This is a genomic window from Marinobacter gudaonensis, assembly GCF_900115175.1.
GTDB classification, from domain to species: Bacteria; Pseudomonadota; Gammaproteobacteria; order Pseudomonadales; family Oleiphilaceae; genus Marinobacter; species Marinobacter gudaonensis.
Genome location: NZ_FOYV01000001.1, coordinates 1,091,271 through 1,148,577, shown reverse-complemented (window position 1 = coordinate 1,148,577; position 57,307 = coordinate 1,091,271). Strand labels below are relative to the sequence as shown.

Below are 57,307 nucleotides of genomic sequence, written 5' to 3'. Positions count from 1 at the left end.
TTCACCCCACCAAGCACGAAGTCCGCTTCCGCGATGGCCGTCTGGTGCATGATTTCATCTTCAGGACATTGCATAAGGCACTGGCAGACGTTCGCCCGGATGATCATTTTCGAGGCGCCGTTGCCCAGTCTTTCGGGCGCGAGGCTGCCGTCGACTCACCGCAGGCCATGCCCGCAACAGGCGCCCCTGCCGGCGCGTCCTGGAACGGACAACCGGACGTGGGTGACTATCGTGCGTCGACAGAAGCTGGTAACGGGTATGGTCGCCACCAACAGGCGCAACAGGAATGGCGCGCCAGTGATCAGATGGCGTTCTACCAGTCGCTGAACGCCGGTGGTGGCAGCGAGGCTCAGCAGGCTATGCCGGTAAGCGAGAACGCGGTTGCGCCCATGCCGACACCGCCGGCAGACAGCGATCAGGAGCCCCCGCTGGGTTACGCGATTGCCCAGCTGCACGGGATTTACATCCTGGCCCAGGGCCGTGCCGGCCTGATCGTGGTGGACATGCACGCGGCCCATGAGCGAATCACCTACGAGCGCATGAAGCGGGCGCTGGCCGAACAGGATCTGAAGAGCCAGCCTCTGCTCGTGCCCATTTCCCTGGCCGTCAGCCAGAAAGAAGCCGCGCTTACCGAGAGCCATGGTGAAGAGCTGCAAAAGCTTGGTCTGCAGATCGAGCGTATCGGGCCGGAAACCCTGGCGGTGCGCCAGGTTCCTGCGTTGCTGCGCGGTGCCGACACCGAGCAACTGGTAAGGGATGTGCTGGCGGACCTGATCGAACATGGCCAGAGCGACCGGGTGGAGGCCGTCACACACGAGCTCCTGGGCACGATGGCTTGCCACGGGTCGGTACGCGCCAACCGGCAGCTCACCATCCCGGAAATGAATTCGTTACTCCGCGACATGGAGGCGACCGAGCGCAGTGGCCAGTGCAACCACGGCCGGCCAACGTGGACCCTGGTAACCCTGTCCGAACTGGACAAACTGTTCCTGCGGGGTCGCTGAGGTGGCCCTGCCCCCCGCCATTTTTCTGATGGGGCCGACGGCGTCCGGAAAAACCGATCTCGCCGTGGCGCTTTGCGAGCGTTTGCCCTGCGACATCATCAGTGTGGATTCGGCGATGATTTATCGGGGCATGGATATCGGTACTGCCAAGCCCAGTCCCGAAGAGTTGTCACGGGCGCCGCACCGGCTCATCGACATCTGTGATCCGGCCGAAACCTATTCAGCTGCGGATTTTCGCCGGGACGCCCTGGCGGCCATGGCTGAGATTACCGCGGCGGGCCGAATTCCGCTGCTGGTCGGTGGCACCATGATGTACTTCAAGGCGCTGTTGCACGGCATGTCAGGGTTGCCCGCGGCCAGTCCGGAGCTGCGCAGGACGCTTGAGCAAGAGGCCGAGACCCGGGGGTGGGAGGCGCTGCACCGCGAGCTGAACGCCCATGATCCGGTAGCGGCGGAGAGGATTCATCCCAACAATCGGCAGCGGTTGTTGCGGGCTCTTGAGGTGTGGCGCCTCACCGGAAAGGCCATCTCGGAATTCTGGCAAGCCGAATCGGGAACGGAGCGGCAGGTAGCCAGCGCGCAGCGGGGTAGCGATATTGAGGATTACACCTATTTCACCCGCTGGCAGGCAGACGAAACACCTTCGCTTCCGTATACTGTTGTGCAGCTTGCCATCGTGCCGCCAGACCGGCGAGTGCTTCATGAGCGAATTCGCCAGCGGTTTCTGAATATGCTGGAAGCGGGTTTTCTTGACGAAGTGCGGGCACTGATGCTCAGGGAAGACTTGCACCCTGAACTCCCTTCAATGCGCTGTGTCGGTTATCGCCAGGCCTGGAGCTATTTGTCCGGGGAAGACGATTATCAGACCTTTGTCAGCAAGGGAGTGGCAGCAACCCGCCAACTGGCCAAGCGGCAGTTGACCTGGTTGCGGAAGTGGTCGGATGTGGACTGGTTGGACAGCAGTGACGAACTTGTCACTGAGGCCGCCTTGAAAAAAATCCGACTTCGCACCACATTTAATTTTGAATTATGACGATCTGCATTTACTAAAAACAGGAGAAAACACATGTCAAAAGGGCATTCGTTACAAGACCCTTACCTCAACGCCTTGCGCAAGGAACGCATTCCGGTCTCTATCTTTCTGGTCAATGGTATCAAGCTTCAGGGCCAGATTGAGTCTTTCGACCAGTTCGTGATTTTGCTGAAAAATACTGTCAGCCAGATGGTCTACAAGCACGCCATTTCCACTGTGGTACCTGCACGTAATGTTCGCATTCCTCAGCAGGCGCCGGGAGGAGAGGGCGAGTCTGAAGACTGAGTCTCCCGGCTTTCCGGCCTTACCACCCGCGTTCCGGAAGACCCTGCAAGGGGTCCGACGGCCGCGGGTGTTTGTTTTTATACCCTTGTTAATTCGATTGTTCCGGAGTTGATGCCAATTGTTTGAACGTCCAGATGTCGGCGAGCGCGCCATCCTTGTCCACATCGATTTCACCGACCACGATGGGTCGGAAGATCCCGGCGAGTTCCGGGAACTGGTCACTTCCGCGGGGGTGGATCCGGTCGGTACCGTTACCGGCTCCCGCAAGCAGCCAAGCCCCCGGTTCTTTGTGGGCGAAGGCAAGCTGGAGGAAGTGCGGGACGCTGTCGCGGCTCACGAGGCCGATGTGGTGCTTTTCAATCACGCATTGAGCCCCCGGCAGGAGCGCAATATCGAACAGGAGCTCAAGTGCCGTGTACTTGATCGCACCGGCGTAATCCTGGATATCTTTGCCCAGCGCGCCCGAACCCACGAGGGCAAGCTGCAGGTAGAGCTGGCCCAGCTGGAACATATGTCCACGCGCCTGGTTCGGGGCTGGACCCACCTGGAGCGTCAAAAGGGCGGCATTGGGCTTCGGGGTCCGGGTGAAACCCAGCTTGAGACGGACCGCCGCTTGCTGAGAGAGCGCATAAAGTCCATTCACAAGCGCCTGGAGAAAGTTCGCAAGCAGCGTAATCAGGGCCGACGGGCGCGACAGCGAGCGGACATCCCAACGGTGTCCCTCGTGGGTTACACCAACGCCGGCAAATCGACGCTGTTCAACCGTATTACCACCTCCTCCGTATATGCTGCAGACCAGCTGTTTGCGACCCTGGACCCAACGCTACGGCGACTGGAACTTCCGGATATCGGGCCGGTCGTAATGGCCGATACCGTGGGCTTCATCCGGCATCTGCCACACAAGCTTGTGGAAGCGTTCCGGGCGACACTGGAGGAAACCACCGAAGCCACCCTGCTGCTGCACATTATCGACAGCCATGATGAACGTCGTGACGAGAACATGGAGCAGGTGGAAGAAGTACTGGCGGAAATTGGCGCCGACGGCATACCGGTACTGCAGGTGTTCAACAAGATCGACCTGCTGGAGAATTTTACACCCCGGGTAGAGCGCAACGAGGACGGCATACCGGTGCGGGCCTGGGTTTCGGCGGTTACCGGTGAAGGTCTTGATGGCCTCTATGACGCCATCGTCGAGCGCCTGGCCGAGGACGTGGTGCATCACTTTGTGTTGCTCGGGCCAGCGGATGGCAAGTTGCGGGCGCTGTTGCACGAGGCCGGCTCGGTGCTCAGTGAAGAGCACCGCGACACCGGCGATTCAGTCCTGGAGGTTCGCCTGCAGAATCGCGACTGGTTGCAGCTGTTAAGCCGGGCCGGCGTGAAGGAAGGCGCAGTTCGGCTGGATACCCGACCTGCCTGAAACGGGTGAGCTATTGCCGGGGCGGTCATAAATCCCTAGTATTTGCAGCCATTCTATCTATAAGTCAGTAACGGAGAGCACTATGGCCTGGAACGAACCGGGTGGAAACCGTAACGACAATGATCCCTGGGGAACCGGTGGTGGTCGGCGCGGCAATGATCAGGGTCCGCCAGACCTCGACGAAGCATTGAAAAAAGGTCTGGACAAGCTCAACAAGATGTTGGGTGGCAAAGGCGGTAAATCCGGCGGTAGCGGCAGTGGCGGCGGAAGCGCCGGTGGCTTCGGTGCCATCCTCGCTTTGGCGGGCATTCTGGTGGCCGGCTATATCGTGTTCCAGTCCTTCTATACCGTGGACGAGCAGGAACGGGCGGTGGTGTTGCGTTTCGGTGAGTACCACACGACTGAGAACCCGGGTCTGAGGTTCAAGGTGCCGCTGATCGACAGCGTTTCCAAGGTGCGGGTCACCAACGTCCGGACAGCGGAATCCAGCGGCCAGATGCTGACCCAGGATGAAAACCTGGTTACCGTGGATTTGCAGGTTCAGTATCGTGTCAGCAATGCTCGTGATTACGTGCTCAACGTGCGTGATTCCAACCAGGCGCTTGCGTTTGCAACCGACAGTGCGCTCCGCCACGAAGTGGGCAGCGCCACGCTCGATGCGGTGCTGACCGAAGGCCGGGTTGAGCTGGCGGTCAACGTGGAGCAGCGTCTCCAGAATTTCCTCAAGCAGTACGGAGCCGGCCTCGAGGTCGTACGGGTGAACGTCGAGAGTACCCAGCCGCCCCAGGCCGTACAGGATGCCTTCCGTGAAGTACAGCGTGCCCGTGAAGACGAGCAGCGCTTGAAGGAAGAGGCGGAAACCTACCGCAACAAGGTGGTGCCGGAGGCCCGAGGTCAGGCCCAGCGCATGATTGAAGAAGCAGCGGCCTACAAGGCCCAGGTGGTTGAGCGTGCCAACGGTGAAACTGCCCGGTACCTGGACCTGCTGGCCGTTTACGAAGGCTCGCCCGAGGTTACTCGCAACCGGATGTACCTACAGGCGATGGAAAACGTGCTTGCCAGCTCCAGCAAAGTTCTGGTGGATACCAAGTCCGGCAATAACATGATGTACCTTCCGCTGGATCGTCTGACCCGCTCCAGTGCGGGTGCCGCTGCCGGCCGCAATGAAAGCGCTGGCGATGCAGGCAGTATGACCGGGCAGGTGGATCTGCAATCCCTCACCGACCAGGTCATGCGGGAGCTTCGCAACCGTCAGTCGACTAACTCCAGAGTAGGGAGATAATCATGGGTCCCAAAAGCATTATCGGTCTCGCTGGCACCCTCATCATTCTGTTGCTGGTTTCGTCGAGCGTATACATTATCCCGGAAACCCATCGCGGCGTTTTGCTTCGGTTTGGTGAGCTGATAGAGACCAACATCCCGGCAGGGTTGCATTTCAAGGTCCCGGTGATCGACGAAGTGCGCAAGTTCGACGTGCGGGTTCTGACCATGGATCTGCCAGCGCGACAGTACCTGACCGTCGAGAAAAAGCCGCTTGATGTGGATTCCTACATCGCGTGGCAGATTGCCGACGTTGATACCTTCTACCGGGCCACAGGTGGCGACGAATTCCGCGCCCAGGATCTTTTGCTGTCGCGGGTAGACAACGGCCTGCGTAACGAGTTTGGTGTGCGCACCATGCACGAGGTCGTGTCCGGCCAGCGGGATGAACTGATGGCCAAGCTGAAAGATCTGGTCAATCAGACGTCGGTCAGCGAATTCGGTATCCGGGTGCTGGACATCCGGGTAAAGGCCATCGAGTTGCCCGAGCAGGTGCGTGACAACGTCTACCGCCGCATGGCGACCGAGCGGGAGAAACTGGCCCAGGAATACCGTTCGCGGGGTCGTGAGCTGGCCGAAGGTATTCGCGCCGATGCCGACCGCCAGAGAACGGTGATCCTGGCCGAAGCTTTCTCGCAGTCCGAAAAACTGCGCGGTGAGGGTGACGGTCAAGCTGCCCAGATCTACGCGGACGCCTACAGCCAGGACAGCGAGTTCTTCAGCTTCTATCGGAGTCTGGCGGCCTACCAGAACTCGTTCGCCAACAAGGACGACATCATGGTGATCGACTCCGAAGGCGAATTCATGAAGTACCTGCGGGATCCCCAAGGCGCGAAATAAACGCCCTTCGTGAGGCCAATAAAACCGGAATACCCTCGTATTCCGGTTTTTTTGTGCCCGCCAACCGTGTAAAATTCTGGCGGTTTTGTGCCGGGTTTTTGGCCCGGTGACGCCTTAAATCCTGTGTGATCCCTCTTTGTCAGTGCTGGGCCATCAGCGCTGGTGCGGATAAAACGGACAACGGAATCTCATGACAGTATCTGATCGCTGGTTACTGCCGGACGGGGTAGAGGATATTCTGCCGCCGCTGGCCGGACGGATCGAATCCCTGCGCCGGGATGTAATGGATACCTGCCAGCGCTGGGGCTATCAGCTGGTCATCCCGCCGCTTATCGAATACCTCGAATCCCTGTTTACCGGCACCGGCAACGATCTGGAACTGCAGACGTTCAAGCTGACCGACCAGCTGACCGGCCGGATGATGGGTGTAAGGGCAGACATGACGCCGCAGGCTGCGCGCATCGATGCCCATACTCTTGCGGAAGAGGGTATCACCCGCCTTTGTTACGCCGGCCACGTGCTGCATACTCGCCCCCGCCATATGCTGACCGGCCGCACGCCGATCCAGGCAGGTTGCGAGTTGTTTGGCAGTGCGTCCGAAGCCGCCGACATGGAAGTTATACGGTTGATGCTGGAGAGCCTGAGGGTGGCAGGACTGCCCAGGGTGCATCTTGATCTGGCCCACGTTTCCATCTACGAGAGTCTTATCGGCGACGCGAATTTTGATCGCGACACGGAAGCCGCGATTTTCGACGCCATGGCGCGCAAGTCGGTGCCCGAGCTCGACCAGCTGCTGGGTGACTGCAAGCCAGGTTCTGCCGGCGCCCGCCTGCGGGAGCTGGCCCGGGTGAGTGGTGGACCGGAAGCGCTCAGCGACGCCCGCCGCATTCTCGAGGGTGGCTCCGATAGCCTGGATGCGGCCCTGGAGCAACTCGGGCGGGTCTCCGACATGCTGGCGAGGGAGTACCCTGAGATCGGTTTCGGCTTCGATTTTTGTGAGCTTCGGGGCTACAACTACCACACCGGCCTGGTGTTTGCGGCCTACGTTCCTGGCCATGGCGACGCGGTTGCCAAGGGTGGCCGCTACGATGCCATTGGCAGCGACTTCGGGCGGGCTCGGCCAGCGACCGGCTTCAGCCTGGATATCCGGGCGCTGGTGTCCCTGGGCGAGCGTGTTAGCAGCCGACACGGTGCCGTTTGGGCGCCGGCCGATGACGATCCCGCCCTGGACGGCGTGATTGCCGGCCTGAGAATGACAGAAACCGTTGTCCGTGCGTTACCGGAGGACAAGGACACCGATCCGGCGCTCAAGGGTTGCGACCGGAAACTGGTGAAACAGGGCGGCCAGTGGGTCGTGCAGAAGCTGGGCTGATCCCTGCGGGGCTTCGGTGAATCCATTTACAGGAAAACTTGCGAAACGCCTGCCCGCCGGGCAGCCGCATTGAGAGAGAATCATGGGTAAAAACGTTGTTGTGCTGGGCACCCAGTGGGGTGATGAAGGCAAGGGTAAGATTGTGGACCTGCTGACCGACAAGGTCGCTGCCGTGGTGCGTTTCCAGGGCGGGCACAATGCCGGTCACACCCTGGTCATTGACGGCAAGAAAACGGCGCTTCACCTGATCCCTTCCGGAATTCTGCGCCAGCATGTGTACTGCCTGATCGGCAACGGCGTGGTATTGTCGCCGGAGGCACTGCTCAAGGAAGTTCGCCAGTTGGAAGCCAACGACGTGGCCGTGCGGGATCGCCTGCGCATCAGCCTCGCATGCCCGATCATTTTGCGCACCCACGTTCGCATTGACCAGGCCCGGGAAAAGGCCCGCGGCGTGGACAAGATCGGCACCACCGGTCGTGGTATCGGCCCGGCTTACGAAGACAAGGTCTCTCGCCGCGGTCTGCGTCTGGGTGACCTGTGCAATCCGGCGGATTTCGAAGCCAAGCTGCGCGAGATCATGACCTACCACAACTTCATCCTGACCGAGTATTACAAGGAAGAGCCGGAGGACATCGACGCGGCCCTGGAAGAGCTTAAGCAGATGGGTGATGAGATCCTGCCCATGGCGGCGGACGTGACCGACATGCTGCACGATTTCCGCAAGCGCGGCGAGAATATCCTGTTCGAGGGTGCCCAGGGCTCCCTGCTGGACATCGACCTGGGCACCTATCCCTACGTGACCTCCTCCAACACGACTGCTGGCGGCACCGCCACTGGTTCCGGTTTTGGTCCGCTGTTCCTGGATTACGTGCTGGGCATCACCAAGGCCTACACCACCCGCGTCGGTTCCGGCCCGTTCCCGACCGAGCTGTTCGACGACATGGGTAAACACCTGGCCGTTAAAGGCAACGAAGTGGGCACCACCACCGGCCGTGCCCGTCGCTGTGGCTGGTTTGATGCCGTGGCCCTGCGTCACGCCATCCAGATCAACAGCGTGTCCGGTATCTGCCTGACCAAGCTGGACGTGCTGGATGGCCTGGAGACGGTGAAGGTGTGCGTAGGTTACAAGACCCCGAACGGCGAGATCTTCCGTCCGCCCATCGGCTGCGACAGCTACAAGGACATCGAGCCGGTGTACGAGGAACTGCCCGGCTGGAGCGAAAGCACCGTGGGTCTGACCAGCATCGACCAGTTGCCGGAGAACGCCAAGGCGTACATCCGCTTCCTCGAGGAGCAGATTGAGGCACCCATTGATGTAATTTCTACCGGCCCCGACCGCATTGAAACCATCACATTGCGACATCCGTTCGGCGATTGATCGCCACGGCTTCAAATGAACCGCCCTGCCGAAAGGCACGGCGGTTTTTTTTGTAGCTTTACCGAATTGGTGTTCAGATTGACCGAATCAGGGTTTTTCGGCAATCACTGTGGCGCGGAGCGGGCCGGGATAGCCCTCCACGGTACGCGTGGGATCGTTCGGGTCCAGGAAATCCTGCAGGGAGTTGAAGCGCATCCAGTCCGTCGTACGCTGTTCATCGGTGGTGGTGGCGGTTACGTCCACCACCCGGGCATTGCGGAAACCGGTACGGTCAAGCCAGCGCAGCAAGGTGTCGCAGCTGGGCAGGAACCACACGTTGCGCATCTGGCCATAGCGATCCTCAGGCATCAGGCTGAAGCCTTCCGGGCCTTCGACCACCAGTGTTTCCAGCACCAGCTCGCCGCCACGTCTGAGCGTGCCCTTAAGCTCGAGCAGGTGATCCAGCGGCGATCGGCGGTGATAGAGCACGCCCATGGAGAAGGTGGTGTCGAAGGCTTCCAGATCCGCTGGCATGTCTTCCATCCGGATCGGCAGGAGGTCCACCGGCACGTCGCCGAGGTAATCTTTGACGCTCAGGAACTGGAACAGGAACAGTAGTCCCGGGTCGATGCCGATCACCCGGCCAGCGCCTTCGCCAAACATGCGCCAGCAGTGATAGCCGGAGCCGCAGCCAACGTCCAGTATCCGTCGCCCGGACAGGTTGGACAGGTAGGGAGCCACCCGATCCCATTTCCAGTCCGAACGCCACTCGGTATCAATGTGCGTGCCGAAGAAATCGAATGGACCCTTACGCCAGGGCATGAGGCCTCGCAGACCCTGTTCCAGCTGGTTTTGCTCTTCCGCTGTCAGCGGACGCGGGCTGGTCAGGGTGAGGGCGGATCGGTCGAGGTGGGCGCTCACATTGGCGAGCGCGGGCAGCCGATCCAGTGCCGCCTGCCAGCGTGGCAGGTCACCGTGGGGTTGATCATCAAAACGCCGTATCAGCTGAGCCTGCAGCGTCTCGGCCCAGGCGCCGAGGCCGTCGGCGACCAGGGTGTCGAGCAGCGGGTCGAAGCGGTTGCGCCAGTTGAACTCCGTCATGGTTATTCGCTGTCGGTCGGGCCGGCCTTTAGTGCCAGCATGGAAACGAAATTAAAACACTGATACCACACCAGAACCTGGTCGAAGCCAGCGGCCAACAGACGCGAGCGATGAGCCTCGAGAGTTTCCGGAATCAGCACCTGTTCGATGGCCGTGCGTTTCTGGCTGATTTCCAGGTCCGAGTAACCGTTGGCCCGTTTGAATTCGTGGTGCAGTCGGGTCTGGATGGACTGTTCTGCGTCGGATTCGAAGCGGATTTTCTCGGAGAGAATCAGCACACCGCCCGGGCGCGTCGCCTCGGCGATCCGGCTCAGCAGGCCGGCGCGCTTTCCAGGGTCGACAAACTGCAGGGTGAAATTCAGGGTGGTGACCGACGCGTCCATCAGCTCCGTGTCCAGAATGTCCTCACAGCGCAGGTGTACCGGCAGCGGGCTGTCGTCCAGGGCTATGTAATGTTCGCAGCGCTCGATCATGGCACTGGAATTGTCCACGCCCACCAGGGTGCAATCCGTGTGGCGGATGCCGTGGCGCATGGCCAGGGTGGAGGCACCCAGGGAACAGCCCAGGTCATAACAATGCGAACCAGGCTGTGCATACTGCTCGGTGATCACCTCAATCATAGGGATGACAGTGGTGTAGCCGGGTACCGAGCGCCGGATCATGTCCGGGAATACACGGGCCACGGACGCGTCAAACCGGAAATCCTCGGGTTTGCGTTCGGTGGCGAAAAGCCGGTCGGTGAGCTGTTCCAGTGGGCTGTGGGGCTTGCGCGATTCACTCATTGCGGGCGCTGGCCTCCGGCTGATCCGGCACCGCGGGTGCCGTGGGCGCGGGCCGACGGCAGCGAACCCCACGATTCTTGTAATCCACCAGGATGCCGCGGAAAGACGGGTCCACGTCGGCGGCGATGGCCAGGTACCCGTTCTCGCATACAGCGTGCAGCTCCGAGGCTTTTGGTGACATGCGGAAGGTCTCGCCTTCGGTCACGTGAATGGCCGTGAAGTCGCCCACTGGCACATGGTCCTTGTTGTCGGAATGGTCGATCCTGCCGCTCATTTCCAGCACCGTAACCGTGCCGATTACGGCCACCAGTGCCGTAATAATCAGGCTGCGAACAGTGTAGCGGGCCTCGCTCTGGCTCATGCCTACCTCGTTTCAGAAAAATGTGTGTGAACTCAGTACTGGCCGGGCACCGAAATGGCCGGCGACTGCAGGGCGGAAAGCTGTTCCCGCAGCGAGAGAATCTGATCGGACCAGAACCGGGGCTGGGCAAACCAGGGGAAAAAGCGTGGGAAGGCCGGGTCGTCCCACCGTTTGGCCAGCCAGGCGCAATGGGCGATCTGGCGATAGCAGCGCAGCGGTTCGATCAGGTGGCGCTCCCGCCGATTGAACTCCCGGAACATCTCGTAGCCTTCGAGCAGCTCCCCCAGTTGGGCGCCACGCTCCTGGTCGTCGCCATTGAGCAGCAGCCACATGTCCTGGATGGCGGGGCCGGTGCGGCAATCGTCCAGATCCACAAACAGCATCTGTTCTTCCCGACACAGAATGTTGCCGGCATGGCAGTCGCCGTGCAGACGGAGTGTCTCTACCGGCCCGGCTTCATCAATCCGGGCCGCGCACAGCGAGTGCAAATCCGGGATCAGGCTGTCCCAGGCGGGCCGCAGGTCTGCCGGAATCCAGTCGCCCTCCAGCAGAATCCGGTTGCTTTCAAGCAATCCCTCAAGCGGCGAGATCAGTGACCGGTGCCGGAACGGCTCGCGGGCACCGATGTTGTGAATCTGGCCAAGCCACTGTCCCAGTCGGTAAAGGGTATCAGTCACACTGGTGTCGGGTGCCTGGCCGCCACGCTGGGGGAACACTGCAAACCGGAACTCGCCGTGTCGACCAAGCGTGCGGCCGGACGCCAGCTCCAACGGGGCTGCCACCGGAATGTCCGCGTCCAGCAGTTCCAGGGTGAAGGCGTGCTCCTCACGGATGGCTTCCTCACTCCAGCGGCCCGGCCGGTAGAACTTGGCAATGACCGGCGAACCCTCGTCCAGCCCTACCTGATACACGCGATTTTCGTAGCTGTTCAGGGCAAACAGCCGCCCGCTGACAGCAAATCCGGCATCCTCCATGGCATCCAGGATGACATCCGGAGTGAGGGCGTCGTAGGGGTGGCGTGAGGCAGCCAGTGCCGGGTCGTCAATCATAGGTTGGCGTATCAGAGCCTTGTGTCGTATTTGGATTTCATGGACTGCAAGTGGTACCAATTTTCATCCAGCTCCCAGCGGATGCGCTCGATCCCGGAAGCGCCCAGAACCACGTCGCCAGCACGGGCCTGCACCTGGGCTAACTCGCGCTCGGCGCGTTGCCAGTCGCGGTGGCTGTCGCCCAGGTTACGCATGCTCGGAAACACTGCTGCCAGAGCCTCATGGGTCGACGTGGTGTGTGACCGCAGCGAGCTCATGATGGCGGTGTCGCCTTCAACCCGCAGAACCCGGTGTTTGTAGGGGTAACTGGACACCACGTCGTCGGCCTTCAGCCGCTCGTTGAGGCTGATCACCTCAAAACCACGCCAGCCCAGCCAGCCGACGAACAAGGCGGCGACCACCATTACCAGAACAAACTGCTTCCTGTCAGACATCATTACCCGGGCTCCATGCACTGCGTACCGGCGCCAATTATAACCGGTATGACTGCCCGAGTAATCTGCCCGACCCACGCACGCCGGTTTTCGCGGCAATTGAAAGATACGGTAAGCTTATCGCGCAGAACATTGGGAGAGGGCAGCAATTGGTGACAGAGGACGTGCTGGAAACAGAAACGGTGGTGATCGGCGCCGGCGTTATCGGCCTGGCCGTGGCCCGGGGGCTCGCCAGAGAGGGGCGGGAGGTGATTGTGCTCGAAAGTGCGAGTCGCTTCGGCGAGGGCATTTCCTCCCGCAACAGCGAAGTCATCCATGCCGGCATCTATTACCCGGCAGGCTCTCTGAAAGCCCGGTTGTGCGTGGACGGTCGCCAGAGGTTGTACGAGTACTGCCAGAGTCATCAGATTCGCCACCAGAAATGCGGTAAATGGATTGTGGCCACTGGTGAGGCACAGGACGCCAGACTCCTTGACATACAGGCCGCAGCAGCGGCCAACGGCGTGGAGCTGGCCCTGATTCCTGCGCAGCGCCTGAAAGAAGAGCTCCCTGACTCAAGCGCCAGTTCCGGACTCTGGTCGTCGGAAACCGGCATCGTCGACAGCCACGGCTTGATGCTTTCCCTGCTCGGTGAACTTGAGGACGCCGGTGGGCAAGTGGCCTACCGTTCCCCGGTGATCGCCGCCGAATCCGACACCAAAGGCCACCGCCTGAAGATCGGCGGCGAAACCCCGCTGGCACTCAAAGCCACAACCGTCATCAACGCCGCCGGCCTGGGCGCCGTTCCCCTGGCTCAGGCCTGGAACGGCTTGCCAGACAGTGCGAAACCCCGGCAATGGCTCGCCCGCGGTGTCTACTTCAGCTACAGCGGTCGCACCCCATTCAACACCCTGATCTACCCGGTCCCTGAACCCGGCGGCCTGGGCGTTCACCTGACCCTCGACCTGGCCGGCCAGGCCCGCTTCGGCCCGGACGTGGAGTGGATCGACAAGGAAGACTACACCGTCGACCCCCTGCGAATGGAAGCCTTCGCAAACGGCATCCGCCAATGGTGGCCCGACCTGGACGCCTCCCGTCTGCAACCGGCCTACGCCGGCATACGCCCCAAACTGGCGGGGCCTGAGGACGGTTTTGCAGACTTCCGGATTGATGGCCCGGAAGAACACGGCGTTCCCGGGTTGGTGAATCTGTTCGGGATCGAATCGCCGGGACTGACATCGTGCCTGGCTATCGCAGACATGGTGAGGGAACGGCTGCGGGGAAACTAACACAGAATTTTGGGCGCTGGTCTGGCAGCCTCCTCCGGGATTGTAGAGGGCCATGGATGGCCCGAAACAAGCGCACAGGGATGTGCTCGTAGCGTATCCCGGAGGAGGCTGCCAGACCGGTGCTTGCTCGGAGTATGGAGGAACAACGTGCTCAGAGTTTGAGGCTTACTGAATGGTGGCTACCCGGGTGTCCGAGCCAAAGCCCACACCTGAATCTCCCGCGCCCCCGCCTCCCGCAACACCGACGCCAACACCCGAACCGTCGCCCCCGTCGTCACCACATCATCCACGATAGCCACCCGCTCCGGCACCTCCGACACCACCTCGAATACCCCCCGAAGATTCGCCAACCGCGCCTCCCGGTTCAGCTCCTGCTGGGCCCGCACCTGCCGAACACGCCGAACCGTATCGCTGGCAACCGGAATGCTCAGGTATCTGCCCAGGGTTTCGGCAATGTCCTGAGCCTGATTGAAGCCTCGCTTCCGGCGTCGCCGGGCGTCCATGGGCGCCGGAATCAGCAGCTCGGGCCGCACCAGGCGTCTGCAGGCCAGTGCCTGCTCCGCAATCCCGGCGAAGTCTTCCATCAACGGCCGGCCGAACTTGCGCTGCCCGTTGTACTTGTAACGACCGATCATGCCGTCCACGGGGTACTGGTAACGCCAGGGCACAAGGGCAATATCAAAAGGTGGTGGGTTTTTGAGGCAGTCCCCGCAAAGCAACTCTGACGACGGGAACGCCAGGGGCAGGGCACAGCAGCGGCAATGCCAATGGTTAACCGGCAGGTCGCCCCGGCAAGGGTCGCATAAACCATTGAAAGCATTGGAGGAAAGGCAGGCAACACAGAGGCCGCCGTGTTTAACGCTGTTAACCTTTCGCTCCATGAAGGTTGACAGCCAGTTCAGTCCCTTTATCATCTCATTCATCCGTAAACCCAGAGACCGGGACAGGTTAACAGGACTTTCTTATGACCGCGACAGAACTCCGCCACGACTGGACACTGCAAGAAGCCCGCGAGCTTTTCGAGCTCCCTTTCAATGACCTTCTGTTCCGTGCCCAGACCGTGCACCGGCAGCACTTCGATCCGAACGAGGTGCAGGTGAGCACCCTGTTGTCGATCAAGACCGGCGCCTGCCCCGAGGATTGCAAGTATTGCCCCCAGAGTGGTCATTACAACACCGGCCTTGAGAAAGAGAAGCTGCTGGAAATCGAAAAGGTGGTGGCAGAGGCCCGCGCCGCCAAAGAGAAAGGCGCCTCCCGGTTTTGCATGGGCGCGGCCTGGCGTAGCCCCTCGAAGAAAGACATGCCCTATGTCCTGGATATGGTAAAGCAGGTCAAGTCACTCGGCCTGGAAACCTGCATGACCCTGGGCATGCTGAAGGAAGAGCAGGCGGTTGAACTGGCCGAGGCCGGCCTGGATTACTACAACCACAACCTGGATACCTCCGAGAAGTATTACAGTCATATTATTACCACTCGAACCTACCAGGATCGTCTGGACACACTGGACAACGTTCGCAAGGCCGGCATGAAGGTTTGCTGTGGCGGCATCATGGGTATGGGTGAAGACGAGGACGATCGTGTTGGCCTTCTGGTGCAGCTGGCGAATCTTCCGCACCACCCCGAGAGCGTGCCTGTGAACATGCTCGTGAAAGTGAAGGGAACTCCCATGGAGAATGTGGAGGATCTGGATCCGTTCGAGTTCATCCGTATCATCGCTGTGGCGCGGATCATGATGCCGGCGTCCCACGTTCGCCTTTCGGCGGGTCGAGAGAACATGAACGAGCAGATGCAGGCATTGTGTTTCATGGCCGGCGCCAACTCCATTTTCTACGGCGAGAAATTGCTCACTACCGCCAACCCGGAAGCGGATGCCGACATGCTGCTGTTCAAGCGGCTGGGTATCCGGCCGGAGCAGCGGGAGCAGTGTGCCTCAGAGGAGCAGGAAGAGGAGGCGATTGCCGAAGCGGTGGAGTATGAGGCGACTCGCCATATGTTCTATGACGCGACTCGAGAATCCGCCTAGAAGGTTTCACCGGTCTCGGGGAAGCGACAAGCGGGTAAGGCTCCCCGGGATACGCTACGAGCACATCCATGTGCGCTTGTTTCGGGCCGTCCCTGGCCCTCTACAATCCCGGGGAGCCTTACCCGCTTGTCGCCCGGGCCTATGAATTGATTTCCAGGTGCACCGTGCGGGACTTTGCTTCAGAACTCGAACAGCGTAAACAGGCCGGCCTGTACCGTACCCGGCGGTTGATTTCCGGACCACAGCAGCCTGCCTTGGTGTCGGACGGCAAGCCGTTGCTGTCGTTCTGCAGTAACGATTATCTCGGCCTTGCCAGTCATTCGGGCAACCTGGACGCGCTTCGTAATGCGCTGCCGGATACCGGCCTGGGGGGCGCGGCCTCCCATCTGATTTGCGGTCATCACGAGGCTCACCACGAGCTGGAACAGAGACTGGCTCGATTCACCGGGCGCAGTTCGGCGCTGTTTTTCTCTACCGGTTATATGGCCAACCTGGGTGTGATTTCTGCCCTGGCCGGCCGCGGCGATACGATTTTTTCCGATCGGCTGAATCATGCCTCGATCATTGACGGCTGCATTCTTAGCCGTGCCCGTGTGCGGCGTTATGCCCATGGTGACGTAGTGGCGTTGGAGGCGATGCTGGCGGAGACGTCGGGCCACAAGCTGGTGGTTACCGACGGGGTGTTTAGCATGGATGGCGATATTGCCCCGTTGGTGGAGCTGGCCCGGGTGTGTCGCGCCCATGATGCTCTGCTGGCGGTGGACGATGCGCACGGAATTGGTGTGCTCGGGCCCCACGGCATGGGCAGTGCGATGGAGGCGGGTTTGTCGGAGCAGGATGTTCCTGTTCTGATTGGCACTCTGGGTAAAGCCGTGGGCACCAGCGGTGCGTTTGTGGCGGGGCCGGAACTGCTGATGGATTACCTGGTGCAGAAGGCCCGCACTTACATCTACACGACGGCGATGCCGCCGGCTCTTGCGAGGGCGACCGTTGCCAGTATCGATCTGATTGAGCGGGACGACGCCCGCCGTGCCCATGTCATGGCACTGGTTGACCGTTTTCGTGCTGAGGCGACCGCCATGGGCTACGAACTGATGCCCTCCAGAACGCCGATCCAGCCTATTATGGTGGGCGGCAATCACCAAGCCCTTGCCCTGAGTCAAGCGCTGGAAGCCAGGGGATTGCTGGTGTCGGCGATTCGGCCCCCAACCGTCCCGGATGGTGAGGCGCGTTTACGGGTTACCTTCAGTGCCGCCCATACCATGGAAGACCTGGAGCAATTGCTGGGCGCCTTGTCGAGTTGCCGCGAGTTGCTGACTCAGGAGGGCGCGGAGGTATGAGTTCTGCCCGGGTGTGCCCGCGACTGATTGTGGTTGGAGGCTGGGGAGTTCCGGTGCAGATGCTGTCGGCCCTTTACGGCTTCTGGCCGGGAGAGGTGGTGCCCGTATCGCTGGATGACGACCTCCTCTCCCGTTGCCACTCGTTATCCGAGGTAACCGATGAGCTGTTGTCGCTTTACCCTCAGCCTTCGGTCTGGATGGGGTGGTCCCTGGGCAGCCAGGTGGCAATGGACGCCGCAGCGCGACAGACCGGTTCGGTATCCTCCGTCATCACCCTGGGCGGTTTTCCTCGGTTCGTGGCAGATGATGACTGGCCGACGGGGATGCCTGCCGGGGATTTCCGGGCCTTCTGCCGGGGAATCAAGCGGGATCCCGATCGGTATTGGCTGCATTTTCTGTTGCTGATGATCAACGGGGCGATTGAAGAGCGTCTGGAGCGGCAAAACCTGAAGCCCTGGCTGGAGTCTGGACCGCAGGTCTCCCGGTCGCTGCTTGCCAGCAGCCTGGACTGGCTTGTGGCCCAGGATCAGCGCGATATCTGGCGATCGGCACCGGTGCCCGTCCTGCATGTCCTGGGCGGGAGAGATGCCGTGGTCAGGCCCTGGGCGGAAGGACGGGATGCTGGCATCCATGGCCGTACGGCCGTTATACCCGGTATGGCCCACTGGCCTGGCGGCTGCTCGGCGTCTGACTGCTGGAGCGCCATTCAGGCTTTCCTGTTGTCGGAGGAGGCGCCGGTATGGGCATCATGAGTGAACCGATCGAAACCCGTCTGGGCGCCTCCCGGACCCGAAAGACGGATATTGCCCGGGGCTTTGGCAACGCCAGCGGCACCTATGAGAGTGCCTCGCGCCTCCAGCGATTCATGGGCAATTCGATGCTGCAGAAGCTTCAGGCAGCAGAACTAGATCTTGCCGAGGGACAGGTCCTGGACCTCGGATGCGGAACCGGCTGGTTCACCCGCAAACTGCAGTCCCTGCAGCCCTCGGCAGAAATCACCGGCATTGACCTGTCGCCTGGTATGATTCGGCAGGCGTCCACAAGCAGTGAAGGCACTATAGACTGGCTGGTGGCTGACGCCGAGCATTTGCCGGTTGCCACTGGCAGTCAGGATCTGGTGTTCAGTAACCTGATGATTCAGTGGTGTGATGACCCCCGCGCGGTGCTGAGGGAATGTCGAAGGGTTCTCCGCCCGGGCGGATGGCTGGTGATGTCCACGCTGCTGGATGGTACGCTCGCCGAGCTGAAATCTGCCTGGCAGACGGCAGATCCCGGGCATCAGCATGTAAACCGGTTTGAAACCGCCAGTGACTTGCAGGCAAAGGTTGAAAACCAGTTACCCGGCGCTGACCTTGCGACCCGCACCATACGTCTGCCCTATGCCTCTCCAATGGCCCTCGCTGCGGAGCTCCGGCATCTTGGTGCCGGATTTCGTGGGGCGGGACGGCGCACGGCCGTGACCGGTCCGGGGCGGTTGCGGGCCATGTGCGGTGCCTACCCCAGAGAAGCGGACGGCACGGTCATGGCGAGCTACGAGGCGGCCTGGATTTATTGGCGTAAACATAGATAGTGCCCCCGCAAGCAGGTGGCGGGAAGGTTTCTGGAAGGTAAGGGCAGGGTTGGACATGGCAAAGAAATCCTATTTTGTGACGGGGACGGACACGGGCGTTGGCAAAACCATGGTGTCGGCAGCCATCCTTCATGCCGCAAGGGGCATGGGTAAGCGCACGCTTGCCATGAAACCGATTGCGTCGGGCTGTGAACGCACCCCGGAGGGTCTACGTAACGAGGACGCGCTGATGCTTCAGGATGCCGTCTCGGAACCGCTCGCCTACGAACTGATCAATCCGGTAGCCCTTGAACCTGCGATCGCGCCTCACGTGGCGGCCGAGCAGGCCGGGCGTCATATCACCGCCGACCGCCTTGTGGGCTACTGCCGGGGATTGCAGATCCGACCGGCGGATCTGCTGCTGGTGGAGGGTGCCGGCGGCTGGCGGGTACCCCTGAACGACCGTGAGACCTACGCGGCATTTCCCAAACTTCTGAATATGCCGGTTATCCTGGTGGTTTCCCTGAAGCTGGGTTGCATCAATCATGCGCTGTTGAGCGCCGAAGCCATCCGCAATGACGGTCTAGCTCTGGCCGGCTGGGTGGCCAACCGAAGTGAGCCCGATCCCATGGCCTGCGAGCAGGACACGCTCAACTATCTGGTCAACCATCTGGGCGCGCCATGCCTCGGTATTCTGCCCTGGATGGAGAACGGAGGTCCGCAGGTGCTGGCCAAGTATCTCAACATCGATGGTCTGTTTGAAAATTGACCAGAGTTGTGGCTTAATTGTGTCAATTAATGGTCATTCGGGGTGGCTGTCATGATCGGTAATACACTCTCCATCGGTATCCAGGGTATCCAGGACGGCATGGTCGGTATGGAGAATGCTGCCCGGAAAATTGCCCGTGGTGGTGTTGACGGCCCCCAAGGCACGGCAGAAGGCGCTGGCAACCTCATCGAGCCAATTGTCGACCTGAAAATCTATGAGCGGAGCGTGGAAGCTTCCGCCCAGGTGGTGAAGACTGCCGACGAAACCCTCGGCACCCTGCTGGATATCATGGCCTGATTCGAGGCCGCAAACGGTGATCCCCTCTCTTTCTCCAGCTTTTCCTTCGGCTGCCCCGGTCATCGTTAACCGGTCGGCTCCCGCGAGCGATCAGGGTTCGTCAGGGACGCCCGGTTCAGCCGACCAGCGTTCCCAAACCGAAAAGTCTTCGAATCCCCGTCAGGAGTTGTCCTCCCGGGCCGGTCGCTCGGCGGCCGATAATGCCCGCGGCCTCACTGAACAGGAACTCAAGCAGCTGTCCGAGCTGAAAGCCCGGGACCGCGAAGTGCGTGCCCATGAATCGGCGCACCAGGCGGTGGGCGGGCAATACGCAGGGTCTGTTTCCTACACGTATCAGCGCGGTCCCGACGGTGCCCAGTATGCAGTGGGCGGTGAGGTGTCCATTGATGTTGCGCCCGTACAGGGCGACCCGCAGGCCACGATCGAGAAGATGCGCGTGGTGCGCGCGGCGGCCCTTGCCCCCGCAGAGCCCTCCGGACAAGACCGCGCGGTGGCCGCCCAGGCCATGCAGCTCATGCTTCAGGCCCAGGCCGAACTTGCTACCGAAAAGGGCGTATCGCGCACGGCCAGTGACGCCTATCGCGACGTGTCACGCCTCGGCGAACAGGAGTCTGAAAAGGCGTCCTCATTCGAGCCCGTTACCGCCTGAATAACGGCGCTGTATAGCTGCTTTTCCCATTCCCATGTATTGCACAGCCCGGACCGGCTATCGGCCTGGAACGCCCAAACCGTGTCTGTTTGGTGACACAACGCAACACAAATTTTGCATACGGCTATTGACAATTCTGTGCCAGTAAACGTATGTTTCAAACAAGTGTTTAATTAAGGCCGCAGTGCGCAGCGTTGCGGTGTCTGAGCAAACCCAAGGCCACAAGCTGTCATACCTGATTCAGCTGAGACCGAAAACCGAGGTGGATTCCATGCCTGAATACAAAGCGCCCCTGCGTGACATCAAATTCGTAATGAACGAGCTGCTGAACAGCGAGCAGCACTACGCCAATCTGGAAGGCGCTGAAGACGCAACTCCGGATATGGTGGATGCCATCATTGCGGAAGGTGCCAAGTTCTGCGAGCAGGTTCTGTCTCCGCTGAATCAGGTGGGTGACAAGGAAGGCTGTACCTGGAGCGAAGACGGTGTAAAAACCCCGACCGGCTTCAAAGAGGCCTACCAGCAGTACGTGGAAGGCGGCTGGCCGTCCATGACAGCAGATCCGAACTACGGCGGCCAGGGTCTGCCGCACTCCCTGGGCCTGGTCATGAGCGAAATGGTCGGTACCGCCAACTGGTCCTGGGGCATGTACCCGGGCCTGAGTCACGGCGCCACCAACACCATCGAGGCCCATGGCACCGAGGAGCAGAAGCAGACCTACCTCACCAAACTGATCAGCGGTGAGTGGACCGGTACCATGTGTCTGACCGAACCGCACTGTGGCTCCGACCTGGGTACCTTGCGCACCAAGGCCGAGCCCAATGCCGACGGCACCTACGCCATCACCGGCACCAAGATCTTCATTTCCGCCGGTGAGCACGACATGGCCGAGAACATCGTCCACATCGTGCTGGCACGTCTGCCGGGCGCGCCGGAAGGAACCAAGGGCATTTCCCTGTTCATCGTGCCCAAGTGCCTGCCGAACGAAGACGGCTCCGCCGGTGAGCGCAACGCAGTGTCCTGCGGCTCCATCGAGCACAAGATGGGTATCCACGGTAACGCCACCTGCGTGATGAACTTCGACGGCGCCAAGGGCTGGCTGATCGGGCCGGAGAACAAGGGCCTGAACTGCATGTTCACCTTCATGAACACTGCCCGTATCGGTACCGCGATCCAGGGTCTGGGCGCGGCCGAGCTGGGCTTCCAGGGCTCCCTGGCCTACGCCAAAGAGCGTCTGGCGATGCGTTCCCTGAGCGGTCCGAAGAATCCGGAAGGCATTGCCGACCCGATCATCGTGCACCCGGACGTGCGTCGCATGCTGCTGACCCAGAAGGCCGTAGCCGAAGGCGCCCGCGCCCTGATCTACCTGACCGCGCAGCAGGCCGACATTGTTCACAGCGGCAAGACCGACGAAGAGCGTCGTGCAGCGGACGAGGCACTGGGCTTCCTGACCCCGATCGCCAAGGCGTTCCTGACCGAAATCGGTTATGAGGCAGCCAACCTGGGCATGCAGGTGTTCGGTGGCCACGGCTTCATCGCCGAGTGGGGCATGGAGCAGAACGTTCGTGACGCCCGTATCGGCATGATCTATGAAGGCACCACCGGCATCCAGGCGCTGGATCTGTTGGGTCGTAAGGTCCTGATGACCCAGGGCGAGTCCCTGCGCGGCTTCACCAAGCAGGTGCACCTGTTCTGCAAGGAAAACGCCGAAAACGAACAGTTGAAGGAGTTTATCGAGCCGCTGGCCGCCATGAACAAGGAGTGGGGCGAGCTGACCACCAAGATCGGTATGTCGGCCATGAAGAACCGCGAAGAAGTGGGCGCCGCTTCTGTAGACTACCTGATGTACTCCGGCTATGCCGTGTTTGCCTACCTGTGGGCCCGTATGGCCAAGGTGGCGCTGGACCGGATGGTTGAGGGCACCTCCGAGGAGATGTTCTACAACGCCAAGGTGCAGACCGCGCGCTTCTACTTCAAGCGTATGCTGCCGAAGGCCCGGGGCCACGCAGAGAGCATGCTGGCCGGCGCTGACAGTCTGATGGATATGCCAGAGGAAGCCTTCGCCATCTAAGGCGCGGGCACCGAAGGACCGTTCAGAAGGACAGAAAGCCCGCGCTCTCCGGAGGCGGGCTTTCTTCATGAGTTAGGGTTCGCTTTTAGGGTAGAATGGGCGCCCATAAAAATAATCTTCAGCGGACACATAGCGCGAACAGGTGCCATCGGTTGCACAGCGATCGAAGGGGCACCTGAACTGACTGACAGAATTTTTGGAGAGTTTCGATGGCTGATTATCAGGCACCCCTGCGTGACATGCGCTTCGTTCTTAATGAGGTATTCGATGCCCCGGCATTGTGGGCCTCTCTGCCCAAGGTTGCCGAGAATGTTGACCCGGAAACCGCCGATGCCATTCTTGAAGAAGCCGGCAAGATCAGTGGCGGCGTGCTGGCGCCCCTGAACCGTGAAGGTGATGAGCAGGGCTGCAAATGGAACGACGGTGAAGTGACCACCCCGGAGGGCTTCAAGGAAGCCTACCAGACCATCCTGGAAGGTGGCTGGAACGGGCTGGGCGGCAACCCCGAGTTTGGTGGTATGGGTATGCCCAAGACTCTGGTAGCCCAGTTTGAGGAAATGATGCAGGGCGCCAACATGGCCTTTGGCCTGGCTCCCATGCTGACCGCCGGCGCCTGCCTTGCTCTGGATGCCCATGGCAGCCAGGAGCTGAAGGAAAAATACCTGCCCAACATGTACTCCGGCGTCTGGTCCGGTGCCATGGACCTGACCGAGCCGCACGCGGGCACCGACCTGGGCATCATCCGCACCAAGGCCGAGCCCAACAGCGACGGTTCCTTCAACGTCACCGGTACCAAGATCTTCATCACCTGGGGCGAGCACGACATGGCGGAGAACATTATCCACCTGGTGCTGGCCAAGCTGCCGGACGCACCCAAGGGGCCGAAGGGGATCTCCCTGTTCCTGGTGCCCAAGTTCCTGGTAAACGAGGATGGCAGCCTCGGTGAGCGCAACAGCTTCAGCTGCGGCTCCATCGAGAAGAAGATGGGCATCAAGGGCTCCGCCACCTGCGTCATGAACTTCGATGGTGCCAAGGGTTGGCTCGTGGGCGAGGAAAACAAGGGCCTCGCCGCCATGTTCACCATGATGAACTACGAGCGTCTGGGTGTTGGCATCCAGGGCATTGGCGCCGCGGAAGCCTCCCTGCAGAGCGCCCGGGAGTACGCCCTGGACCGTATCCAGAGCCGTGCGCCGACCGGTGCCCAACAGCCCGAGAAAGCCGCGGATCCGATCCTGGTGCATCCGGATGTGCGGCGCATGCTGCTGACCATGAAGAGTTATGTAGAAGGCGGTCGTGCCTTCTCCACATACGTGGCCCAGTGGCTGGATATTTCCAAGTACGCCGAGGATGACGAACGCCGCAAGCACGCAGAGGGCATGGTGGCGCTGCTGACGCCGGTGGCCAAGGCCTTCCTGACGGATCGCGGTCTGGAGACCTGTATCCTTGGGCAGCAGGTGTTCGGCGGTCACGGCTTTATCCGCGAGTGGGGCCAGGAGCAGCTGGTTCGGGACTGTCGTATCACCCAGATCTACGAGGGTACCAACGGTATCCAGGCGCTGGACCTGATGGGCCGAAAGGTGGTTGGTAGCCAGGGCAAGCTGTACGAGCTGTTTGCCCAGGACGTGGCCAACTTCCTGGAGGAAAACAGTGGCAATGAGTTCCTGCGTCCGTTCCTGGAGCCGCTGGCGGCGGCGGTGGAGCGTCTGGACGACGTAACCGAACACGTCATCAAGCAGGCCGGGGACAACCCCAACGCCATCGGTGCCGCCTCTGTGGACTACCTCGACTTGTTCGGTCTGACAGCACTTGGCTACATGTGGGCGAAGATGGTGAAAGCGGCGGCTCCCCAGGCCGAATCGGACACCTCCGGGTTCTACAGTGGCAAGCTCAAGACAGCGCGGTTCTACTTCGACCGCCTGTTACCGAAAACTGTCTCTCTCGCGGAAGGTATCCGCAGTGGCAGTGAGTCCATGATGGCGCTGACCGCCGAAGAGTTCTAAGGTTGAGCACAGAACTCTGACGCAAAAAAAACAGGCCCTCGGGCCTGTTTTTTTGTCTGACCGTTATATCCTCCTGCCTCTGGATGGCGCGCCGGAAGCCGGTTGCTCAGAGTTGTTCCATGCGCCCGGGATCGGTAATGAACGGGTTGTCGTTGCCCTGGATCTCGGCGATTCGACGGTGGCGAGTCAGCTCGCCGTCATCGGGAGGGTCCAGTCGGTTCCAGCCCTTGAACAGGGCGGTGGAGCCGAGCCAGGGCAGGTCGTAGGTATCGACCATGTAGGCAACGGTGCGGGCGACATCACCCTTTACCCGAACCGGTGGCTCGAAGAACTGTGCGCTCTGGCGAATGCCGCATTCATCGGGCTTCGCGCCTTCACCCAGATCCTCATACCGTGCGTTACGCCGGCCCATTTCAGTACGGCTGCGTACCGGAATCATGTTATGGAGATCCGAGGCAATCTGCCGGTAACGGTTGTCCTGCTCGCACTGCCGTGACGTTCCGCAGTTCAGGGCGCTGCGCACGTCGGCCAGCGGGTAAACATAACCGTCAGTGAGAACGAAACCTTTGCTGGTGAACGCCTGGTCGCAGAAGAACGACCGGCCACCGGCCGCGTAAAGGTTGCCCCAGAAGTGCTCGGAAACCACCGTTTCGGGATCGCTGAACCGGATGTTCTGGCCAATCACCAGTGTGGTGGTCAGCAGCAGGGTGAGTGTTGTGAGAAGCAGTAAGATTCGTTTCATACGCCTTTTATACCTCGCAGTGTGCACAAGCGCCCTGGCATATAGGGCCTTACTGGTCACAATCTGATCAGGGGTCAAAACTATGACGCTTTGTTCACCAATACTGTGAAGTATGACACAGAGACTCCGAGGCATAGAGTCTCTGTGGTAGAGATTTGTGGCGTAGTGTTAACGAGTTAACAGTTTTACTTCAGTTTGTTGCGAATGTTCTGATACCCGGTTTTAAGATCCTCGCCGAGCTTTTTTGCCGTCTGGCGGGCCTCCTGCGATGCGTCTTCCGCATCGTGCAACACCTGGTCAATCTTGGTCCGGAAACGATCCCAGTCCTGTTCAAGATCATCCCATTCGTCCTTTACGTCTTCCCGGGCCAGATGTAGCTGGACCCGCGCTTCGTCCCGGTACTGTTTCACCTTTTCCGACAGCTTTTTGAGTTCTTCCTGCAGACTCATTGCATGCACCTCCTTGGAGTGTTGGTCCGATTACAATGCAGCCAATTGCAAAAAACTGTCAAGGGGGAGTATGGGCCACAGGGAGCGCCATATGAAGGGAGTTTGATCCAGGTCAGGAACGGGCAGCCAGCAAGGCGGCCATATCCCGCAGGTAATGCCAGGGCGGCAACGGATCGAAGCCTTTGGCGGCCCGGTCAATCTGACTGCAGAGGGCTATAGCTTCGTGCAATTGCCTGAGGTTCAACCGGCGCGAGGCCTGCTCGAGAGCACGTGCCCGCTGGGGCTGGAAAACGCCGCGTTTCTTAAGAAATGCCGCCGGATTGTCGGCCTGGTTGGCCGGAGACTTCATTTCCAGCAGCAGGTTGAGGTCGCGGCCAAGGACCGTCAGCAGACCCAGCGGATTTTCGCCTTCCTGCTGCAGCACGGTGATCATCTTACTGGCGTGAGGGGCACGACCGCTGATCAGTTCGGTCACCAGCTCGAAACCGTTGAAGCGGGAGCTGTCCTGCACCGCCTGCTCGACTGTTTCCTCATCAATGGTGGTGCCGTTGGCCAGCAACGAAAGTCTGTCGAGTTCCTGGCTGGCCGCCAGCAGGTTGCCTTCGAGGCGCTCGGCCATGATTGCCAGGGCACCACGGGTAAGATTCAGGCCCTGGTTGGCGGCCCGTTGCTGCAGCCAGCCCTGAAACTTGTCGGCATCCACCGGCCAGACCGGCACATGCACACCCTTGCCCTGCAGTTCCTTGTACCACTTGCGGCGGGTTTCGGCGGCATCCAGGCGGGCGCTGATCAGCATCAGGATAATGTCTTCCGGCGGGTCCTGAAGTACCTGCTCGAGGACGGAGCGGCCGTCGCCCAACTTGCCGGTGGGCAGGTGGATTTCAATCCGCCGTTTTTCCGCGAACAGAGACATGGCGCTGAACTCGTCGGCGACGGCGTTCCAGTCCAGTTGATGGTCTGCGTGAAAGGTCAGCCGATCTTGGAAGCCGGCTTCCCGGGCCGCCTTGCGAACCAGATCGCAGGACTCCTGCACCAGCAGAGGCTCGTCTCCGGACACAAGGTAGACCGGCGCCAGGCCCTTTTTCAGCAGTTGTGGTAACTGGGCCGGCGTGGTCTTCATGGCTCGCCCGGGGTTGCAGTGCTCTTGTCCTGGCTGCTCTGGTAGTCCTGACGGATGGCTTCTATGCGATCCGAGGTCAACGGGGCAAGGCGGAAGATGATCTGTTGCGCCAGACGGTCGTCCATCTGCTGACGGAGGGTTTCCTCTTCACGCTGCTTGGCCAGCACGTTGGTTTCGTCGTAACGGTAGCTCTCGGTGGTATTGAGCTCTGTGGTTGCCACCAGGGGAACGCCGTCTGCGCTGACAACTTCCAGATCCACGGCGTGGCGCAGAGTGTATTCTGCGGCAGCGGCCTGGGCCGTGATGGCCGAGGCGCGCCGGTCTGATTCAAAATCGCTCAGTCGAAGCACGAAGTCGGCGGCCTCGCGATCGGTGAGCTCCACCTGCCCCAGTGTAAGCTGTTCCCGCACCGACTGGCACAGGGTGTCGGGAACATTGGAGGCGCAGATTACGGCCAGGGGCTGCAAGGCGGAGGAGACCGGGGGCGCACCACGGAGCTGGAAGCCACAGCCGGCTATCAGCATCGAGAGAGCCCCGGCCAGGGCCAGGCCTTTTATCGGGCCAGTCGAGCCTTGCATTGGCATATCAGTTGGCCACCACGTTCACCAGCTTGCCAGGAACGACAATCACCTTGCGCACGGTCGCACCTTCGATGAAGCGCATCACGTTCTCGTTCTCGAGCGCAAGCTTCTCCAGATCGGACTTGCTGATATCCGCAGGCACATCCTCCTTGGCCCGAACCTTGCCGTTTACCTGCAGAACCACCTGAATCTGGCTGCGCACCATGGCGCTCTCATCGGACGTCGGCCAATTCGCGTCCACGACCGGCTCGTCGTGGCCAAGGACCTGCCAGAGGGTGTGACAGATGTGCGGAACAATGGGCGACAGTACCAGAACGGCGGTATCCAGAGCCTCCTGACGAACCGCAAGGGTTTGCGGCTCGTCGCCCTGAAGCTTGCTGACGTCGTTCAGCAACTCCATCACTGCGGCGATGGCGGTGTTGAAGGTCAGGCGGCGGCTAATGTCATCACTTACCTTGGCAATGGTTTCGTGGGTCTTGCGACGCAGGTCTTTCTGGGCGTCGTTCAGTGCGCCGGTGTCCAGAGCCGGGGCGCCGCCGGCGGCGGCGTGCTCATTCACCAGGCGCCAGAGGCGTTTCAGGAACCGGTGGGCACCTTCTACGCCGCTGTCAGACCATTCAAGGGACTGCTCGGGCGGGGCGGCAAACATCATGAACAGACGCACCGTGTCGGCGCCGTGCTGGTCGATAATCGCCTGAGGATCAATGCCGTTGTTCTTGGACTTGGACATCTTGGTCACGCCCCCGGACACCACCGGTTCGCCGTCGCCCTTGTGCAGGGCGCGAATGGGCTGCCCTTTCTCGTCGCGCTCCACGGTGACATCGGCAGGGGAGATCCACACCTTGCCACCCTTGTCGTCCTCGCGATAAAAGGTCTCGGCCAGCACCATGCCCTGGCAGAGCAGGCGGTTGAACGGCTCGGAGCTGGTCACCAGCCCCACGTCCCGCAGCAGTTTGTGGAAGAAGCGAGCGTAGAGCAGGTGCAGGATCGCGTGCTCAATACCACCGATGTACTGGTCCACTGGCAGCCAGTAGTTGGCGGCAGCCGGGTCCAGCATGCCCTTGTCGTAATTGGGGCTGCAGAACCGGGCGTAGTACCAAGACGATTCCATGAAGGTATCGAAGGTGTCGGTTTCCAGAGAGGCCGGTTGACCGTTGAACTCGGTCTTGCACCACTCCGGGTCGGCCTTGATGGGGGACTGCACGCCGTCCATCTGCACGTCCTCAGGCAGGCGCACCGGCAGTTTGTCATCGGGTACCGGCATCTCGGTGCCGTCTTCCAGGGTCATCATCGGAATGGGTGCGCCCCAGTAACGCTGGCGGGAAACGCCCCAGTCGCGCAGGCGGTAATTCACCGTGCGCTTGCCAATGTTCTGGCTCTCAAGGTAACCGGCAATTTCCTCGAAGGCTTCGTCGCTGCTCAGGCCGCTGTATTTGCCGGACGATACCAGGATGCCCTTTTCAGTGAAGGCCTTTTCCTGAACATCAATCTCGCGACCGTCGCTGGCCGCGATTACCTGCTTGATCGGCAGCTTGTACTTGCGCGCAAATTCATGGTCACGTTCGTCGTGGCCGGGTACCGCCATCAGGGCACCGGTGCCATAATCCATCAATACAAAATTCGCCACCCAGACCGGAATCTCTTCCTGGGTGAGTGGATGAACCGCCTTGAAGCCAGTATCGATACCGCGCTTCTCCATGGTGGCCAGCTCCGCCTCGGCCACCTTGCTGTTACGGCACTCGTCCACAAAATCGGCGACATCGCGGTGGCGCTTGGCGGCTTCTTTCGCCAGAGGGTGTTCGGCGGCCACGGCCATGTAACTCACACCCATCAGAGTGTCCGGGCGGGTGGTGTAGACGGTCAGGCCGGTATCGCGGTCCTTGAGCGGGAAGGTCAGTTCGGTGCCCACGGACTTGCCAATCCAGTTGCGCTGCATGGTCTTGACCTGCTCCGGCCAGTCCTCCAGGGCGTCCAGATCGTTCAGCAACTCCTCGGCGTAATCGGTGATTCGGATAAACCACTGGGGAATCTTCTTCTGCTCCACCAGCGCCCCGGAGCGCCAGCCCCGGCCGTCGACCACCTGCTCGTTGGCAAGCACGGTCTGGTCGACCGGGTCCCAGTTCACCGTGGACATCTTCTTGTACACCAGCCCTTTCTCATACAGGCGGGCGAAGAACCACTGCTCCCAGCGATAGTAATCTGGCTTACAGGTCGCCAGCTCCCGATCCCAGTCGTAGCCAAAGCCCAGCTGTTTGAGCTGGTTTTTCATGTACTCGATATTGGCGTAGGTCCACTTGGCAGGGGCGGTCTTGTTGGCAATGGCGGCATTCTCGGCAGGCAGGCCGAAGGCATCCCAACCCATGGGCTGCATCACGTTCTTGCCCTGCATGCGCTGGTAACGGGAAATCACATCGCCAATGGTGTAATTGCGGACGTGGCCCATGTGTAGCTTGCCGCTGGGGTAGGGGAACATGGACAGGCAGTAGTACTTGGGTTTGCCCGGCTCTTCTCGAACCGCAAATGTCTTGTTCTTCTCCCAGAAATCGCGGGCATTCTGTTCTACATCACGGGGGGAGTATTGCTCGTCCATTCCTGCCATTACCAAAGTTACCCTGTATCAAAATGATGTTCGGAGCGGCCGGACATTCTAACGCACACGAGCGTTTACAGGTAGTCTGCCAATTTTCCCTTCTTGTGCCAGACTCTGTGATATGGGGGAAGCGCCGGTGGTGGATGTCTCCCCGGGACACGCCGTAAATACGTCCCTGTAGGCTTGATCGCAGCATCCCTGCTGCTCACAGTCCCGGGGAGACATCCACCACCAGCGCCCGAGCATTGTCAGTGCCGTCAGAGCGTCTTATTCGGACGTCGGGGAGGCGGGGTTCGGGCCGACTTTCCGGGACTGTCTGCAGCATGGATGCTGCAGTCAAGCGTACAGGGACGTATTCACAGCGTGTCCCGGAAAGTCGGCCCGAACCGCGGCTCCTCCACCTCAGCCCGGTACCAGTGGGTAAGCCCGAATGGGCAATAAGGAGTCAACATGACAGAACCGGAAAGAAGCCATCTCTCAGGTAAGGCCCTGGAAGTGTATGACCGCATGCTGGAGCGTGTGCAGACGCGGCTGCGGGAGTTCGAGAACGCCTCATTGCAGACCCTGGAGGACGAGGTCCAAAAGGCTGTGGAGTTCGAGTACGAACTGGAGGAGATGACCCGGGAAGAAGCCGACCTGCTCGGCGAATACCTCAAGCGGGATCTGGAGCACCTGCTGCACTTCGTGGATGAAACCGGCGAGGGGCTGAAGGAGTGGCTACAGCTCGATATTGCTCTGCTTGAGCATCAACTGGCGGACAGTCTGTTCTCCATTGCCGACAAAACCCTAGTGGACACACTTGAGCTGAGACAAAAGTTGGAGAACAAAGAGGTGGGCCAATACATCTCCGGTGAGGTAGCCACAGCGGGCATGTTCCAGTGCCTGAACTGCGGGCACATGCGCTGCCTCACTGCAACCAGCCACCTGGAGCCCTGTGAGGCCTGCGGCTCCCATTACTATGAACGGGTTACGAGCCGCTGGCCGAAACAGGAGGAATAACCCGCTCGCGCACGAAGACGATAAGGATTACCGCGAGGGTCAGCACTGGCCAGGAGCCGGTCTGCATGTAGGGCGTGCTGCCGCTGGCGGTGAACACCTCACCCGTAAGCGTGGCTCGCTCAAACTGCGGGATGGTCTCCGTTAGCTGGCCCCGATGGTTGATAATGGCGGTCACGCCATTGTTGGTGCCACGGACCATGTAACGACCGGTTTCCAGCGCGCGCATCCGGGCGATCTGCAGGTGCTGCAGCGGCCCGATGGAATCGCCGAACCAGCCGTCGTTGCTGATGGTCAGCAGCAGGCCCGAGCCCCGGGCGTTGAAGGCCACGAAATCCGGGTAGGCCACCTCATAGCAGATGAACGGCATCACGTTCACACTGTTGGCCGTGAGCGGATCCTGCCATTCGGGGCCACGGCTGAAGTCGCTCATGGGCAGGTCGAAGAAACCAATCAGTCCCCGCAGTACGCTCTGCAGCGGCACATACTCTCCGAAAGGCACCAGCTTCTGCTTGTGGTACATGCCCTCGCCGTTGCCAATGGCCATGATGCTGTTGTGGAATGTAAAGTCCTCAATGCGGTCGCTGAAACCGTACCAGGGAATACCGGTGATCAGGGTGCTGTTCTCGCCGAGCTGTTCATCAATGTGATCAATGATCTTGCCCGCCTGGTCCTGGGGAATCGGGATGGCGGTTTCCGGCCACAGAATCAGGTCGGTGTCCCAGTGATCCTCGGTCATGCCCAGGTAGGTGACGATCTGGTCTTTCAGGAACTCCGGGTCCCATTTGATCTGCTGGGGGATGTTGCCCTGCATGGCCGCGAAGCTGGTCGGCTCCGAGGCCAGCTCGGTCCACTGGATGCGGTTCATGGCGGGGGCTACCAGCCAGGGAATCAGCGCCACGACGACCGTGATGCCCGCAGCCACGGGCCGCCGCTCCCGAATCAGCCACCAGGCACCGTAGAGCGCTGCGCCGGAAACCGTAATCCAGAAGGTGATCCCGTGCACGCCAGTCAGCGGGGCGAGGCCAGCCAGTGGACCGTCGGTGTGGGCTGTGCCCAGGTAGAGCCAGGGGAAACCGGTCAGCAACCAGCCACGCAGCCAGTCACCGAGAATCCAGATGGCCGGGAACAGAATGAGGCGGCGAACCGGGTTATCCTTCGCCAGTTTTCCCCAGAACCAGAATGCCAGGCCGTGGAACAGGGCCAGCCCGGCCACAAAGATCACCGTCAGCAGGACGGCAATAGGGATTGCGGTGTTGCCGTGTTCACTGATGCTGACGTAGACCCAGCTGGCGCCGCTGGCGAACAGCCCCAGCCCGGTCAACCAGCCCGCCCGGAAGAGCCTTTCCCGGGCCTGCGGGACGGTTACCAGCAGAATCAGCAGAATGGAGACAGGCCCCAGCCACCAATGGTGAAAGGGCGAAAAGGTCAACGTCTGCAGGGCGCCGGCCACCAGCAGGGTGGCGGCGGCCAGCCATCGGTTTGACGAGAAACGTGTGCTCAGAGCGTGGCTGCGGGCTTCACTGTTCACTGCGGGTTACCTGCAGCAGACGGATAACACGGTTGTCAGCATTGGCAATGGCAAAATTCAAACCGCCAAACTCCACCGACTCGCCCCGTCTGGGCAGGTGTCCGAATTCCTTGAGTACCAGGCCGCCGATGGTGTCGAACTCCTCCTCATCGAGCTCGGTCTCGAAAAACTCGTTGAAGTCATCAATCGGAGTTACCGCTTTGACGGCATAACTGCCATCACCCCGGGCCTTGATATTGGTTTCTTCGTCGAAATCGTGTTCGTCCTCAATTTCGCCGACAATCTGTTCGAGCACGTCCTCAATGGTAATCAGACCGGCCGTGCCGCCGTACTCATCCACCACGATGGCCATGTGGTTGCGGTTTTCCTTGAACTCCTTGAGCAGCTGGTTCAGACGCTTGCTCTCGGGCACGAAGTTGGGTGGTCGCAGGATCTCGCGGATGCGGTTCCAGTTCAGGTCGTTGTTCAGGGCGAGGGGGAGCAGATCTTTGGCGAGCAGGATGCCGATCACATCATCCTGACTGTCGCCAATCACCGGGAAACGGCTGTGCGCGGATTCCATGATCTCTCCCAGGAATTCCTTCGGCTCCTGGGAGGCTTTGACGGTAACCATCTGCGAGCGGGGAATCATGATTTCATCCACCCGCATGTCGATCACCTGCATCGCACCTTCAATAATGCTCATTGCATCGGTGTCGATGATGTTCTGGGACTCGGCGTCCCGCAGGATTTCCAGCACGTCCTCGACGGACTCAGGCCCGCTGGAAAAGGCCTGTGATATACGATCCAGCCAGGACTTGTTGCCCTGACTGCGACTCGACTGATCGTCGCTCATGAGTCTTTTTCCGTTTCCTCTGCTTCGTAGGGGTTGCCATAACCAAGCTGCGCCAGCAGCCGGATTTCGAGGGCTTCCATGACCTCGGCATCTGTATCGTCAATGTGGTCGTAGCCCTGCAGGTGCAGCATGCCGTGAATGACCATGTGGGCCCAGTGGGCCTCCAGGGTTTTATGCTGCTCCCGGGCCTCGTTTTCCACGACCGGTGCGCAAATCACCAGATCGCCTGCCAATGGCACCGTTATACCGGGTGGCGCCTCAAATGGGAAGGACAACACGTTGGTCGGGTAGTCCTTGCCCCGGTATTGATGGTTCAGCGCCTGGCTCTCTTCAGACCCGACAATACGGATCGTCACCTCGGACGGATCCTCCCCCTGCCACGCCAGCTGCGCCCAGTCACGAACGCGCTCTTCACGGGGCACGCCCCGGCCCTCGAACACAGGCTGGAAATCAACCGTCAGATTGCTCATTGGCCTGTCGCACTTGAGTCGTCAAACGAATCGTAGGCCTCCACGATCCGCTGAACCAGCGGATGGCGCACTACGTCCTTGGCCTCAAACCGGGTAAAGCCGATGCCCGGTACCTTGCTGAGCACGGTGGCCGCATGAATCAACCCCGAATTCTGCCCCCGGGGCAGGTCCACCTGGGTGGTGTCACCAGTGATCACCGCCGTGGAACCGAAGCCGATCCGGGTCAGGAACATCTTCATCTGCTCCCGGGTAGTGTTCTGGCTTTCGTCCAGAATGATGAACGCATTATTCAGGGTTCGCCCACGCATGAACGCCAGGGGCGCAATCTCGATCACACTCTTCTCGATCAGCCGGGTGACCTGGTCAAAACCGAGCATCTCGTAGAGCGCGTCGTACAGCGGCCGCAGGTATGGGTCCACCTTCTGGGCCAGATCCCCGGGCAGGAACCCCAGCTTCTCCCCGGCCTCCACCGCCGGACGAACCAGCAGGATCCGCTTTACCTGCTCGTCTTTCAGCGCTTCCACTGCGCAGGCCACCGCCAGCCAGGTTTTGCCGGTACCTGCGGGGCCAATGCCGAAGTTGATGTCGTGGGTGCGGATGTTGTGCACATACTTCTGCTGGTTCACGCCCCGCGGCTTGGCGGTCAGCTTTGGCGTCTTGATCACGGTGACTGCGCCGTTGTAGGGCACATCCTCGGGCAGGCGCTCGAAGCCGGTTTCCCGAATGAACAGATGCACCGTGTCTGGCGGAATGTCGTCCGTGGCCTCGGTTTCCCGATACAGGTGACGAATCACCTCCACGGCAGCGGCCACATGCTCGGTTTCCCCTTCCACCCGGAAATGATGGCCCCGACGGCCGACCTTCACCTGAAGGCGTTTCTCGATCATCTTCAGGTTGTCATCAAACTGTCCACACAACGTCGCCAGCCGCCGCTGGTCCACCGGGTGCAGGTCAAATTGTCTGTGATCGTTGGCGTTCAAAAGTGCTCCGTTTTCGTTTACTCCCCGGGTTTTTGGTTCCGGGAGTACGAGTTTCTAGATTGGGTTGGGGTGTTTGGCAGGTGGCGCTTCCCAAAAAGCGCCCGCAAGTACGTCCCTGTAGGGCTCGGTCGTGCCATCCCTGGCACTCCACGTTTTTGGGAAGCGCCACCTGCCAAACACCCGTCAGACTATTTGCAGGCCCGAACGTTAAAAAACAAGTAGGTCGGATTAGCCGAAGGCGTAATCCACCACTCGCCGAACTCCAGGCCCAAGACGAATAGGATCCGAACTCTAATACAACTCCGAATTCACAGGCACCCCGCGAAGAGAGTTGGGATAAGCCTCCACAATCTCGACATCAATAAAATGCCCAACCACCTCCGGATTCTCATGCCGGAAGTTCACAATCCGGTTGTTCTCCGTACGCCCCGCATACTCGCCAGGGTCCTTCTTCGATAACCCGGTCACCAGAATCCGCTGGGTGGAACCCACCATCTTGCGGCTGATGTCCATCACATTCTGGTTAAGCCGGTCCTGCAGGATGCTCAGGCGCTGCTTCTTGACCTCCATCGGCGTGTCGTCCGGCAGGTCCGACGCTGGCGTGCCCGGGCGGGCGCTATACACGAAGCTGAAGGACATGTCGAAGCCGATGTCGTTGATCAGCTTCATGGTGTCCTCGAAGTCCTTCTCGGTTTCCCCCGGGAAGCCGATGATGAAGTCCGAGGAGAAGCTGATGTCCGGGCGGATCTTGCGCAGGCGGCGGAGCTTGGACTTGTACTCCAGGGCCGTGTGGCCACGCTTCATGGCGGCCAGGATGCGGTCGGAGCCGCTCTGGACCGGCAGGTGCAGATGGCTGACCAGTTCCGGTACGCGCTCGTAAACGTCGATCAGGGCATCGGAGAACTCCACCGGATGGCTGGTGGTGTAGCGGATGCGATCAATGCCGTCGATGGTAGCGATCAGTTCGATCAGCTCGGCCAGGTCCATGGTGTCGCCGTCGTGGGTTTCGCCCCGGTAGGCGTTCACGTTCTGCCCCAGCAGGTTCACTTCGCGCACGCCCTGGCTGGCCAGATGGGCCACTTCGGCAATCACGTCGTCGGCCGGGCGGCTGACTTCTTCGCCGCGGGTGTAGGGCACCACGCAGAAGGTGCAGTATTTGCTGCAGCCTTCCATGATGGACACAAACGCGGAAGGGCCGTCGGCGCCGGGTTCGGGCAGGTTGTCGAACTTTTCGATCTCCGGGAAGCTGACGTCCACCACGCCCACGCCATTACCCTTGGCGCGGACTTCGGTGATCATGTCCGGCAGGCGGTGCAGCGTTTGTGGGCCGAACACCATGTCCACGTAGGGCGCCCGGTCGATGATGGCCTGGCCTTCCTGGGAGGCCACGCAGCCACCAACGCCGATGATCAGGTCGGGCTTTTTGCTCTTGAGTCCTTTCCAGCGGCCAAGCTGGTGGAAGACCTTCTCCTGGGCTTTTTCCCGGATGGAGCAGGTGTTCAGCAGCAAGATGTCGGCGTCATCGGGCGAGTCGGTCATTTCAACGCGCTCGCCGGTCTTGAGCAGGTCTGCCATGCGGGCGGAGTCGTACTCGTTCATCTGACAGCCGTGTGTTTTGATGTACAGCTTCTTGGCCATGGGTCTCACGTGGTCTGGTGCGTAACGGGTGGATGGTGCGCCGGGTATCGGGTGCTTCTAGCTTAGGCGCCAGCAAAAAGGAACTGCGTATTATAACGGGGTGCTCATTCTTCAACCACCTCTGTCTCGGGTTGTTGCTAGCTTCGTTGTGATACTATTTCGTGCCTTATGCAAACTCGTACTCTGACAGACCAATGACTCCCGAACGTCTCGCCCGAATCAAGCAAACCCTCGACACACGGCAACCGGACCTGAGTGTCCTCACCGACCAGGTTCACAAACCTCGAAATCTGTCCGCCATCATCCGCTCCTGCGATGCCTTTGGTCTGGCCAACATGCATGTGGTGTGGCCCCGGGAAGGGTTCCGGGCCTTTCGCAAGACGGCTGGCGGCAGCTTTAACTGGGTGACCACTCACACCCACCGGAGCATGGATGACGCGGTAGCCGCGCTTAAGGGGCAGGGGCACAAGCTTTATGCCGCCCAGCTTTCCGACCGGGCCATAGATTTCCGGGAGGCGGATTACACGGTGCCGTGCACGGTGATCATGGGTAACGAGGTGGATGGCGTCAGCGCCGATGCGGCGGCCCAGGCCGACGAGCACATCGTCATTCCGATGATGGGCATGGTGGAGTCGCTGAACGTGTCATCCGCCTGCGCGATCATCCTGTCGGAGGCCCAGAGGCAGCGTAAGCTGGCGGGTCTGTTTGACCAGCGGCGGTTGCCGGATGACGAATACAACCGGCTGCTGTTTCGCTGGTGCCAGCCAACCGTCAAGCGCTACTGCGACGACCGCAATCTGCCTTACCCGCCGATTGATCCGGAAACCGGGGAACTGATCGACGGGGTGGGCTGGATGCAGGAGGTGCGCAAGCTGCGTGCCAACCGGCGCAAGAGCCTCACTCCTCCCGAGCTTCGAGATACCGCTGAAGCTGCTCCCGCAGGGCCTTCGGAAGCCGGGTGATGGTCAGCGCGTCTTTGTCCCGGTCGTAGTACACCGCCTGGTTCACCAGGTCCGATGAAAAGGACACGCTCATGCCGCCGCCGGAACCGGCGATGCGCACCAGTTTCTTCACCTTCCGGTGGTCCGGGTGCAGCACGCCGCTTTCCGGCAGTTCTGCGGTTTTCGAGGCGAATTCCTTGAACCGCTGCGGCTCGTTCTCATCCAGATAGCCGGACAGCGCCTCGATTTCCACCGGCTCGCCCAGGGCGTGCTGCTCCTTGCAGAATTCGTAGGCCTTGTTGCGTACTTCGCCGGCTTTCTCCGGCTCGGAAGATTTGGCGAAGGCTTCCACGGCGTCCAGGAAGGTGAGGGTTTCTTTCTCCACGTCCACCTGATTGGTAAATCCGCAAAGGCGGATGAACAATTCGCCCGGCTCGCCGGTGCCGCGACCGTGCACCAGGGTGAGGTAGTTCTCCGCCGGGTTGTTGCTGCGCCAGTCGTCCAGTTCGATGCGCACGGCCAGGTTCAGGCGGGAGACGCTCAGTACATCCGTGGCGTCGAGGGACTGTTTGCCATCGAACCGCAGGGCGCTGTCGGTCTCCAGAATGAACAGGTAGACCACCTCGGAGTCTGCCAGGGCGTCGTGCACGATCATCAGGTGGCCGTCGAACTCTTCCTGGCTGCCGGTCAGCAGCTCCTGCCACTGGCCGAACAGGCGATCGGTCATGGCGCCAAAGCTTTGCTTGTCCTCAAGATAGTCCTTGAGCCAGGCGCTGAACGGGCATTCGCCCAGGTCTTCGGAGAACCGGCCGTATTTCTTGCCCGGTTTGCTGTTGAACAGGCGCTTCATCTGCTTGTGCAGGCCCTCATAATCGCCACCGGGCTCCTGCAGGGCCTCGCCGGCAACAAGGCGGGCGGGTTGGCCCGGCTGGTACTGGCTGGCGAAGGCAGTGCGGAGGTGTTTGATGGCCATTTTTGGCTCCTGTTCGTTGTTTCGGTTAACTCAGAGGAGCGGGATTTTGCCATGGATTGGTGTTGGATTCATTCGTAGCCTGCTGGTTCTGGGGGTGGGCCGCAGGGCAGGTGCGTATTTTTCTTACGAAAAAACAACTCGCTGCGCTCAGACATCTTTTTTCTAGAGAAAAATACGCACCTACCCCACGTCCACGGGCATCTCAGCGGTCCGTCTGAAAGCGCACGTTATGTTTTCACGGGTTTTTTACTTTCGCATATCACCGGGCTCTGCCGGTGTCGGGGTGGGGACTCTTTTTCTGCCGGAAAAAGATGTCTGAGTGCAGCGAGTTGTTTTTCCAAAGAAAAAGAGTCCCCACCCCGGCGCCAGCCACCCAAGTAGCTAACCACCGATGCGGGAACTCTTCTAACGTCTCAGCTCGGAGTCAGACTTCAGATCCGCTTGCTGCGAACCAGCTCCTGCACGAGTTTGCTCACGGCCGCCGGAATGTCCTGTTGGCTATCGGCAGTGGCCGAGGCATTGGCGACATCGGAGCCGAGGTTGACGGCAACGGCGACCAGCCCGTGGGAGGTAAGCAGCTGGGCGATGTTGCGACGCTCGTCGGCATCGCCGCTGTTCTCCTCGGTGACCACCACTGAGGTCTTGCCCTGATCGAACAGGGCGCGCTCGACCGCCAGCGCCAGAGCCGGGGCCTGCTTGCCGTTACAGGCGATGATGGCCGGCTTCTGGGCCAGGCGACGCTCGCGTTCCTCGGCGGTGACCGGATCCAGTGATTCGCTGCCGTCGGCCAGGCCGGCGACCATGCCGGCACCGATGGTCACATTGGTCAGCCGGTCGATCACGATGAAGCTGCCGGTAGCGTGGTTGCGCTGGTAGGCGTCAAACGCGATGGGCTGGTTCAGGGTCAGCTCGCAGAGACCAATTTCGTTGAGCTGGAGCTTGCTCGGGTTGGCCTGCTGGTCCAGGGTGTTTACATCGGTCTGGTGGTGGATCTTCTTGACCGTGCCAGAGGTAAATGTGGGTCCCAGCTTGATGTCGTATAGCCGGCCGGTCTCCAGCGGGGCGTCGGTCATCCACACGATGTTGGCGTTGAATCGGTTGGCCACTTCCGGCTCGTCTTCCACCTTGACCAGCATGTCGCCCCGACTGACGTCGATCTCGTCCGTCAGGGTCAGGGTGATGGCCTGGTCAATGTAGGCCTCCTCGAGCTTGCCGTCGTACGTGACGATTTCCTTCACGGTGCTGGTACGCCGGGAGGGCAGGGCCATGACCTTTTCGCCCGGGCGGATCACGCCAGAGGCGATGGTGCCGCAGAAGCCCCGGAAGTTCAGGTTCGGGCGGGTGACGTACTGCACCGGGAAGCGGAAGTGCTCCAGGTTCTTGTCGCGGCCCACTTCAACTGTTTCCAGGATTTCCATCAGCGGCTGGCCGGTGAACCAGGGCGTGTTCTCGCTCTTGTTCACTACGTTGTCGCCCTCCAGGGCCGAGATCGGCACAAAGCGGATATCTTTCAGCCCCAGTTTGGCGGCGAACGCCAGGTAGTCGTCCTTGATTTCGTTGAAGCGCTCTTCGCTGAAATCCACCAGGTCCATCTTGTTCACGGCCACCACGATGTGGCGGATACCCAGCAGGGAGGCGATGTACGAGTGCCGGCGGGTTTGGGTCAGCACACCGTGGCGGGCATCGATCATCAGGATCGCGACCTGCGCAGTGGAGGCGCCGGTGGCCATGTTGCGGGTGTACTGCTCGTGGCCCGGGGTATCGGCGATGATGAATTTCCGCTTGTCCGTGGAGAAGTAGCGGTAGGCCACATCAATGGTGATGCCCTGTTCCCGCTCCGCCTGCAGGCCGTCGACCAGCAGGGCGAGGTCCAGCTTCTCGCCCGTGGTGCCCATCTTCGCACTGTCGGTTTTCAGGCTGGCCATGTGATCTTCGTAGATCATCTTGGTGTCGTGCAGCAGACGGCCAATGAGTGTGCTCTTGCCGTCGTCCACGCTGCCGCAGGTGAGCAGGCGCAGGAGTTCCTTGTTTTCGTGCTGCTTCAGGTAGGCCTGAATATCTTCTGCAATCAGATCAGACTGGTGTGACATCTTAGAAATACCCTTCCCGCTTTTTCTGTTCCATGGAGCCGGCTGAATCGTGGTCGATGACCCGGCCCTGACGCTCGGAGCTCTTGGCCAGCAACATTTCCTGGATAATGTCCGGAAGTGTGGCCGCTTCGGACTCGATGGCGCCGGTCAGCGGGTAGCAGCCCAGGGTACGGAAGCGCACTGATTTCATCATCGGCTTCTCGCCTTCCTTCAGGGGCATGCGATCGTCGTCCACCATAATCAGCGTGCCATCGCGCTCCACCACGGGGCGCTCTGCGGCAAAGTACAGGGGAACAATGTCGATGTTCTCGAGGTAGATGTACTGCCAGATATCCAGCTCGGTCCAGTTGGAGAGCGGGAAGACGCGGATGCTCTCACCCTTGTTGATCTTGCCGTTGTAGATGTTCCAGAGCTCGGGCCGCTGGTTCTTCGGGTCCCAGCGGTGGTGTTCGTCGCGGAACGAGTACACGCGCTCTTTGGCCCGGGACTTCTCTTCATCCCGGCGTGCGCCGCCAAAGGCCGCGTCGAACTTGTATTTGTTCAGGGCCTGCTTGAGCGCCTGGGTTTTCATGACATCGGTGTGCTTGGCGCTGCCGTGGGTGAATGGGCCGATGCCCTGGGCCACGCCTTCCTGATTGGTGTGCACGATCAGATCCAGGCCAAACTTCTCTGCCACATTGTCCCGGAATTTGATCATGTCGCGGAACTTCCAGGTGGTGTCGATGTGCATCAGCGGAAAGGGCGGTTTGCCCGGATAGAAGGCCTTCAGGGCCAGGTGCAGCATTACCGCGGAGTCCTTGCCGATGGAGTAGAGCATCACCGGATTATCGAACTCGGCTGCCACTTCCCGAATGATGTGGATGCTTTCGGCTTCCAGCTGTTTCAGATGTGTGAGGTTGTATGTGGTCATGGTTATCCATTGCCGCCGTGCGGGCCGTTATGGCTATGCGTGTGAATAGCGCAACTATACCAGAGGCGGCAAGGGCATAAGAAGGTGGCCAACTAGACATTGGCGTTATAACAATATAGCGCGCGACAGGCGATTGGCCGCGTAGACAGAAGTTGGATGCGTTGAGTCAGACTGAATTGCGGGAGTCGGCCAGCAGCTTGGAGACGTAGCGATCTACGTAATCGAAACCGTTGCCTTCAAATTCCGCGAACTGGATGCCCACCTGGAATTCGTCCCGGGCAATCCGGCGCATGTGTACGATGTTGCCATCGGCAATAATGGACACAGGCTGCTTGGCCACCACCGGCACCGAAAACCGGGTTTTCACGGCAATCCAGTGGCCGGGGGCTGGTGCCCTCTGTTCGGGAATCAACTGCTTCACGATCTCCTGGCTACAGGAAACCATTACGCCCGTGCGGGAGAGATTGGAAACCGAGCAGGTCAGGCAGCAGCCATCCGGTTTCTCGATGGTAATATCGGTGGCAACGTCCACCCTCTGTTGATTGCGCAGGTTCAGTTTCACGGCGACCGGTCTCATCTTGACTCTTTGAGCGTGTCTGGTTTCGAATGAGGCTGCCTTTCCCATAGTTCTCTTCCAGAAAAACACTTGTACGCACTATAAACGCATGAAAGTGTAGTTGTTTATTTTGTGATCAGCAAGAAGTCTGCCGTTAATTGTGGCAGTTTTATTAAATCTTTCTGAACAGAGTGTCACAAATTTTGATCCCTGTCGGTACAAATCGCGCATCTGGCCTGACTGAGACGTGCTGCAGCCGCATCCGACGTCGTGTAAAATCCCTGCCTTGACACTTTAGTGGGCCCAAAGAGCCCGGGGATACACGCTTCCTATGACAGACAACATCCAAAGCCAGCCGGCCGCATCAGGTAACGGCAAAGTCGGTTTCATCAGCCTGGGATGTCCCAAGGCTCTTGTGGATTCCGAGCGCATTCTCACCCAACTGCGGCTGGACGGTTACGATGTCGTACCCACTTATGACGACGCTGACATCGTGGTGGTGAACACCTGTGGCTTTATTGACGCCGCCAAGCAGGAATCCCTGGACGCCATCGGCGAAGCCATTAACGAGAACGGCAAGGTGATCGTCACCGGTTGCATGGGCGTCGAGGCCGACAAAATCCGCGATACGCATCCCGGCGTTCTGGCCGTTTCCGGCCCCCATGCCTATGAGGAAGTAGTTGGTGCTGTGCACCAGTTCGTCCCTCCGAAGAAACAACACGACCCGTTCACCGATCTGGTTCCACCCCAGGGCATCAAGCTCACGCCGAGGCACTATGCTTACCTGAAGATTTCCGAAGGCTGCAACCACCGCTGTACGTTCTGCATCATCCCCTCCATGCGGGGCGATCTGGTCAGCCGCCCGATCGGAGACGTCATGGATGAGGCCAAGCGCCTGGTGGATGCCGGCGTTAAAGAGCTGCTGGTGATCTCCCAGGACACCTCTGCCTATGGGGTGGATACCAAATACCGCACCGGTTTCTGGCAGGGCCGCCCCCTGAAGACCAAAATGCAGTCCCTGTGCGAGGCCCTGGGTGAGCTGGGCGTGTGGGTGCGCCTGCATTATGTTTACCCTTACCCTCACGTGGATGACATCATTCCGCTGATGGCCGAAGGCAAGATCCTGCCGTACCTGGACATACCGTTCCAGCACGCCAGCCCGAAAGTGCTCAAGGCCATGAAGCGCCCGGCCCATGACAGCAAGACCTTGGAGCGCATCCGCAAGTGGCGGGAAATCTGCCCCGAGTTGACCATCCGCTCCACTTTTATCGTCGGCTTCCCGGGCGAAACCGAAGAAGACTTCCAGTACCTGCTGGACTGGCTGGACGAAGCTCAACTGGACCGCGTTGGCGCGTTCAAATACAGCGCGGTTGAGGGCGCCAAGGCCAACGAACTGGAAGGTGCGGTTCCGGAGGAAGTCAAAGAGGAACGTCTGGCCCGCTTCATGGAAAAGCAGGCTGAGATCTCAGCGGCCCGCCTGCAGGCCAAGATCGGCAAGACCATCGAGGTGCTGATTGATGAGGTCGACGAGGAAGGCGCCATTGGCCGCTCCAAGGCGGACGCGCCTGAGATTGACGGCATGGTTTACCTCAACGACGAAACCGACCTGGTGCCCGGTGAGATAGTTCAGGCTGTTGTTGAGCATGCCGATGAGCACGATCTTTGGGCTCGGCTTCTTTGATGGCTTCCGACTTGGGCACCTAACCTGCTCAATTTGGGGGTAGGTCTTGGCGGGGTGTGCCTCCCAAAAACCGCTACGAGCACATCCATGTGCGCTTGGCGCCGGCCATCCATGGCCGACGACATTTTTGGGAGGCACACCCCGCCAAGCCCTTTCAATCTTCGGTTATAGGAGGCATCAAGTCGGACTATCGAGTTTCACCCGAACATTGCCATTAAGTGCCCAGAATTCACGAGGCTTGGTTTTTCTGATTTGACCTGCGGTAGTCTTTTTTCAGGCGTTAACTGAGAGGTATCGAGCCGTGGGAGGGGGTTGCTCCCAAAAATGTCTGTGGCCATGGATGGCCACAGCCAAGCGCACATGGATGTGCTCGTAGCGTTTTTTGGGAGCAACCCCCTCCCACGGCCTTCAACGCAACGAGAAGGCTGGGGCCGAAACCAGAAGTTCCGACCCCCTGTAGAGGCCTTACTCCCCAAGCTTGCGAACAAGAATCTCGTTGAAGAGCTTCGGGTTGCCCTGGCCCTTGGAGGCCTTCATCAAAGGCCCCATGAACCCACCCAGCATCTTCTTGCGCTTCTTCGGGTCTTCCTCGTTCTGGTACTGAGCCACCTGATCCGGCATGCCCGCCAGAACTTCATCAACCATGGCCTCCAACGCACCGGTGTCGGACACCTGCTTCAGTCCCTTGGCCTCGATGATGGCATCGACGTTGTCGTTTTCGCCGGTCCAGAGCGCCTCGAAAACCTTCTTGGCGCCGGCGGAGGAGATGGTGTTGTCGACGATGCGTACCACCAGATCCCCCAGCTGAGCGCCGGTGATGGGGGAGTCGACGACCGACTTTTCTTCCGCATTCAGGCGGGCAGAGAACTCACCCTGTATCCAGTTGGCCACCAGCTTGGCGTCTTTGCCCTGGTTGGCGGCTTCCTCGAAGAACGCGGCCAGTTTTGAGTCCCCGCTGAGCAGGCCGGCGTCGTAGTCGTTCAGGCCGTACTGGTCCATGAAGCGGGCCTTGCGGGCGTCCGGCAGTTCCGGGAGGCTGTTACGGGCTTCTTCGATGAAGGAATCGTCGATTTCCACCGGCAAAAGGTCCGGGCAGGGGAAGTAGCGGTAGTCGTTGGCTTCTTCCTTGGTTCGCATGGAGCGGGATTCGTCGCGGTCGCCGTTGTACAGGCGGGTTTCCTGGATGATGCGGCCGCCGTCTTCCAGAATGTCCATCTGCCGCTCCACTTCGTGGGCGATGGCCTGCTCCATGAACCGGAACGAGTTCAGGTTCTTGGTTTCGGTGCGCGTGCCCAGCGTGTCAGAGCCCTTCGGCTTCAACGAAATGTTAACGTCGAAACGCATGGAGCCCTGGGACATATCGCCGTCGCAGATGCCCAGCGAGGTCACAATGCTGTGCAGCTTTTTGGCAAAGGCCACTGCTTCCTCGGCGCTGTTCATGTCAGGCTCGGTGACTACCTCAATCAGTGGTGTGCCGGCCCGGTTCAGGTCGACACCGGTCATGCCATGGAAATCCTCGTGCAGGGATTTGCCGGCATCTTCTTCCAGGTGGGCGTGGTGAATGCGCACCCGCTTGCTTTGCCCGTTCGGCAGGTCAATGTCTACGAAGCCCGGGCCAACAATCGGGCGTTCCAGCTGGGTGGTCTGATAGCCCTTGGGCAGGTCCGGGTAGAAGTAGTTCTTGCGCTCGAACACCGAACGGCGTTCGATCTCGGCGTTCACCGCCAGGCCGAACATTACGGCGTAGCGGAAAGCCTGCTCGTTGGGCACGGGCAGGGTGCCGGGCATGGCCAGGTCAACCGCGTTGGCCTGGGTGTTGGGCTCGGCGCCGTAGGCGGTGCTGGAGCCGGAAAAAATCTTGGTCTTGGTGGCGAGCTGAACGTGAATTTCCAGCCCGATCACAATGTCCCACTGCATACTCGTTCTCCTGTCCCGGGCTTATTGCGGTTCGCGCTGGTGCCAGTCGGTCACCTGCTGGAATTGATGGGCGGCGTTGAGCAGGCGGGCCTCGGAGAAATAATCCCCGATGATCTGTAGGCCCACCGGCAGACCGTCCACAAACCCTGCCGGTACAGACATGGCCGGAACGCCCGCCAGGTTAATGGCGATGGTGAACACGTCTTCCAGGTACATGGTTACCGGGTCGCTGGTTTTCTCGCCCTGGATAAAGGCAGGCGAGGGCGTCACCGGGCTCATTAGCACGTCCACTTCCTTGAAGGCATTGATGAAATCCTGCTGGATCAACCGACGAACCTTCTGTGCCTTGAGGTAGTAGGCATCAAAGTAGCCGGCGGACAGGGCATAGGTGCCCACCAGTATCCGACGCTTCACCTCGGCGCCAAAACCCTCGGCCCGGGTGCGGGTGTACAGATCCAACAGATCCTTCGGATCCGCACAGCGATAGCCGTAGCGCACGCCATCGAAACGCGACAGGTTCGCTGAAGCCTCTGCCGGAGCTATGACGTAGTAGGCGGCAATGGCCAACCTGGCGTTGGGCAGGGACACCTCTTTGACGGTGGCGCCCAGCTTCTCGTACTCCTTCACTGCGTTGCGAACCTGCTGCTCCATGGCCGGGCTGAGCTGGTCGCTGAAGTATTCCTTCGGCAGGCCAATCTTCAGACCCTTCAATGGCTCGTTCAGGGTGGCAGTGTAATCCGGCACTTCCCGGTCGATCGAGGTGGAGTCTTTCGGATCGAAACCGGCCATCACGTTCAGCATCAGCGCGTTGTCTTCCGCCGTGCGCGCCATGGTGCCGCCCTGGTCCAGACTGGAGGCGAAGGCAATCATGCCGTACCGCGAAACCCGACCGTAGGTGGGCTTGAGCCCGGTAATGCCACACAGCGCCGCCGGCTGGCGGATAGAGCCGCCGGTATCGGTTGCGGTTGCGGCCGGCACCAGGCGAGCGGCCACGGCTGCGGCGGAACCACCGGAAGAGCCGCCCGGCACGCGCTTTTCAACGGATGACAGCCCCCAGGGATTGGTTACGGCACCGAAGAAGCTGGACTCATTGGAAGAACCCATGGCGAACTCGTCCATGTTGGTCTTGCCCAGACACACCGCCCCGGCGTCGCGGAAATTCGCCGTCACCGTGGCGTCGTAGGGCGGTACGAAATTCTCGAGCATCTTCGAGCCGCAGGTGGTGCGAACGCCATTGGTGCAAAAGATATCCTTGTGCGCGAACGGAATGCCGGTCCAGGGCGTGGCATTGCCCGCTGCCCGCCGCTCATCCGCTGCCCGGGCGTCGGCAAGAGCCTGCTCTTCGGTGACGGTGATAAAACTGTTGTACTTGCTGTCTTCCTGCTTGATGCGCTCAAGGAACTGCTGGGTCAGCTCCACGCTGGACACCTGGCCGCTCTCCAGGTCCCGGGAAAGCTCTGCTACGGATTTGTTATGCATGATGAATCCTGAAATCGCTGTTCGTCAGATCGCTCGCTACCCGCGAAGTGCTCACTCAATAACCCGGGGAACCAGATACAGCCCGTTCTCCGTTGCCGGAGCAATGGCCTGGAACGATTCCCGCTGATCGGTCTCGGTAACCTCATCGGCCCGCAGCCGCTGGACCGCATTCAGCGGATGGGCCATGGGTTCCACCGACTCGGTATCCGCGGCCGCCAACTGGTCTACCAGATCCAGGATATTGCCCAGATCCTTCTCAAGCGCCGAGACCTGCTCCTCGTCCACACGGATGCGGGCGAGCACAGCGACTTTCTCAATGTCCTCACGGGAAATGGTCACGCATTGCCTCCCAGGTATATGAAATCTCGTTAATAAATCTTTAGAAAATGAAGGCCAATATTCGGTACGGGGTCGGTCGGAGATTCCCTTTCAAAACTGTAGAGGGCCAAGGATGGCCCGAAACAAGCGCACAGGGATGTGCTCGTAGCGTGTTTTGAAAGGGAATCTCTGACCGGCCCTTCACCCAAGCCAAAAAATGAAAGCGACATGGTAACAGATTCGAACAATGGCGGGAGGCCCCAAACCACCCGCCAAATGTGTGAACGGTAAGGCGCGGGGCCCGATAGCGCCTTGCCTGTGGGGGTGCTCACTGCTAAAGTTGCCGCATCTTTTCTCTGCGACTGCAACTCTCAGGTTGAAACTACACGAATGTTGATCAAAAGACTCCGAGGCTTATTCTCAAGCGATCTGTCCATCGACCTGGGCACCGCCAACACCCTTATTTACGTTCGCGAACGCGGCATCGTGCTGAATGAGCCTTCGGTTGTGGCCATTCGCACCAACAACTCCCAAAAAATGGTGGCCGCCGTCGGTTCGGAAGCGAAACGCATGCTCGGTCGTACTCCGGGCAATATCACGGCCATCCGCCCCATGAAAGACGGCGTGATCGCGGATTTCGTGGTCACCGAGAAAATGCTCCAGCACTTTATCCATAAAGTGCACGAGAACAGCTTTATTACGCCGAGCCCGCGGGTTCTGGTGTGTGTGCCGAGCAAGTCCACCCAGGTAGAGCGCAAGGCCATTCGTGAATCGGCCCTCGGTGCGGGTGCCCGGGAAGTGTTCCTGATTGAAGAGCCCATGGCGGCAGCCATTGGTGCCGGCCTTCCGGTGGAAGAAGCCAGCGGCTCCATGATTGTGGATATCGGCGGTGGCACCACCGAGATCGCCATTATCTCCCTCAACGGCATTGTTTATGCCGAGTCGGTCCGCGTGGGTGGTGACAAGTTCGACGAAGCGATTGTCACGTATGTGCGTCGCAACTACGGCAGCCTGATCGGTGACTCCACGGCTGAACGTATCAAGCACGAAATCGGCTGTGCCTACGAGGGCCTGGAGATTCGTGAGATCGATGTGCGTGGTCGCAACCTGGCCGAGGGTGTGCCCCGGGCTTTCACCCTCAACAGTGAAGAGATTCTGGACGCGCTTCAGGAATCCCTGGCGCAAATCGTACAGACCGTCAAAAGCGCGCTTGAGCAGTCGCCGCCCGAGCTGGCGTCTGACATTGCCGAGCGCGGCATTGTATTGACCGGTGGCGGCGCACTGTTGCGCGGACTGGACAAACTGATCAGCGAGGAAACTGGCCTGCCGGTGATTATTGCAGAAGACCCGCTGACCTGTGTTGCCCGTGGTGGCGGCAAGGCGCTGGAAGTGATTGATCGGGGTGGCATCGGAATGTTCTCCCAGGAGGGATAATCCTGTGGGGAGGGCTCGCCATTAAAACCATCTTTGTCCAGGGGCCTGTTCCCGGTTTCAGGCTCCTTCTCGTTGTCCTCGTGTCGGCAGCCCTCGTGGTTGCCGATGCGCGTTTCGACAAGCTCTCAACGATTCGCAGCACCATCGCCACCGGACTGGCGCCCATCTACTGGCTGGGCAACGCGCCCTACGAATTCACCGACTGGTTCGCCGGTTTGTTCGAGAACAAGCAGGATCTACAGCAGGAAAACGAAGACCTGCGGGCTCGCCTGCTGATTCTGGAACGTCGCGCCCTGAAATACGCTGCCCTGGCGTCTGAAAACAACGAGCTGCGCCGGCTGATGAACTCCTCTGAAGTGCTGGATGACCGGGTTATTGTCGGTGAAGTGGTGGGTGTGTCCCCCGATCCGTTTTCCCACGAAGTGATTATCAACAAAGGCCGCAGTGACGGCGTGTCGCCCGGGCAGGCCATTCTCGATGCTCATGGCCTTATGGGGCAGGTTGTCCAGAGCAGTCAGATTACCTCCCGCGTGCTTCTGGTCTCTGACAGCAGCCATGCCGTGCCCGTGGAAGTGGTGCGAAACGGTTTGCGGGCCATTCTTCTTGGCACCGGTGACACAGACACCCTGGATCTGGTTCACGTGCCAGACACTGCCGATATTCGCGAGGGCGACCTGCTGGTCAGCTCCGGCCTCGGCGGTCGATTCCCGCGGGGGTACCCGGTCGCGGAAGTGAGCCGGATCACCAAGGAGCCGGGCGAGCCCTTTGTTTCCATCGAAGCCACGCCCAAGGCCCAGCTCAATCAAAGCCGCTTGGTGCTGGTGGTGTTCCCGCCGGAAGGTGCCGCCACAGAGCTGGATTCGGTGGGCGACGACGCCTCTGCCTCCGACGAGGGAGAGCCAACTGCTCAAGAGACCACCGAAGGAGGGCAGGGCTGATGCTGTCGGTCATCAGTTATCCGGTTTTCGTGCTTTCGGTGATTGTAGCGCTGGTGTTCAGTATTTCACTGTTCCCTGTAGGCTGGTTCGAGTTCCGCCCCGAATGGCTTGGGCTGGTGGTGTTCTACTGGACATTCCGGGCACCGGCCCAGTTCGGTATCCTGCTGGCCTGGTGCCTCGGGCTTTTGCTGGATGTGCTTGAGGCAACGCCCCTGGGCGTCAACGCCATGGCCATGGCACTGATCGCTTTTCTGGTGCTGACCATTCACCAGCGTCTACGCATGTACCCCATGCCGCAGCAATGCCTGATGGTTTTCCTCCTGCTCGGCATCAATCAGATGCTGGTGCACTTTGTGAAACAGTTGCTTGGCGCCGAAGACGCGGGCTTCAGCTACCTTTGGCCGGCCCTGACCAGTGCCTTGGTCTGGCCGGTGTTCTGCGTGCTTCTGGACAACATCAACCGCAAACTGGGTTAGTCATGCCTTCGATCATACTGGCCTCGGCCTCACCTCGCCGGGCCGTGCTGCTTGAACAAATCGGCCTGGCATTCTCGGTTCAGCCGGCCGACGTGGACGAAACGCCGACACCCGGAGAGCCGCCCGAGGAGTACGTACAGCGGCTGGCGAGGGACAAAGCACTGGCAGTGTCCGCATCGTCGCCCGATTGTCTGGTGCTGGGCTCCGATACCACGGTGGTGCTGAATGGCCGCATTCTCGGCAAGCCCGCCGATGCGAACGACGCCAGGGCAATGCTTGCCCGGCTCTCTGGCGCCACCCACCAGGTCATGACGGCCGTTGCCCTGGCTCGCAACGGGCGCAGCCAATGCCGTCTGGTTATCACCGAGGTGTGTTTTCGGGAGCTGTCTGCCGCTGAAATTGACGCCTACATCGCCACTGGCGAGCCGATGGACAAGGCCGGCGGTTATGGGATTCAGGGGCTTGGTGGTATTTTTATCAATGAACTCCGGGGTAGCTACAGCTCCGTGGTTGGCCTGCCTCTGCAGGAAACAGCCGCCTTGCTGGAACACGCCGGTTACCCGGTATGGAAAAACTGGCCGAGCAGTCTGGAGAGTCCTGGCTCATGAGTGAAGAGATCCTGATAAACGTCACCCCTGTGGAAACCCGAGTGGCGCTGGTGGAAAACGGTATGCTTCAGGAAGCCTACATTGAGCGTACCAGCCGCAAGGGGATTGTCGGGAATATCTACAAAGGCAAGGTGGTACGTGTGCTTCCCGGGATGGAAGCGGCGTTCGTCGATATTGGTCTGGAGCGGGCGGCGTTCATACACGCCTCCGACGTGGTTCCGAGCCAGTCCAATGGCGATGAGCCTTCCGATGCCCCGAAAACCGTACCCGATATTCGTACCCTGCTGCGCGAGGGTCAGTCCCTGGTCGTTCAGGTTACCAAGGATCCCATCGGCACCAAGGGCGCGCGCCTGACCACCCAGCTGTCGATACCGTCCCGGTACCTGGTCTTCATGCCAGGGGTCAGTCACGTGGGCATTTCCCAGCGTATCGAGGATGAAAACGAGCGGGTCCGACTCAAGACCCTGGTTGAAGAGGCTGCGGCAGAGGATCCCGAGGTTCAGGGCGGTTACATCATCCGCACTGCGGCGGAGGCTGCCTCACCAGAGGACCTCATTGGTGACATGAAGTACCTGCACCGGCTGAGCGTCTCAATCAAGGAACGCATCGCCAGGGTCCAGGCACCCTCGGTGGTGTACCAGGACTTGCCTCTGTTTATCCGCACCATTCGCGACCTGATTCGGCCCCAGACCGAGAAGATCCGGATCGACAGCCGTGAGAGCCACCAGCGGGTGATGGAGTTCGTCCAGGAGTTTGTCACCGAATTCGCCGACAAGGTCGAATACTACCCGGGCGAGCGCCCGATTTTTGATCTGTACTCGGTGGAAGACGAGATCCAGAAAGCCCTGAGTCGCAAGGTACAGCTCAAATCCGGCGGTTATGTCATCATCGACCAGACCGAGGCCATGACCACGATTGATATCAATACCGGCGCATTCGTGGGCCACCGCAATCTTGAGGAAACGATCTTCAAGACCAACCTGGAAGCAGCCAGGGCCATCAGCCGACAGCTTCGTCTGAGAAACCTCGGCGGTATCATCATCATCGACTTCATCGACATGGAAGACTCGGAGCACCAGCGCCAGGTGCACCGCATGCTGGAGAAAATGCTGGAGCGGGATCACGCCAAGACCAAGATTACCGGCGTTTCCGAACTCGGCCTGGTGGAAATGACCCGCAAGCGGACCACTGAGAGCCTGGGTCAGGTACTGTGCGAGCCGTGCCCGGTCTGCGATGGCCGGGGCTTCCTCAAGACCACGGAGACCGTCTGCTACGAGATTTTCCGGGAGATCCTCCGGGTCAACCGCGCCTATGATGCCGAAAGCTACCTGGTAATGGCTTCCCAGAGTGTGGTGGATCGACTGCTGGACGAGGAATCGGACAACGTCGCGGACCTGGAGACTTTTATCAGCAAGACCATTCGGTTCCAGGTTGAGCCATTTTACAGTCAGGAGCAGTACGATGTGGTCCTGCTCTGACTCCGGGGCACCTCACCGGCTGGCCAGGTGAGGTTGAGGCGCATCGATGTCCTCCGCCGATCAACAGCCGTCCTATTCGGATAATCTTCCGGAGAGTCCGCCGGTGCGCCTGTTGGCACGCCTGGCGAGCCTGGTCTGGTGGTTGCTGTTGTTCCTGTTGGTACTGCTTGCCCTCTATGCCGGGCTGGGCCGCCAACTGACCCAGAACATTGACCAGTTCCGGGACGACCTGGCCCTGGAACTCTCCCGCCAGTTGGGCCATGAAGTCAGTATTGGCGCCATTTCCTCCCGCTGGTACTGGCTGGACCCCGCATTCACCGCGACAGATCTGCGTGTCAGTCATCCAGACACCGGCATTCCGGTGGCCAACCTGCAGTATCTGAACATCCGCTTTGATGCGTTGGCCTCGCTCATGCGCATGCGAATTGTCTTCGAGGATTTCGAGGCCGACGGGCTAGAGCTGACGATTAACCAGGAGCGCTCCGGTGAAGTGGCGGTGCGCGGTGCCGAGTTCCCGGAGCCTGTCAGTAATCAGTTGCAGGAGTGGCTGGAGCTGGCCGGCAACTGGCTATCCGACCCCTATGTGAAGATTACCCGCGTCAGCCTTGGCATCCGCGATAACCAGGGCAACCTGCGACACCTGGATATTCCCCAGCTGGACCTGGATTACCGGCGAGGGCTGTTCCACGCGTCCGGTCGGGCCCTGCAATCTGGAACCACGCAGCAGCTCGCCAGCTTTGCTCTGGTGGGGCAGCATTTTTTCAGGGGCGGTTTTACCGGCCAGATCTATCTGGATGTCGCCTCCGGCCGGCTGTTCGATGGCCTCGTCGACGAGTACCAATGGCGGTCCTTGCGGGTGGAGGGGTTTGATCTGGGTGGCGAAGCCTGGCTGACGTTCCGGGGCGGACGGTTGCAGCAGGTGACCGGCTCGGTCCAGACGCCTTATCTTCAGCTGGGCGTGGGTCAGCAGTCCCTGGCCCCGCTGGAGGATATCCGGGCGCAGTTTGGCTGGCGTCGCCATGACAACGCCTTGACCGATCAGGCGCCGGTCGAGGATTCGGGCCTCGTTCCGGGCGAGTGGCATCTCAAGCAATTACAGTGGCGTTGGGACGGTGACGAGGTGACCCCTTTCAGCCTTCGGCTGGCACCCTCCGATGGCGGTATAACCGTCATCGCTGACGCCTTTCCCCTGGCGCCGACCCGCCGTCTGGTGGCCGCCCTGCCGATCCTCCCAGACGCCGCCACCAGGGCGCTCAGAAACTACCGCCCCGGCGGCTTCCTCGACGACCTTGAGCTATACCTGCCCGATCAGGCGCCCGCCAGTTTCCGGCTCTCGGGACATCTGCGGGATGTGCGGGTGAGGGCCTACGGAGGCGCGCCTGGAGTTGACGGGTTACAGGGCGATCTGGCGATGGATCGGGACAGTGGCCGGGTCCGGGTGGCTGCCGGTGCGGAGCCAGTCTCCCTGGTGTTTCCCCAGCTGTTCCAGGGCCCCTGGTCGTTTCAGACCTTCGAGGGCGAGGTCGGCTGGTCGCTGGATGGTGACATTACCCGCGTGTTCTCAGACGGTATCCGCATGCTGTACAACGAGGACACCCGCCTGGATGGTGCGTTCGAACTGAGGATGGACCGCCAGGGTGAGGACAACCTTGGGCTCAGGATCGGAGTAGAGAATGGCCAGGCAGAGATGCTGGCGGACTTTGTACCCAACCGGATAGTCAGTCCCGGACTCTACGATTGGCTGACCACCGCCATTTCAGCGGCGGATATCACCTCAGGCACCTATTACGGTCACGGACAGATCGGGTCAGACGCGCCACCGGGGTCGTTCGTGTCGTCCATGGTGTTCCGGTTTGAACAGGCCTCGGTACGCTACCAGGAGGATTGGCCGGAAGTCACTGGGGCCAGCGGACAGGTCCGAGTCCACAATGGCGACACGCTGGTTGAGCTTGATACGGGGTCCACCGGCGGCCTTACCCTCAAGCCAAGCAAGGTTCGGGTTGTCCCCGAGCGCGGACAGACACGCATCCGGGTTGATGCGTCGGCCTCGGTGCCCGGGGAAGCCGTGGATTTCTGGCTCAGACAGAGCCCGCTGGGCGAGATGGCCGGTACCGAGGTAAGAAAACTCGACTTCGCCGGCCAGTACGCGCTGGATCTGGGCATTGATCTGCCGTTGAATACCGACACGCCTCCTGTGGTGGATGCCCGAATTGCGGCGTCCAGCGGTGCGGTCACCTATGCCTCCGCTGGCCTGTCGTGGAGGAATATCCGTGGCAGGCTCGGCTACCACAGCGAACGTGGTTTTACCGGGGGCCCCCTGAATGCCACTTTCTTCGGAGAACCGGTTGCTATCGCCTTCAGCCGCGCCCGCAGCGGCGATGCCCTGACCATCCGCCAATCGGGTGTTCTGCAGATGCCCGGGGTACTCGAGCGAGCCGGCCTTTCCGGCGATACCGGCTTTGGCCTGAAGGGAACTTTGCCTTACACCGCTGAATTGGAGGTGGGGGTTGAATCCAGTTCGGGGATCCGCGTGCGCTCCAGTCTGGAAGGGCTGGCTGTGGACTGGCCGGAACCCCTGTCTAAACAGCCCGAGGAGGTGGCGCCTTTGCAGGCCACCATCAACCCCACGGCGCAAGGTGGTATCGGCATTACCGGGGATTGGGAAAACCGCATGACGTTTGATCTGCTCCGGACCGATTCCGGATTCGACCTGGGCCTGGATCGCCTGCACCTGGGTGCGGAAATCCTGCGGGACATCGAGATCAATGCTCTTGATCTGGGCGACCGCTGGGTGGTGACCACGCGATCGCCAAGGGCCCGTGGGCGGCTGGTTTTCCCCGACAGCGAAGAGCCTGTGATCGCAGATTTTGAAATGCTGAGGCTGATTCGAGGCAACAACACAGGCCAGGAGCCCCGGGAGGTTCTGACGCTGGAAGAACAGCTGCGAGCTTTCCGCAAGCTGGACATGGGGAACTGGCCAGATATCAACGTTACCATCGCTAATCTGCAAATGGATGAGGAATCCCTGGGGCAGTGGGCCTTCAGCCTTCGCCCCGAGCCCTACCGCCTGAAGGTCAGCGACATCGAGGGTCGTCTCAACTCCCTGACGCTGCTGGGGGATATGACCTGGAGCATCATCGGAGACAGGGAAACCAGCCGCTTCTCCGGATCGATTTCCGGTGGTGCGCTGGCCGATCTGAACGACCTGCTGGACGCCGAGATCCCGGTGAATAACGAGTCCACCACCATAGAGCTGGATCTCGACTGGCCAGGGCGACCCGACCAGATTTCTGTACCGGACCTCAGCGGGTCAGTCAGCCTGCGACTGGACCAGGGGGTTATCCTCGAGAGCAACAACACCGCCCAGCTGTTCCGGGTGTTCAACCTCCTTAACTCGGATACTCTCTGGCGGCGCCTGAAGCTTGATTTCTCGGATCTGTACGAGCGCGGCGTCGCGTTCGACGCGATATCGGGCAAGGCGCAGATCATCAACGGCCTCATGACCATGGATCCGGAACTGCAGGTTGTGGGGCCGTCGGGTGCCTTCAAACTCAGCGGCAGCACAGACATGGCCAGTGAAGAGCTGGATATGCGACTGGTGGTTGTGCTGCCGCTCACCCAGAACTTGCCCTTGGCGGCCCTGCTGATGGGGGCGGGCGCGCCCATTGGCGGTGCCCTGTTTGTACTCGACAAGATTCTGGGCGATCCTCTGAGCAGACTGACCAGCGCAACCTACAGCGTTACGGGTACCTGGGATGCGCCGGAAGTGGACCTGCAGCGGGTATTCGATACCGGTGGCTAATGAAGGAGGCTGTCATGACTGAAACTGTCGCCAATCGGGTTGCGGCCATCCAGATGGTCAGTACCCACGACATCGACGCCAACCTTGATGAAGCCCGACGTCTGCTGGCTGAGGCGGCGGCGCAGGGTGCGTCGGTGGCGGTACTGCCAGAGAATTTCGCGATCCTGGCAACCCGCCAGATGCCGGATTGTGGTCGACGGGAGGCGGGAGCAGACCCACAGATTCGCTCCTTCCTGGCACAGCAGGCGCGCTCACTGGGGCTCTGGATTGTTGGTGGCTCCATGCCATTGGCGCAACGACCTGACGGCTCGGACATTGCAGACAGGGTGCGGGCCACCTGCCTGGTGTTCGACGATCAGGGCAGGGAAGTCGCCCGGTACGACAAGATTCACCTGTTCGATGCCATGGTGGAAGATGCCCATGGCCAGTACCGCGAATCAGATACGTTCGAGCCGGGCGATCAGGTGGTTGCGGTCGATACCCCGGCTGGCAAGCTGGGGCTTGCCATCTGTTACGACCTGCGATTCCCGGAGCTGTTCCGGGCGCTCAGAGCCAAGGAAGTGGACTGGATTTGCCTGCCCAGCGCATTCACCTGGCAGACCGGCGATGCGCACTGGCATCCTTTGATCCGCGCCCGGGCCATCGAAAATCAGGTCTGGGTCGTGGCGCCGGGGCAGGGTGGCCAGAACAGCAGTCGCCGGCGCACCTATGGCCACAGTCTGATCTGTGATCCCTGGGGGCGGGTCATTGCGGAAATTGGTGAAGGACCGGGCGTGGTGTCTGCCGAGCTGGACGTTGCCCAGGTCGAGAATCTGCGCACCCGTATGCCGGTCTGGGAGCATCGGCGACTCAGCTAAGCGCCTCGGCGTCGTCGATACACTCTCGCAGGTATCGGAACAGCTTTCGGGACTGGCCGGTATTCTTCTGCTTTTCCACGTCCTTGCGGGCATTGCGCGCCAGATTACGCAGGTGCTGCATGTCGGCGCTCGGGCAATAGTTGAAAAACTCGCCCACCACCGAGTCGCCATCGGCGATGATCCGGTCACGCCAGCGCTCGGCCAGGTGGTGGCGCCGGGTGTGCTCCTCACTGCCCGCATCAAAGGCGTCGATGGCTGTGGCCAGCGCCTCAGGGTCGTCCTCCTGCCGGATCACCTTGCCAATGTACTGAAGATGCCGACGCTTGGCTTCGTTCTGACGGATGCGTCGGGACTCCTCAATGGCCGCCCGGAGGGTATCGCTGATGGGCAGAGTGGCCAACTGGTCGTTGCTCAGATCCAGCATGCGTTTGCCCAGGTCCTGCAGTGCGTGCATCTCCCGTTTGAGCTGGGATTTGCTGGGGCCGTCGTATTCGGGCGCGTCGTTGTCGTGTTTGTCTGTCATAAGTTCTGCCTGGTTGTCGGGTTACGCTTCGCTAACCCGACCTACAAGAATTCACCCAACCGGATGTCGGATT

Annotated in this window: 52 protein-coding genes (1 of these 52 running past the window's edge); 28 read left to right on the top strand and 24 right to left on the bottom strand. The window is 60.4% G+C overall.

Annotated features, from left to right (window positions below; genetic code table 11):
* From mutL to BM344_RS05185, 8 genes are all read left to right on the top strand, one after another.
* Positions 1–1,004, top strand: partial view of a DNA mismatch repair endonuclease MutL gene (mutL, locus tag BM344_RS05220; RefSeq protein ID WP_091986802.1) — the 3' portion only. The gene continues 907 nt to the left of window position 1, outside the view; the window shows 1,004 of its 1,911 coding nt (coding positions 908–1,911); its start codon lies beyond the left edge, outside the window; its stop codon occupies positions 1,002–1,004.
* 28 nt (positions 1,005–1,032) lie between these two features.
* Entirely contained in the window at positions 1,033–2,037 is a 1,005-nt protein-coding gene (gene miaA / locus BM344_RS05215) for a tRNA (adenosine(37)-N6)-dimethylallyltransferase MiaA (RefSeq protein WP_091990824.1), read from the top strand.
* 33 nt (positions 2,038–2,070) lie between these two features.
* On the top strand, positions 2,071–2,322 hold the full coding sequence (gene hfq / locus BM344_RS05210; protein WP_008170056.1) for an RNA chaperone Hfq: 252 nt from the start codon (positions 2,071–2,073) through the stop codon (positions 2,320–2,322).
* Positions 2,323–2,440: 118 nt separating this feature from the next.
* Positions 2,441–3,739, top strand: a complete 1,299-nt coding sequence (hflX, locus tag BM344_RS05205) for a ribosome rescue GTPase HflX (protein ID WP_091986800.1) — start codon at positions 2,441–2,443, stop codon at positions 3,737–3,739.
* An 82-nt stretch (positions 3,740–3,821) separates the two neighbouring features.
* Positions 3,822–5,021 carry an FtsH protease activity modulator HflK gene (gene hflK / locus BM344_RS05200; protein ID WP_091986797.1) on the top strand — a complete coding sequence of 400 codons (1,200 nt, stop codon included), beginning with the start codon at positions 3,822–3,824 and terminating at the stop codon, positions 5,019–5,021.
* Positions 5,022–5,023: 2 nt separating this feature from the next.
* Complete coding sequence (gene hflC, locus BM344_RS05195) at positions 5,024–5,899, top strand: protease modulator HflC (protein ID WP_091986794.1); 876 nt, start codon at positions 5,024–5,026, stop codon at positions 5,897–5,899.
* Between the two features lie 190 nt (positions 5,900–6,089).
* On the top strand, positions 6,090–7,271 hold the full coding sequence (locus BM344_RS05190) for an ATP phosphoribosyltransferase regulatory subunit (RefSeq protein ID WP_091986791.1): 1,182 nt from the start codon (positions 6,090–6,092) through the stop codon (positions 7,269–7,271).
* A gap of 82 nt (positions 7,272–7,353) precedes the next feature.
* Positions 7,354–8,649: an adenylosuccinate synthase gene (locus BM344_RS05185; protein WP_091986789.1), complete on the top strand. Its 1,296-nt coding sequence runs from the start codon at positions 7,354–7,356 to the stop codon at positions 8,647–8,649.
* 87 nt (positions 8,650–8,736) lie between these two features.
* Here BM344_RS05185 and cmoB read toward each other — a convergent pair whose 3' ends face one another.
* From cmoB to BM344_RS05160, 5 genes are read right to left on the bottom strand one after another with little or no spacing between them, the layout of a single operon-like run.
* Positions 8,737–9,729: a tRNA 5-methoxyuridine(34)/uridine 5-oxyacetic acid(34) synthase CmoB gene (gene cmoB, locus BM344_RS05180; protein WP_091986786.1), complete on the bottom strand. Its 993-nt coding sequence runs from the start codon at positions 9,727–9,729 to the stop codon at positions 8,737–8,739.
* A 2-nt stretch (positions 9,730–9,731) separates the two neighbouring features.
* Positions 9,732–10,511 carry a carboxy-S-adenosyl-L-methionine synthase CmoA gene (cmoA, locus tag BM344_RS05175; RefSeq protein ID WP_091986784.1) on the bottom strand — a complete coding sequence of 260 codons (780 nt, stop codon included), beginning with the start codon at positions 10,509–10,511 and terminating at the stop codon, positions 9,732–9,734.
* Positions 10,504–10,872 (bottom strand): kinase, encoded by a 369-nt coding sequence (locus BM344_RS05170; RefSeq protein ID WP_091986781.1) that lies wholly within the window; start codon positions 10,870–10,872, stop codon positions 10,504–10,506. Before BM344_RS05170 ends, cmoA begins: the two co-directional genes overlap by 8 nt.
* 32 nt (positions 10,873–10,904) lie before the next feature.
* Entirely contained in the window at positions 10,905–11,921 is a 1,017-nt protein-coding gene (locus tag BM344_RS05165; protein WP_091986778.1) for a serine/threonine protein kinase, read from the bottom strand.
* Positions 11,922–11,932: 11 nt separating this feature from the next.
* Positions 11,933–12,355 carry a hypothetical protein gene (locus BM344_RS05160; RefSeq protein WP_167363213.1) on the bottom strand — a complete coding sequence of 141 codons (423 nt, stop codon included), beginning with the start codon at positions 12,353–12,355 and terminating at the stop codon, positions 11,933–11,935.
* A 164-nt stretch (positions 12,356–12,519) separates the two neighbouring features.
* On the opposite strand from BM344_RS05160, the gene BM344_RS05155 reads away from it, so the two are divergent.
* Positions 12,520–13,623: an NAD(P)/FAD-dependent oxidoreductase gene (locus tag BM344_RS05155; RefSeq protein ID WP_228143628.1), complete on the top strand. Its 1,104-nt coding sequence runs from the start codon at positions 12,520–12,522 to the stop codon at positions 13,621–13,623.
* Between the two features lie 179 nt (positions 13,624–13,802).
* On the opposite strand, the gene BM344_RS05150 is transcribed toward BM344_RS05155, so the two are convergent.
* The gene (locus BM344_RS05150) at positions 13,803–14,546 is read right to left on the bottom strand and encodes a ComF family protein (RefSeq protein ID WP_228143645.1); all 744 of its coding nucleotides are present in this window, start codon (positions 14,544–14,546) and stop codon (positions 13,803–13,805) included.
* Between the two features lie 41 nt (positions 14,547–14,587).
* On the opposite strand from BM344_RS05150, the gene bioB reads away from it, so the two are divergent.
* The 9 genes from bioB (at position 14,588) to BM344_RS05105 (ending at position 24,321) form a co-directional block, all read left to right on the top strand.
* Complete coding sequence (gene bioB / locus BM344_RS05145) at positions 14,588–15,646, top strand: biotin synthase BioB (protein ID WP_091986768.1); 1,059 nt, start codon at positions 14,588–14,590, stop codon at positions 15,644–15,646.
* Between the two features lie 164 nt (positions 15,647–15,810).
* The gene (gene bioF / locus BM344_RS05140) at positions 15,811–16,986 is read left to right on the top strand and encodes an 8-amino-7-oxononanoate synthase (protein WP_091990819.1); all 1,176 of its coding nucleotides are present in this window, start codon (positions 15,811–15,813) and stop codon (positions 16,984–16,986) included.
* Complete coding sequence (locus tag BM344_RS05135; protein ID WP_091986765.1) at positions 16,983–17,738, top strand: alpha/beta fold hydrolase; 756 nt, start codon at positions 16,983–16,985, stop codon at positions 17,736–17,738. Before bioF ends, BM344_RS05135 begins: the two co-directional genes overlap by 4 nt.
* Complete coding sequence (gene bioC / locus BM344_RS05130; RefSeq protein WP_228143555.1) at positions 17,735–18,556, top strand: malonyl-ACP O-methyltransferase BioC; 822 nt, start codon at positions 17,735–17,737, stop codon at positions 18,554–18,556. Before BM344_RS05135 ends, bioC begins: the two co-directional genes overlap by 4 nt.
* A gap of 55 nt (positions 18,557–18,611) precedes the next feature.
* Positions 18,612–19,304, top strand: coding sequence for a dethiobiotin synthase (gene bioD, locus BM344_RS05125; RefSeq protein WP_091986759.1), 693 nt, complete (start codon positions 18,612–18,614; stop codon positions 19,302–19,304).
* A 51-nt stretch (positions 19,305–19,355) separates the two neighbouring features.
* Positions 19,356–19,601 (top strand): flagellar basal body rod C-terminal domain-containing protein, encoded by a 246-nt coding sequence (locus BM344_RS05120; RefSeq protein WP_091986757.1) that lies wholly within the window; start codon positions 19,356–19,358, stop codon positions 19,599–19,601.
* A gap of 16 nt (positions 19,602–19,617) precedes the next feature.
* Positions 19,618–20,250, top strand: coding sequence for a putative metalloprotease CJM1_0395 family protein (locus BM344_RS05115; RefSeq protein ID WP_228143554.1), 633 nt, complete (start codon positions 19,618–19,620; stop codon positions 20,248–20,250).
* A 271-nt stretch (positions 20,251–20,521) separates the two neighbouring features.
* Positions 20,522–22,321: an acyl-CoA dehydrogenase C-terminal domain-containing protein gene (locus BM344_RS05110; protein ID WP_091990814.1), complete on the top strand. Its 1,800-nt coding sequence runs from the start codon at positions 20,522–20,524 to the stop codon at positions 22,319–22,321.
* Between the two features lie 209 nt (positions 22,322–22,530).
* Entirely contained in the window at positions 22,531–24,321 is a 1,791-nt protein-coding gene (locus BM344_RS05105; RefSeq protein WP_091986754.1) for an acyl-CoA dehydrogenase C-terminal domain-containing protein, read from the top strand.
* Between the two features lie 106 nt (positions 24,322–24,427).
* Here the strand turns inward: BM344_RS05105 and BM344_RS05100 are convergent, their stop codons facing one another.
* The 5 genes from BM344_RS05100 to leuS form a co-directional block, all read right to left on the bottom strand.
* A complete protein-coding gene (locus tag BM344_RS05100; RefSeq protein ID WP_091986751.1) occupies positions 24,428–25,063 on the bottom strand; it encodes an endonuclease in 636 nt (211 codons plus the stop codon).
* Positions 25,064–25,248: 185 nt separating this feature from the next.
* Positions 25,249–25,512: a hypothetical protein gene (locus tag BM344_RS05095; protein WP_091986749.1), complete on the bottom strand. Its 264-nt coding sequence runs from the start codon at positions 25,510–25,512 to the stop codon at positions 25,249–25,251.
* A 112-nt stretch (positions 25,513–25,624) separates the two neighbouring features.
* On the bottom strand, positions 25,625–26,632 hold the full coding sequence (gene holA, locus BM344_RS05090) for a DNA polymerase III subunit delta (RefSeq protein ID WP_091986746.1): 1,008 nt from the start codon (positions 26,630–26,632) through the stop codon (positions 25,625–25,627).
* Complete coding sequence (locus BM344_RS05085; protein WP_208603378.1) at positions 26,629–27,210, bottom strand: LPS-assembly lipoprotein LptE; 582 nt, start codon at positions 27,208–27,210, stop codon at positions 26,629–26,631. Before BM344_RS05085 ends, holA begins: the two co-directional genes overlap by 4 nt.
* Positions 27,211–27,217: 7 nt before the next feature.
* Positions 27,218–29,803: a leucine--tRNA ligase gene (leuS, locus tag BM344_RS05080; protein WP_091990811.1), complete on the bottom strand. Its 2,586-nt coding sequence runs from the start codon at positions 29,801–29,803 to the stop codon at positions 27,218–27,220.
* Positions 29,804–30,253: 450 nt separating this feature from the next.
* On the opposite strand from leuS, the gene BM344_RS05075 reads away from it, so the two are divergent.
* Positions 30,254–30,802, top strand: coding sequence for a zinc ribbon-containing protein (locus BM344_RS05075; RefSeq protein ID WP_091986741.1), 549 nt, complete (start codon positions 30,254–30,256; stop codon positions 30,800–30,802).
* Here the strand turns inward: BM344_RS05075 and lnt are convergent.
* The 5 genes from lnt to miaB form a co-directional block, all read right to left on the bottom strand.
* Positions 30,771–32,330 (bottom strand): apolipoprotein N-acyltransferase, encoded by a 1,560-nt coding sequence (gene lnt, locus BM344_RS05070; RefSeq protein ID WP_091986738.1) that lies wholly within the window; start codon positions 32,328–32,330, stop codon positions 30,771–30,773. The genes BM344_RS05075 and lnt overlap by 32 nt on opposite strands.
* Positions 32,320–33,165 carry an HlyC/CorC family transporter gene (locus BM344_RS05065; RefSeq protein ID WP_091986735.1) on the bottom strand — a complete coding sequence of 282 codons (846 nt, stop codon included), beginning with the start codon at positions 33,163–33,165 and terminating at the stop codon, positions 32,320–32,322. Before BM344_RS05065 ends, lnt begins: the two co-directional genes overlap by 11 nt.
* Positions 33,162–33,635, bottom strand: a complete 474-nt coding sequence (gene ybeY / locus BM344_RS05060) for an rRNA maturation RNase YbeY (RefSeq protein WP_091986734.1) — start codon at positions 33,633–33,635, stop codon at positions 33,162–33,164. Before ybeY ends, BM344_RS05065 begins: the two co-directional genes overlap by 4 nt.
* On the bottom strand, positions 33,632–34,615 hold the full coding sequence (locus BM344_RS05055; RefSeq protein WP_091986731.1) for a PhoH family protein: 984 nt from the start codon (positions 34,613–34,615) through the stop codon (positions 33,632–33,634). Before BM344_RS05055 ends, ybeY begins: the two co-directional genes overlap by 4 nt.
* Positions 34,616–34,906: 291 nt before the next feature.
* Positions 34,907–36,253 (bottom strand): tRNA (N6-isopentenyl adenosine(37)-C2)-methylthiotransferase MiaB, encoded by a 1,347-nt coding sequence (gene miaB, locus BM344_RS05050; protein WP_091986728.1) that lies wholly within the window; start codon positions 36,251–36,253, stop codon positions 34,907–34,909.
* Between the two features lie 194 nt (positions 36,254–36,447).
* On the opposite strand from miaB, the gene trmH reads away from it, so the two are divergent.
* The gene (trmH, locus tag BM344_RS05045; RefSeq protein WP_228143553.1) at positions 36,448–37,215 is read left to right on the top strand and encodes a tRNA (guanosine(18)-2'-O)-methyltransferase TrmH; all 768 of its coding nucleotides are present in this window, start codon (positions 36,448–36,450) and stop codon (positions 37,213–37,215) included.
* Here trmH and BM344_RS05040 read toward each other — a convergent pair.
* The 4 genes from BM344_RS05040 to BM344_RS05025 all read right to left on the bottom strand — a co-directional run bounded on the left by BM344_RS05040 (position 37,151) and on the right by BM344_RS05025 (position 41,744).
* Positions 37,151–38,167, bottom strand: coding sequence for a nucleoid-associated protein (locus BM344_RS05040; protein WP_091986725.1), 1,017 nt, complete (start codon positions 38,165–38,167; stop codon positions 37,151–37,153). The two genes, trmH and BM344_RS05040, sit on opposite strands and share 65 nt — an antisense overlap.
* 431 nt (positions 38,168–38,598) lie before the next feature.
* Positions 38,599–40,257 carry a sulfate adenylyltransferase subunit CysN gene (gene cysN, locus BM344_RS05035; RefSeq protein ID WP_091986723.1) on the bottom strand — a complete coding sequence of 553 codons (1,659 nt, stop codon included), beginning with the start codon at positions 40,255–40,257 and terminating at the stop codon, positions 38,599–38,601.
* Between the two features lies 1 nt (position 40,258).
* The gene (cysD, locus tag BM344_RS05030; RefSeq protein WP_091986720.1) at positions 40,259–41,167 is read right to left on the bottom strand and encodes a sulfate adenylyltransferase subunit CysD; all 909 of its coding nucleotides are present in this window, start codon (positions 41,165–41,167) and stop codon (positions 40,259–40,261) included.
* A 166-nt stretch (positions 41,168–41,333) separates the two neighbouring features.
* On the bottom strand, positions 41,334–41,744 hold the full coding sequence (locus BM344_RS05025) for a PilZ domain-containing protein (protein ID WP_091986717.1): 411 nt from the start codon (positions 41,742–41,744) through the stop codon (positions 41,334–41,336).
* A gap of 310 nt (positions 41,745–42,054) precedes the next feature.
* Here BM344_RS05025 and rimO point away from each other — a divergent pair, with 310 nt between their 5' ends.
* On the top strand, positions 42,055–43,404 hold the full coding sequence (rimO, locus tag BM344_RS05020) for a 30S ribosomal protein S12 methylthiotransferase RimO (RefSeq protein WP_091986714.1): 1,350 nt from the start codon (positions 42,055–42,057) through the stop codon (positions 43,402–43,404).
* 465 nt (positions 43,405–43,869) lie between these two features.
* Here rimO and gatB read toward each other — a convergent pair whose 3' ends face one another.
* From gatB to gatC, 3 genes are read right to left on the bottom strand one after another with little or no spacing between them, the layout of a single operon-like run.
* Positions 43,870–45,321, bottom strand: a complete 1,452-nt coding sequence (gene gatB / locus BM344_RS05015; protein WP_091986711.1) for an Asp-tRNA(Asn)/Glu-tRNA(Gln) amidotransferase subunit GatB — start codon at positions 45,319–45,321, stop codon at positions 43,870–43,872.
* 21 nt (positions 45,322–45,342) lie between these two features.
* Positions 45,343–46,800: an Asp-tRNA(Asn)/Glu-tRNA(Gln) amidotransferase subunit GatA gene (gatA, locus tag BM344_RS05010; protein WP_091986709.1), complete on the bottom strand. Its 1,458-nt coding sequence runs from the start codon at positions 46,798–46,800 to the stop codon at positions 45,343–45,345.
* Positions 46,801–46,851: 51 nt separating this feature from the next.
* A complete protein-coding gene (gatC, locus tag BM344_RS05005; protein ID WP_091986706.1) occupies positions 46,852–47,139 on the bottom strand; it encodes an Asp-tRNA(Asn)/Glu-tRNA(Gln) amidotransferase subunit GatC in 288 nt (95 codons plus the stop codon).
* A gap of 372 nt (positions 47,140–47,511) precedes the next feature.
* Here gatC and BM344_RS05000 point away from each other — a divergent pair, with 372 nt between their 5' ends.
* From BM344_RS05000 to BM344_RS04970, 7 genes are read left to right on the top strand one after another with little or no spacing between them, the layout of a single operon-like run.
* Positions 47,512–48,552 (top strand): rod shape-determining protein, encoded by a 1,041-nt coding sequence (locus BM344_RS05000; protein WP_091990808.1) that lies wholly within the window; start codon positions 47,512–47,514, stop codon positions 48,550–48,552.
* A gap of 29 nt (positions 48,553–48,581) precedes the next feature.
* Entirely contained in the window at positions 48,582–49,490 is a 909-nt protein-coding gene (mreC, locus tag BM344_RS04995; RefSeq protein ID WP_091986703.1) for a rod shape-determining protein MreC, read from the top strand.
* Complete coding sequence (mreD, locus tag BM344_RS04990) at positions 49,490–49,966, top strand: rod shape-determining protein MreD (RefSeq protein ID WP_091986700.1); 477 nt, start codon at positions 49,490–49,492, stop codon at positions 49,964–49,966. The genes mreC and mreD overlap by 1 nt, the downstream gene beginning before the upstream one ends.
* Positions 49,967–49,968: 2 nt before the next feature.
* Complete coding sequence (locus tag BM344_RS04985) at positions 49,969–50,574, top strand: Maf family protein (protein WP_091986698.1); 606 nt, start codon at positions 49,969–49,971, stop codon at positions 50,572–50,574.
* Positions 50,571–52,052 carry a ribonuclease G gene (gene rng, locus BM344_RS04980; RefSeq protein WP_091986695.1) on the top strand — a complete coding sequence of 494 codons (1,482 nt, stop codon included), beginning with the start codon at positions 50,571–50,573 and terminating at the stop codon, positions 52,050–52,052. The genes BM344_RS04985 and rng overlap by 4 nt, the downstream gene beginning before the upstream one ends.
* Before the next feature lie 46 nt (positions 52,053–52,098).
* A complete protein-coding gene (locus BM344_RS04975) occupies positions 52,099–55,854 on the top strand; it encodes a YhdP family phospholipid transporter (RefSeq protein ID WP_091986692.1) in 3,756 nt (1,251 codons plus the stop codon).
* Positions 55,855–55,868: 14 nt separating this feature from the next.
* A complete protein-coding gene (locus tag BM344_RS04970; RefSeq protein ID WP_091986689.1) occupies positions 55,869–56,711 on the top strand; it encodes a carbon-nitrogen hydrolase family protein in 843 nt (280 codons plus the stop codon).
* Here the strand turns inward: BM344_RS04970 and yjgA are convergent.
* Positions 56,704–57,234, bottom strand: coding sequence for a ribosome biogenesis factor YjgA (gene yjgA / locus BM344_RS04965; RefSeq protein ID WP_091986686.1), 531 nt, complete (start codon positions 57,232–57,234; stop codon positions 56,704–56,706). The genes BM344_RS04970 and yjgA overlap by 8 nt on opposite strands.
* Positions 57,235–57,307: the final 73 nt, after the last annotated feature.

What these genes read in the sequence shown, in the direction of transcription:
- leuS (WP_091990811.1), bottom strand. Translation starts at nt 29,803, where the DNA reads ATGGACGAGCAATACTCCCCCCGTGATGTAGAACAGAATGCCCGCGAT.
- BM344_RS05065 (WP_091986735.1), bottom strand. Translation starts at nt 33,165, where the DNA reads ATGAGCGACGATCAGTCGAGTCGCAGTCAGGGCAACAAGTCCTGGCTG.
- cmoB (WP_091986786.1), bottom strand. Translation starts at nt 9,729, where the DNA reads ATGACGGAGTTCAACTGGCGCAACCGCTTCGACCCGCTGCTCGACACC.
- gatB (WP_091986711.1), bottom strand. Translation starts at nt 45,321, where the DNA reads ATGCAGTGGGACATTGTGATCGGGCTGGAAATTCACGTTCAGCTCGCC.
- yjgA (WP_091986686.1), bottom strand. Translation starts at nt 57,234, where the DNA reads ATGACAGACAAACACGACAACGACGCGCCCGAATACGACGGCCCCAGC.
- BM344_RS05170 (WP_091986781.1), bottom strand. Translation starts at nt 10,872, where the DNA reads ATGAGCCAGAGCGAGGCCCGCTACACTGTTCGCAGCCTGATTATTACG.
- rimO (WP_091986714.1), top strand. Translation starts at nt 42,055, where the DNA reads ATGACAGACAACATCCAAAGCCAGCCGGCCGCATCAGGTAACGGCAAA.
- gatA (WP_091986709.1), bottom strand. Translation starts at nt 46,800, where the DNA reads ATGCATAACAAATCCGTAGCAGAGCTTTCCCGGGACCTGGAGAGCGGC.
- BM344_RS05135 (WP_091986765.1), top strand. Translation starts at nt 16,983, where the DNA reads ATGAGTTCTGCCCGGGTGTGCCCGCGACTGATTGTGGTTGGAGGCTGG.
- BM344_RS05160 (WP_167363213.1), bottom strand. Translation starts at nt 12,355, where the DNA reads ATGTCTGACAGGAAGCAGTTTGTTCTGGTAATGGTGGTCGCCGCCTTG.
- cysN (WP_091986723.1), bottom strand. Translation starts at nt 40,257, where the DNA reads ATGTCACACCAGTCTGATCTGATTGCAGAAGATATTCAGGCCTACCTG.
- BM344_RS05105 (WP_091986754.1), top strand. Translation starts at nt 22,531, where the DNA reads ATGGCTGATTATCAGGCACCCCTGCGTGACATGCGCTTCGTTCTTAAT.
- BM344_RS05120 (WP_091986757.1), top strand. Translation starts at nt 19,356, where the DNA reads ATGATCGGTAATACACTCTCCATCGGTATCCAGGGTATCCAGGACGGC.
- BM344_RS04970 (WP_091986689.1), top strand. Translation starts at nt 55,869, where the DNA reads ATGACTGAAACTGTCGCCAATCGGGTTGCGGCCATCCAGATGGTCAGT.
- bioC (WP_228143555.1), top strand. Translation starts at nt 17,735, where the DNA reads ATGAGTGAACCGATCGAAACCCGTCTGGGCGCCTCCCGGACCCGAAAG.
- cysD (WP_091986720.1), bottom strand. Translation starts at nt 41,167, where the DNA reads ATGACCACATACAACCTCACACATCTGAAACAGCTGGAAGCCGAAAGC.
- BM344_RS05095 (WP_091986749.1), bottom strand. Translation starts at nt 25,512, where the DNA reads ATGAGTCTGCAGGAAGAACTCAAAAAGCTGTCGGAAAAGGTGAAACAG.
- BM344_RS05110 (WP_091990814.1), top strand. Translation starts at nt 20,522, where the DNA reads ATGCCTGAATACAAAGCGCCCCTGCGTGACATCAAATTCGTAATGAAC.
- hfq (WP_008170056.1), top strand. Translation starts at nt 2,071, where the DNA reads ATGTCAAAAGGGCATTCGTTACAAGACCCTTACCTCAACGCCTTGCGC.
- rng (WP_091986695.1), top strand. Translation starts at nt 50,571, where the DNA reads ATGAGTGAAGAGATCCTGATAAACGTCACCCCTGTGGAAACCCGAGTG.
- miaB (WP_091986728.1), bottom strand. Translation starts at nt 36,253, where the DNA reads ATGGCCAAGAAGCTGTACATCAAAACACACGGCTGTCAGATGAACGAG.
- ybeY (WP_091986734.1), bottom strand. Translation starts at nt 33,635, where the DNA reads ATGAGCAATCTGACGGTTGATTTCCAGCCTGTGTTCGAGGGCCGGGGC.
- BM344_RS04985 (WP_091986698.1), top strand. Translation starts at nt 49,969, where the DNA reads ATGCCTTCGATCATACTGGCCTCGGCCTCACCTCGCCGGGCCGTGCTG.
- BM344_RS05185 (WP_091986789.1), top strand. Translation starts at nt 7,354, where the DNA reads ATGGGTAAAAACGTTGTTGTGCTGGGCACCCAGTGGGGTGATGAAGGC.
- BM344_RS05165 (WP_091986778.1), bottom strand. Translation starts at nt 11,921, where the DNA reads ATGATTGACGACCCGGCACTGGCTGCCTCACGCCACCCCTACGACGCC.
- BM344_RS05085 (WP_208603378.1), bottom strand. Translation starts at nt 27,210, where the DNA reads ATGCAAGGCTCGACTGGCCCGATAAAAGGCCTGGCCCTGGCCGGGGCT.
- bioB (WP_091986768.1), top strand. Translation starts at nt 14,588, where the DNA reads ATGACCGCGACAGAACTCCGCCACGACTGGACACTGCAAGAAGCCCGC.
- BM344_RS04975 (WP_091986692.1), top strand. Translation starts at nt 52,099, where the DNA reads ATGTCCTCCGCCGATCAACAGCCGTCCTATTCGGATAATCTTCCGGAG.
- BM344_RS05075 (WP_091986741.1), top strand. Translation starts at nt 30,254, where the DNA reads ATGACAGAACCGGAAAGAAGCCATCTCTCAGGTAAGGCCCTGGAAGTG.
- hflK (WP_091986797.1), top strand. Translation starts at nt 3,822, where the DNA reads ATGGCCTGGAACGAACCGGGTGGAAACCGTAACGACAATGATCCCTGG.
- holA (WP_091986746.1), bottom strand. Translation starts at nt 26,632, where the DNA reads ATGAAGACCACGCCGGCCCAGTTACCACAACTGCTGAAAAAGGGCCTG.
- mreD (WP_091986700.1), top strand. Translation starts at nt 49,490, where the DNA reads ATGCTGTCGGTCATCAGTTATCCGGTTTTCGTGCTTTCGGTGATTGTA.
- hflC (WP_091986794.1), top strand. Translation starts at nt 5,024, where the DNA reads ATGGGTCCCAAAAGCATTATCGGTCTCGCTGGCACCCTCATCATTCTG.
- cmoA (WP_091986784.1), bottom strand. Translation starts at nt 10,511, where the DNA reads ATGAGTGAATCGCGCAAGCCCCACAGCCCACTGGAACAGCTCACCGAC.
- BM344_RS05150 (WP_228143645.1), bottom strand. Translation starts at nt 14,546, where the DNA reads ATGAATGAGATGATAAAGGGACTGAACTGGCTGTCAACCTTCATGGAG.
- trmH (WP_228143553.1), top strand. Translation starts at nt 36,448, where the DNA reads ATGACTCCCGAACGTCTCGCCCGAATCAAGCAAACCCTCGACACACGG.
- BM344_RS05040 (WP_091986725.1), bottom strand. Translation starts at nt 38,167, where the DNA reads ATGGCCATCAAACACCTCCGCACTGCCTTCGCCAGCCAGTACCAGCCG.
- miaA (WP_091990824.1), top strand. Translation starts at nt 1,033, where the DNA reads ATGGGGCCGACGGCGTCCGGAAAAACCGATCTCGCCGTGGCGCTTTGC.
- bioD (WP_091986759.1), top strand. Translation starts at nt 18,612, where the DNA reads ATGGCAAAGAAATCCTATTTTGTGACGGGGACGGACACGGGCGTTGGC.
- BM344_RS05100 (WP_091986751.1), bottom strand. Translation starts at nt 25,063, where the DNA reads ATGAAACGAATCTTACTGCTTCTCACAACACTCACCCTGCTGCTGACC.
- BM344_RS05190 (WP_091986791.1), top strand. Translation starts at nt 6,090, where the DNA reads ATGACAGTATCTGATCGCTGGTTACTGCCGGACGGGGTAGAGGATATT.
- BM344_RS05025 (WP_091986717.1), bottom strand. Translation starts at nt 41,744, where the DNA reads ATGAGACCGGTCGCCGTGAAACTGAACCTGCGCAATCAACAGAGGGTG.